The sequence below is a fragment of the Streptomyces chattanoogensis genome (genome assembly GCF_001294335.1).
In the GTDB taxonomy this organism is placed as follows: Bacteria; Actinomycetota; Actinomycetes; order Streptomycetales; family Streptomycetaceae; genus Streptomyces; species Streptomyces chattanoogensis.
The window spans coordinates 57672-114295 of the sequence record NZ_LGKG01000068.1 but is presented as its reverse complement, the minus strand read 5'-3'; the positions used below and the strand labels follow the sequence as shown (position 1 = coordinate 114295).

The 56624-nt window shown below is 72.0% G+C and carries 49 protein-coding genes, 1 tRNA gene and 1 other RNA gene (2 of these 51 cut by a window edge); 13 read left to right on the top strand and 38 right to left on the bottom strand.

What is annotated here, in order from left to right; all coding sequences use genetic code 11:
* Positions 1-675: the 5' portion of an RDD family protein gene (locus ADL29_RS09450; protein ID WP_053923237.1), read on the bottom strand. Its footprint begins 21 nt before the window's first position; the window shows 675 of its 696 coding nt (coding positions 1-675); its start codon is at positions 673-675; its stop codon lies off the left edge, out of view.
* A gap of 134 nt (positions 676-809) precedes the next feature.
* On the bottom strand, positions 810-2273 hold the full coding sequence (locus ADL29_RS09445; RefSeq protein WP_053923236.1) for an RDD family protein: 1464 nt from the start codon (positions 2271-2273) through the stop codon (positions 810-812).
* A gap of 249 nt (positions 2274-2522) precedes the next feature.
* Between ADL29_RS09445 and ADL29_RS09440 the strand changes: the two genes are divergently transcribed.
* On the top strand, positions 2523-2996 hold the full coding sequence (locus tag ADL29_RS09440; RefSeq protein ID WP_053923235.1) for an SsgA family sporulation/cell division regulator: 474 nt from the start codon (positions 2523-2525) through the stop codon (positions 2994-2996).
* A gap of 12 nt (positions 2997-3008) precedes the next feature.
* Here the strand turns inward: ADL29_RS09440 and ADL29_RS09435 are convergent, their stop codons facing one another.
* The 4 genes from ADL29_RS09435 to hppD all read right to left on the bottom strand — a co-directional run bounded on the left by ADL29_RS09435 (position 3009) and on the right by hppD (position 7531).
* Complete coding sequence (locus ADL29_RS09435; protein ID WP_053923234.1) at positions 3009-4508, bottom strand: dihydrolipoyl dehydrogenase family protein; 1500 nt, start codon at positions 4506-4508, stop codon at positions 3009-3011.
* 73 nt (positions 4509-4581) lie between these two features.
* On the bottom strand, positions 4582-4872 hold the full coding sequence (locus ADL29_RS09430; RefSeq protein ID WP_046927827.1) for a hypothetical protein: 291 nt from the start codon (positions 4870-4872) through the stop codon (positions 4582-4584).
* 63 nt (positions 4873-4935) lie between these two features.
* On the bottom strand, positions 4936-6309 hold the full coding sequence (locus ADL29_RS09425; RefSeq protein ID WP_053923233.1) for an FAD-binding oxidoreductase: 1374 nt from the start codon (positions 6307-6309) through the stop codon (positions 4936-4938).
* Positions 6310-6376: 67 nt separating this feature from the next.
* The gene (hppD, locus tag ADL29_RS09420; RefSeq protein WP_053923232.1) at positions 6377-7531 is read right to left on the bottom strand and encodes a 4-hydroxyphenylpyruvate dioxygenase; all 1155 of its coding nucleotides are present in this window, start codon (positions 7529-7531) and stop codon (positions 6377-6379) included.
* A 129-nt stretch (positions 7532-7660) separates the two neighbouring features.
* Here hppD and ADL29_RS09415 point away from each other — a divergent pair, with 129 nt between their 5' ends.
* The 6 genes from ADL29_RS09415 to ADL29_RS09390 all read left to right on the top strand — a co-directional run bounded on the left by ADL29_RS09415 (position 7661) and on the right by ADL29_RS09390 (position 12522).
* Positions 7661-8128 (top strand): Lrp/AsnC family transcriptional regulator, encoded by a 468-nt coding sequence (locus ADL29_RS09415; protein WP_053923231.1) that lies wholly within the window; start codon positions 7661-7663, stop codon positions 8126-8128.
* Between the two features lie 16 nt (positions 8129-8144).
* Positions 8145-8792, top strand: coding sequence for an ABC transporter permease (locus ADL29_RS09410; protein ID WP_053923230.1), 648 nt, complete (start codon positions 8145-8147; stop codon positions 8790-8792).
* 37 nt (positions 8793-8829) lie between these two features.
* A complete protein-coding gene (locus ADL29_RS09405) occupies positions 8830-10077 on the top strand; it encodes an ABC transporter ATP-binding protein (RefSeq protein ID WP_053923229.1) in 1248 nt (415 codons plus the stop codon).
* Positions 10074-10952, top strand: a complete 879-nt coding sequence (locus ADL29_RS09400; RefSeq protein ID WP_053923228.1) for an ABC transporter permease — start codon at positions 10074-10076, stop codon at positions 10950-10952. Before ADL29_RS09405 ends, ADL29_RS09400 begins: the two co-directional genes overlap by 4 nt.
* Positions 10952-11983, top strand: coding sequence for a glycine betaine ABC transporter substrate-binding protein (locus tag ADL29_RS09395; protein ID WP_053923227.1), 1032 nt, complete (start codon positions 10952-10954; stop codon positions 11981-11983). Before ADL29_RS09400 ends, ADL29_RS09395 begins: the two co-directional genes overlap by 1 nt.
* 116 nt (positions 11984-12099) lie before the next feature.
* A complete protein-coding gene (locus ADL29_RS09390; protein ID WP_053923226.1) occupies positions 12100-12522 on the top strand; it encodes a hypothetical protein in 423 nt (140 codons plus the stop codon).
* Positions 12523-12555: 33 nt separating this feature from the next.
* Here the strand turns inward: ADL29_RS09390 and ADL29_RS09385 are convergent, their stop codons facing one another.
* The 4 genes from ADL29_RS09385 to ADL29_RS09370 all read right to left on the bottom strand — a co-directional run bounded on the left by ADL29_RS09385 (position 12556) and on the right by ADL29_RS09370 (position 18145).
* On the bottom strand, positions 12556-13341 hold the full coding sequence (locus tag ADL29_RS09385) for a S16 family serine protease (protein ID WP_053923225.1): 786 nt from the start codon (positions 13339-13341) through the stop codon (positions 12556-12558).
* Between the two features lie 122 nt (positions 13342-13463).
* The gene (locus ADL29_RS09380; protein WP_046927817.1) at positions 13464-14105 is read right to left on the bottom strand and encodes an IclR family transcriptional regulator; all 642 of its coding nucleotides are present in this window, start codon (positions 14103-14105) and stop codon (positions 13464-13466) included.
* A 307-nt stretch (positions 14106-14412) separates the two neighbouring features.
* Positions 14413-16209 carry a DEAD/DEAH box helicase gene (locus tag ADL29_RS09375; protein ID WP_053923224.1) on the bottom strand — a complete coding sequence of 599 codons (1797 nt, stop codon included), beginning with the start codon at positions 16207-16209 and terminating at the stop codon, positions 14413-14415.
* A 463-nt stretch (positions 16210-16672) separates the two neighbouring features.
* On the bottom strand, positions 16673-18145 hold the full coding sequence (locus tag ADL29_RS09370; RefSeq protein ID WP_053923223.1) for an MFS transporter: 1473 nt from the start codon (positions 18143-18145) through the stop codon (positions 16673-16675).
* Positions 18146-18404: 259 nt separating this feature from the next.
* Here ADL29_RS09370 and ADL29_RS09365 point away from each other — a divergent pair, with 259 nt between their 5' ends.
* On the top strand, positions 18405-20045 hold the full coding sequence (locus ADL29_RS09365) for a hypothetical protein (RefSeq protein ID WP_053923222.1): 1641 nt from the start codon (positions 18405-18407) through the stop codon (positions 20043-20045).
* Between the two features lie 143 nt (positions 20046-20188).
* Positions 20189-20263: transfer RNA gene (locus tag ADL29_RS09360), tRNA-Cys, on the top strand.
* A 192-nt stretch (positions 20264-20455) separates the two neighbouring features.
* Here ADL29_RS09360 and ADL29_RS09355 read toward each other — a convergent pair.
* From ADL29_RS09355 to ADL29_RS09325, 7 genes are all read right to left on the bottom strand, one after another.
* Positions 20456-22783 carry a xanthine dehydrogenase family protein molybdopterin-binding subunit gene (locus ADL29_RS09355; protein ID WP_053923221.1) on the bottom strand — a complete coding sequence of 776 codons (2328 nt, stop codon included), beginning with the start codon at positions 22781-22783 and terminating at the stop codon, positions 20456-20458.
* Positions 22780-24891 carry a 2Fe-2S iron-sulfur cluster-binding protein gene (locus tag ADL29_RS09350; protein ID WP_063788425.1) on the bottom strand — a complete coding sequence of 704 codons (2112 nt, stop codon included), beginning with the start codon at positions 24889-24891 and terminating at the stop codon, positions 22780-22782. Before ADL29_RS09350 ends, ADL29_RS09355 begins: the two co-directional genes overlap by 4 nt.
* Positions 24888-25784: an FAD binding domain-containing protein gene (locus ADL29_RS09345; protein WP_046927803.1), complete on the bottom strand. Its 897-nt coding sequence runs from the start codon at positions 25782-25784 to the stop codon at positions 24888-24890. Before ADL29_RS09345 ends, ADL29_RS09350 begins: the two co-directional genes overlap by 4 nt.
* A gap of 305 nt (positions 25785-26089) precedes the next feature.
* Positions 26090-27724, bottom strand: a complete 1635-nt coding sequence (locus ADL29_RS09340; RefSeq protein ID WP_053923220.1) for a beta-N-acetylhexosaminidase — start codon at positions 27722-27724, stop codon at positions 26090-26092.
* Between the two features lie 101 nt (positions 27725-27825).
* Positions 27826-28119, bottom strand: a complete 294-nt coding sequence (locus ADL29_RS09335) for a DUF3039 domain-containing protein (protein ID WP_026169910.1) — start codon at positions 28117-28119, stop codon at positions 27826-27828.
* A 325-nt stretch (positions 28120-28444) separates the two neighbouring features.
* Positions 28445-29116, bottom strand: a complete 672-nt coding sequence (locus ADL29_RS09330; RefSeq protein ID WP_053923219.1) for a hypothetical protein — start codon at positions 29114-29116, stop codon at positions 28445-28447.
* Positions 29117-29282: 166 nt separating this feature from the next.
* A complete protein-coding gene (locus ADL29_RS09325) occupies positions 29283-29951 on the bottom strand; it encodes a YqgE/AlgH family protein (RefSeq protein WP_053923218.1) in 669 nt (222 codons plus the stop codon).
* A gap of 295 nt (positions 29952-30246) precedes the next feature.
* On the opposite strand from ADL29_RS09325, the gene murA reads away from it, so the two are divergent.
* Positions 30247-31593, top strand: coding sequence for a UDP-N-acetylglucosamine 1-carboxyvinyltransferase (gene murA / locus ADL29_RS09320; protein WP_046927799.1), 1347 nt, complete (start codon positions 30247-30249; stop codon positions 31591-31593).
* 153 nt (positions 31594-31746) lie between these two features.
* Here the strand turns inward: murA and ADL29_RS09315 are convergent, their stop codons facing one another.
* From ADL29_RS09315 to ADL29_RS09280, 8 genes are all read right to left on the bottom strand, one after another.
* A complete protein-coding gene (locus tag ADL29_RS09315; RefSeq protein ID WP_053923217.1) occupies positions 31747-32094 on the bottom strand; it encodes a MerR family transcriptional regulator in 348 nt (115 codons plus the stop codon).
* Positions 32095-32137: 43 nt separating this feature from the next.
* Positions 32138-32923 carry an SDR family NAD(P)-dependent oxidoreductase gene (locus ADL29_RS09310; RefSeq protein ID WP_053923216.1) on the bottom strand — a complete coding sequence of 262 codons (786 nt, stop codon included), beginning with the start codon at positions 32921-32923 and terminating at the stop codon, positions 32138-32140.
* Between the two features lie 355 nt (positions 32924-33278).
* Positions 33279-33560: an HU family DNA-binding protein gene (locus ADL29_RS09305; RefSeq protein ID WP_030069353.1), complete on the bottom strand. Its 282-nt coding sequence runs from the start codon at positions 33558-33560 to the stop codon at positions 33279-33281.
* 369 nt (positions 33561-33929) lie between these two features.
* Positions 33930-35363 (bottom strand): NAD-dependent malic enzyme, encoded by a 1434-nt coding sequence (locus ADL29_RS09300; protein ID WP_078970858.1) that lies wholly within the window; start codon positions 35361-35363, stop codon positions 33930-33932.
* Between the two features lie 470 nt (positions 35364-35833).
* Positions 35834-38113 (bottom strand): HelD family protein, encoded by a 2280-nt coding sequence (locus tag ADL29_RS09295; RefSeq protein WP_053923354.1) that lies wholly within the window; start codon positions 38111-38113, stop codon positions 35834-35836.
* Positions 38114-38408: 295 nt separating this feature from the next.
* Positions 38409-39152: an anti-sigma factor family protein gene (locus tag ADL29_RS09290; RefSeq protein WP_053923215.1), complete on the bottom strand. Its 744-nt coding sequence runs from the start codon at positions 39150-39152 to the stop codon at positions 38409-38411.
* Positions 39149-39739, bottom strand: a complete 591-nt coding sequence (locus ADL29_RS09285; protein WP_078970856.1) for a sigma-70 family RNA polymerase sigma factor — start codon at positions 39737-39739, stop codon at positions 39149-39151. The genes ADL29_RS09290 and ADL29_RS09285 overlap by 4 nt, the downstream gene beginning before the upstream one ends.
* A 96-nt stretch (positions 39740-39835) precedes the next feature.
* Positions 39836-40450, bottom strand: coding sequence for a CGNR zinc finger domain-containing protein (locus ADL29_RS09280; protein ID WP_053923214.1), 615 nt, complete (start codon positions 40448-40450; stop codon positions 39836-39838).
* 237 nt (positions 40451-40687) lie between these two features.
* Here ADL29_RS09280 and ADL29_RS09275 point away from each other — a divergent pair, with 237 nt between their 5' ends.
* Positions 40688-41473, top strand: coding sequence for a class I SAM-dependent methyltransferase (locus ADL29_RS09275; protein WP_053923213.1), 786 nt, complete (start codon positions 40688-40690; stop codon positions 41471-41473).
* Between the two features lie 57 nt (positions 41474-41530).
* On the opposite strand, the gene ADL29_RS09270 is transcribed toward ADL29_RS09275, so the two are convergent.
* The 4 genes from ADL29_RS09270 to ADL29_RS09255 all read right to left on the bottom strand — a co-directional run bounded on the left by ADL29_RS09270 (position 41531) and on the right by ADL29_RS09255 (position 46190).
* Positions 41531-42697, bottom strand: coding sequence for a uroporphyrinogen-III synthase (locus ADL29_RS09270; protein ID WP_053923212.1), 1167 nt, complete (start codon positions 42695-42697; stop codon positions 41531-41533).
* Between the two features lie 253 nt (positions 42698-42950).
* On the bottom strand, positions 42951-44369 hold the full coding sequence (locus ADL29_RS09265) for a nitrate/nitrite transporter (RefSeq protein ID WP_078970855.1): 1419 nt from the start codon (positions 44367-44369) through the stop codon (positions 42951-42953).
* A gap of 170 nt (positions 44370-44539) precedes the next feature.
* Complete coding sequence (locus ADL29_RS09260; RefSeq protein WP_053923211.1) at positions 44540-45076, bottom strand: DUF4232 domain-containing protein; 537 nt, start codon at positions 45074-45076, stop codon at positions 44540-44542.
* A gap of 142 nt (positions 45077-45218) precedes the next feature.
* On the bottom strand, positions 45219-46190 hold the full coding sequence (locus ADL29_RS09255; protein ID WP_053923210.1) for a LysR family transcriptional regulator: 972 nt from the start codon (positions 46188-46190) through the stop codon (positions 45219-45221).
* A 108-nt stretch (positions 46191-46298) separates the two neighbouring features.
* Between ADL29_RS09255 and ADL29_RS09250 the strand changes: the two genes are divergently transcribed.
* Complete coding sequence (locus ADL29_RS09250) at positions 46299-47660, top strand: MFS transporter (RefSeq protein ID WP_053923209.1); 1362 nt, start codon at positions 46299-46301, stop codon at positions 47658-47660.
* Between the two features lie 235 nt (positions 47661-47895).
* Here ADL29_RS09250 and ssrA read toward each other — a convergent pair.
* The 5 genes from ssrA to ftsE all read right to left on the bottom strand — a co-directional run bounded on the left by ssrA (position 47896) and on the right by ftsE (position 51856).
* Positions 47896-48265, bottom strand: a transfer-messenger RNA (tmRNA) gene (gene ssrA, locus ADL29_RS40165).
* Between the two features lie 165 nt (positions 48266-48430).
* Positions 48431-48937, bottom strand: a complete 507-nt coding sequence (smpB, locus tag ADL29_RS09245; RefSeq protein WP_053923208.1) for an SsrA-binding protein SmpB — start codon at positions 48935-48937, stop codon at positions 48431-48433.
* Between the two features lie 18 nt (positions 48938-48955).
* A complete protein-coding gene (locus tag ADL29_RS09240) occupies positions 48956-50155 on the bottom strand; it encodes a S41 family peptidase (RefSeq protein WP_053923207.1) in 1200 nt (399 codons plus the stop codon).
* A gap of 67 nt (positions 50156-50222) precedes the next feature.
* Positions 50223-51134: a permease-like cell division protein FtsX gene (ftsX, locus tag ADL29_RS09235; protein WP_046927788.1), complete on the bottom strand. Its 912-nt coding sequence runs from the start codon at positions 51132-51134 to the stop codon at positions 50223-50225.
* 32 nt (positions 51135-51166) lie between these two features.
* A complete protein-coding gene (gene ftsE, locus ADL29_RS09230) occupies positions 51167-51856 on the bottom strand; it encodes a cell division ATP-binding protein FtsE (protein WP_030069385.1) in 690 nt (229 codons plus the stop codon).
* A gap of 303 nt (positions 51857-52159) precedes the next feature.
* On the opposite strand from ftsE, the gene ADL29_RS09225 reads away from it, so the two are divergent.
* Entirely contained in the window at positions 52160-52351 is a 192-nt protein-coding gene (locus ADL29_RS09225; protein ID WP_046927787.1) for a hypothetical protein, read from the top strand.
* A 138-nt stretch (positions 52352-52489) separates the two neighbouring features.
* Here ADL29_RS09225 and ADL29_RS09220 read toward each other — a convergent pair whose 3' ends face one another.
* The 4 genes from ADL29_RS09220 to ADL29_RS09205 form a co-directional block, all read right to left on the bottom strand.
* Positions 52490-53347, bottom strand: a complete 858-nt coding sequence (locus ADL29_RS09220; RefSeq protein ID WP_053923206.1) for a hypothetical protein — start codon at positions 53345-53347, stop codon at positions 52490-52492.
* Between the two features lie 312 nt (positions 53348-53659).
* On the bottom strand, positions 53660-54766 hold the full coding sequence (gene prfB / locus ADL29_RS09215) for a peptide chain release factor 2 (RefSeq protein WP_053923205.1): 1107 nt from the start codon (positions 54764-54766) through the stop codon (positions 53660-53662).
* A gap of 116 nt (positions 54767-54882) precedes the next feature.
* Positions 54883-56145: a serine/threonine-protein kinase gene (locus ADL29_RS09210; protein WP_053923204.1), complete on the bottom strand. Its 1263-nt coding sequence runs from the start codon at positions 56143-56145 to the stop codon at positions 54883-54885.
* A 209-nt stretch (positions 56146-56354) separates the two neighbouring features.
* On the bottom strand, positions 56355-56624 hold the 3' portion of the coding sequence (locus ADL29_RS09205; protein ID WP_053923203.1) for a serine/threonine-protein kinase. It continues 1371 nt past the right edge of the window; 270 of the gene's 1641 nt are visible here — the last part of the coding sequence; its start codon lies off the right edge, out of view; it ends in the stop codon at positions 56355-56357.

Below are 56624 nucleotides of genomic sequence, written 5' to 3'. Positions count from 1 at the left end.
GGTCTTGGCGGCCTTGTCGTGCAGACACTGCTGATACGGCTTGTCCCAGGTGCACCACAGGACGTTGACCAGCCAGAAGACGAAGCCGCAGCAGGGCACGATCTCCGGCAGCGTATAGACCGCGGCCCGGATCCAGCCCGCCTGCCCGGCCGGCACCGCGCCGTTCGCGAGCATCGCGACCCGGATCTTCATCGCCATCTTGCCGACGGTCTGGCCGCGGCTGGTGAGCATCAGCCCCTCGTAGACCAGATACACCAGCATCGTCACACCCGAGACGGTGGCCTGTTTGCTGGTCTCGATGCTGCTGGTGCTGGTGTAGTTCGCCCAGCCGACGATCAGGTTCATGATCACCCCGACCGGTACGCCGATGATGATCGCGTCGATGATCCGCGCGACGAGCCGGCGGCCGCGGTTCGCCAGTGGCGGCATTCCGGCCAGCGGATCCGCCGCGCCGTATTCGCCGCCGTAGGGGTTGTCGGCGTACGGGCTCTGGGAATACGGGATTCCGCCGGGCGGCGGCCCGGAGGCGCGCGGCTCCTCGGAGCCGGGCGGCGGTCCGGAGCCCTGCGGCGGTCCGGCAGGCGGCTCCGGCTCCGGAGGTTTCTTCCGGAACGGATCGTTCTCCGGCGGTTCACCGGGGCCGGAGCCGGGGCCGGGAGGCTGATCGCTGCTCATGGCCCGAGTCGACCGTCTCGGGCGGCCCGCCGCATCCGGCGACGTCCGTTCGGGGGGATACCGGCCCCCGGACGGGCCACGGGGGCGGGTCCGTTCGCCGGACCCGCCCCCGCGTGCACAGAGATGATGCCTCGTCAGTCCGAGGCGGCCGCCTCGTCCGCGGCCACGAACGTGCGCGCCAGCTTGTCGTGCCAGCACTGCCGCCAGGGCTGGTCGAACACGCACCACACGGCATTGACGATCCCGACGGCCAGGATGCCCAGCACGCTGTAGCACAGCCAGCGCTTGACGGCCGCGCCGAGCGTGGGGGTGTCATGGCCCTCGATGTCCAGCACCCGTACCCCGCACACCTTCTTGCCCAGGGTGCGGCCCCACTTGAGGGTCGGCAGGATCTCGTAGAGCCCGCCGCCGATCAGCAGCACGGCCAGCACCGCGGCGAAGAGCGGGGTGGTGGTGCCGTCGAGCAGATAGACCGTCACCTCACGGCCGGACTGCTTGGCGGCCTCCACCTTGGCGTCGATGTGGTCGGTGACGGTGCCCCACAGCGGGACGGCGACCGCGGCGGTGAGCGCGCCCACCACGGCGGTGTCGATGAGCCGGGCCGCGAGGCGTCGGCCGAGCCCGGCCGGACGGCCCTCCGCCGCCTGCGCGGCGGCGAAGAAGACATCGGCGGCCGGCGGCTTCCAGGGGATGACGCCGTCGGCACCGGGGGCGGCACCGCCCTGCGGCGGGAAGCCGGCCTGCGGGGCGGACGGCTGCGGGGGCTGAGCCGGGAACCCCTGCTGGGCGGGCGGCTGCTGAGCCGGTGACTGCTGGACCGGCGGCTGCTGGGCCGGGACGCTCTGCTGACGGCCGCCGACGGACGGCAGGTCCTGCGGGGCGGCCTGTGCGGGTGCGGCGGGCTGGGCGGCAGAAGGAGCGACGCCACCGCCCTGCGGCAGCCGGAACGCCATCGTCGCATTGCTCTTGGCGGGCTCGGCGGGCTGGGCGGACTGTCCCGGACCGCTCTGGCCCGGCCGCACCGCGCGGATGGCGGTGGTGCCCTGGTCACCGGAACCGCCCTGGCCCGGCTTGACCGCGCGGATCGCGGTGGTGCCCTGGTCGGCGGCGGGACCGCGGCCCGGCTTGACGGCCCGGATGGCGACCGTCCCGTCGGCGGGGGCCTCGGAGGGCGGTGCACCGGACCCGTCGGCCTGCTCCTCGCGCTGGCCCGGCACCGCGCCCCAGGAGGCCTGCCCCTGGCCGGACTCGGGCGAGCCCCAGGAGACCGGGGAGCCGCCGCCGAAGCCGCCCTGCCGGGAGGCGTCGGCCTGCCAGGCGGAGGCCGGTTCCTGGCCGGTGCCGTGCAGGGAGGCGCCGCTGTCGTCGTCGAGGAAGACCGGGCCGGTCTCCTCGACGGTCCGCGGGGCCGGAGCCGGGACCGGGGCCACGCCGGGCGGCGGCGCGGGCATCGCCTCGCCCTCGGCCGGGGCCGGCCGGCTGGTGCCCGGCACCCATGCGGAACCGTTCCAGTACCGGATGTAGCCGGGGATGGACGGGTCCGGGTAGAAGCCTGGCGTAGGGCTGTCGCCGGCGGATCCTGAGGTAGGGGCGCTCATGTCCGAAGTCCCGTATCTGTACTCGGCCTGGTGGGTGTGGGGTGCAGTCTGCCGCAACGCGGCGTCCACATCTATCAGACGCCGGGGCGCATCTGCGCGGATGCCCGCCCACGACCACCTGGAAGAGGCCCGCGAAAAAAGTTGTGCGAAGCCGTGTAAGAGTCCGGCCGACAGCTGCTCTCTCTGTGCACGGGCCCGGTTCCGGCCGCCCGCCCGTACCCACGGAAAGAGCTGAGAGGCGTGAGCGCAATGCACACCATGGTGGAACGAGAACTCGAACTGGGCCTGGTCCTGTCGCCGGAGCGCAGCATTCCGGTACCGGCCCGGCTGACGTACCGGACCGATGACCCCTACGCCGTCCACATCACCTTTCACATCGGTTCGGACTCCCCCGTCCACTGGACGTTCGCCCGGGAACTGCTCGTCGAGGGCGTGTTCCGGCCGTGCGGCGAGGGGGACGTGCGGGTGTGGCCGGCCCGGCCGGCCGGCCGCAGCCTGGTGTGCATGGCGCTGACCTCCCCGGACGGCGATGCGCTGCTGGAGGCGCCGGCCGCGGCGGTCTCGGCGTGGCTGGAGCGGACGCTGCGGCTGGTGCCGCCCGGCTCGGAGCAGGGGCACCTGAGCCTCGACAAAGGGCTGAGCGACCTGCTGGCCATGGCGCCGGGGGACGAGGGGCGCAGCGGTCCGTGGGCACCGGAGGAGTTCCCCGAGGCGGGGGCGTAAGGGGTGCCGGGCTCAGGACGGGCCCTGGCTCCGGTACGCCTCGAGCAGCCGCAGCCACACCTCGCTGATCGTCGGGTACGCCGGTACCGCGTGCCACAGCCGCTCGACGGGGACCTCGCCCGCGACCGCGACGGTGGCGGAGTGGAGGAGTTCGCCGACGCCGGGGCCGACGAAGGTGGCGCCGAGCAGGATCTCGCGGTCCAGGTCGACGATCATGCGGGCGCGGCCGCGGTAGCCGTCGGCGTACAGGAAGGCGCCGGCGACCGCGCCGAGGTCCTGGTCGACGACGCGGATGCGGTGGCCGGCGCGTTCGGCCGCGGCGGCGGTCAGGCCGACCGAGGCGGCCTCGGGGTCGCTGAAGACGACCTGGGGGACGGCGGCGGTGTCGGCGGTGGCGGCGTGTGCGCCCCAGGGGCCGCTGTCCAGGATCGGGACCTGCCGGGCGCGGGCGGCGATGGCCGCGCCCGCGATACGGGCCTGGTATTTGCCCTGGTGGGTCAGGAGGGCGCGGTGGTTGACGTCGCCGACGCCGTAGAGCCAGCCGCCGGGCACGTCCGTCACCAGGCAGCTGTCGTCGACGCGGAGCCAGGAGCCGGGTTCCAGGCCGACGGTCTCCAGGCCCAGGTCGTCGGTGCGCGGGGCGCGGCCGGTGGCGATCAGCAGTTCGTCGGCGACGATCTCGTCGCCGGAGCCCCCGGAACCCCCGGAGCCGCCGGAAACCTCGGAGTCCAGGACGACGGTCACCGGCCCGCCCGGCGCCTCCCGGCGGACCTCGCTGACCTCGACCCCGGTACGCAGGAACACCCCGGCCTCGGCGAGCGACTCGGCGACGAGCCGCCCGGCGAACGGCTCCATACGGGGCAGCAGTCCGTCACCGCGGACGAGGAGGGTCACCGAGGCGCCCAGGGCGCGCCAGGCGGTGGCCATCTCCACGCCCACGACACCGCCGCCGACGACCACGAGGCGGCCCGGCACGGCCTTGGCGCTGGTGGCGTTGCGGCTGGTCCAGGGCTTGGCGGCGGCGAGACCCGGGACGGGCGGGAGGACGGGCCGGCTGCCGGTGCACACCGCGACGGCGTGCCGCGCGGCGAGCGTCCGGCCGCCGACGGACACCCGCCGCGGTCCGGCCAGCCTGGCGTGGCCCCGTACGAGGTCGATGCCGGCCGCATCCAGCCAGCGCACCTGGCCGTCGTCCTTCCAGTGGCCGACGACGTCGTCGCGGCGGGCGAGGACGGCGGATGCGTCGAGCGGGCCGGCCGCCGCGTCCGCGAGGCCGGGGACCCGGCGCGCCTCGGAGCGGGCGGTGACCGGGCGCAGCAGGGCCTTGCTGGGCATACAGGCCCAGTAGGAGCATTCGCCGCCGACCAGTTCGCTCTCCACGATCGCCACGCTCAGTCCGTCGGCGTGGGCGCGGTCGGCGACGTTCTCGCCGGTGGGCCCGGCGCCCAGCACCAGGACGTCATAGGTCGCGTCGGGGGCTTCACTCGCGCGGGTCGCTTCGGTGGCTGCCATCGGCTCGTCGCTCTCCCTGCGTGGGCGGGCGGGCCCGCCGGGCCCTTTGGGCCATCCTCGGCCCGGGGCGCCGTCAGCGCATCCGGCGTTCGACCGCTTCCTTGGCCTCGGCGAGCCCGGAGCCGGTCGTTTCCCGGTGCAGCTTGATCGCCTGGATCATCTTGCCCTCGCGTGCCAGGGCGTCGATCTCCTTGAAGGCGGGGTCTTCCGGCTCCGCGGCGCCCAAGTGCTCCAGCAGCAGGTCCACCTTGTGCTCCAGCCGCTGAAGCCGGCGGTCGATGGTCTTGGAGCGGCGGTCGACGGACGAAACGGTCATGGCGACGCCGAGCACGGCGAGCACGACTGCGGGGATGAGGGTCTCCATGCCGGCGACTCTGTCATGTCCCCTACCGGCCGGGGGCACCGGCCCGGACCACCGCCCCGCAGATCAGAACAGCTTGCCCGGGTTGAGGATGCCCAGGGGGTCGAAGACGTCCTTGATGCCGCGCTGCAACTCCAGTCCGACCGGGCCCAGTTCGCGGGCCAGCCACTCCTTCTTGAGGACGCCGACGCCGTGTTCGCCGGTGATGGTGCCGCCGAGCGCGAGGCCGAGCGCCATGATCTCGTCGAACGACTCGCGGGCGCGGCGTTCCTCGTCCGCGTCGGCCGGGTCGAAGCAGACCAGCGGGTGGGTGTTGCCGTCCCCGGCGTGTGCGCAGACGCCGATGGTCAGGCCGTATTTCCCGGCGATGGCGGTGGTGCCCTCGAGCATGGCGGCAAGCCGGGAGCGGGGCACGCACACATCGTCGATCAGCATGGCGGGCTTGATCCGCTCCAGGGCGGTGAAGGCGAGCCTGCGGGCCTGGAGCAGCAGATCGGACTCGGCGGCACCCTCGGCGGGGACGACCTGGGTGGCGCCGGCCTCCTCGCACAGGGCGCCGACGGCGGCGAGGTCGGCGGAGGGGTCGGGGGTGTCGAAGGCGGCGAGCAGGAGGACTTCGGTGGTCTCGGGCAGGCCCATCTGCGCCATGTCGTTGACGGCGCGGATGCTCGTACGGTCCATCAGCTCGAGGAGCGAGGGGGCGTGGCCGCGGGCCATGATCTCGCAGACGGCCCGGCCCGCGGCGGCCACGGAGGCGAACTCCGCGACGAGGGCGAGCTGTTGGGGCGGGCTGGGGCGCAGGGCCAGGGTGGCGCGTACGACGATGCCGAGGCTGCCCTCGGAGCCGACGAAGAGGCGGGTGAGGTCATAGCCCGCGACGCCCTTGGCGGTGCGGCGGCCGGTGGTCAGGAGGCGGCCGTCGGCGAGGACGACGTCCAGGCCCAGGACGTACTCGGCGGTGACGCCGTATTTGACGCAGCACAGGCCGCCCGCCGCGGTGCCGATGTTGCCGCCGATGGTGCACATCTCCCAGCTGGAGGGGTCGGGAGGGTAGTACAGGCCGTGTTCGTTGACGGCGCGGGAGAGGACCGCGTTGATGACGCCGGGTTCGACGACGGCGAGCCGGTCGACGGGGTTGATCTCCAGGATGCGGTCCATCTTGACCAGGGAGAGCACTATGCAGCCGTCGGTGGCGTTGGCGGCCCCCGACACCCCGGTCCGTGCCCCTTGCGGGACGACGGGGACCCGCAGCTGTGCCGCCGTCCGCATGACGTGCTGGACCTCTTCGACGGTGCGCGGCAGGACGACCACGGCGGGGGTGCCCGCCGCGCAGAAGTTCGCCATGTCGTTGGCGTAGGAGCCGGTGACGTCGGGGTCGGTGAGCACGGCGTCCGCGGGGAGGCCGGTGCGCAGTCGGGCGATGAGGTCCTTGGGGTCCATGGGGCCCAGCCTGGCATCCGTGGGCCGTACACGGAAGATCGTGTACGGCCCACGGGCCGGGCCGGGCTCAGAGGTTGCCGCGGCGCTCCTGCTCGCGCTCGATGGCCTCGAAGAGGGCCTTGAAGTTGCCCTTGCCGAAGCCCATCGAGCCGTGCCGCTCGATCATCTCGAAGAAGACGGTCGGGCGGTCCTGGACCGGCTTGGTGAAGATCTGCAGCAGATAGCCGTCCTCGTCGCGGTCGGCGAGGATCTTCAGCTCGCGCAGCGTGTCGATCGGCACGCGCGTCTCGCCGACCCACTCGCCGAGGGTGTCGTAGTACGAGTCCGGGGTGTCCAGGAACTGGACTCCGGCCGCGCGCATGGCGCGTACGGTCGCGACGATGTCGTTGGTGGCGAGCGCGATGTGCTGGACGCCCGGGCCGCCGTAGAACTCCAGGTATTCGTCGATCTGGGACTTCTTCTTGGCGATGGCGGGCTCGTTGAGCGGGAACTTCACCTTGCGGGTGCCGTCGGCTACGACCTTCGACATCAGGGCGGAGTATTCGGTGGCGATGTCGTCGCCGACGAACTCCTTCATGTTGGTGAAGCCCATGACGTTGTTGTAGAAGGCAACCCACTCGTCCATCTTGCCGAGTTCGACGTTGCCGACGCAGTGGTCGATGGCCTGGAAGCGGCGCGGGCCCGGTTCGACGACGGGCTCGGCGGCGACGTAGCCGGGCAGGTAGGGGCCGTCGTAGCCGGTGCGCTCGACGAGGGTGTGGCGGGTCTGGCCGTAGGTGGCGATGACGGCGCGGACGACGGTGCCGTGCTCGTCCTTCTCCTCGTACGGCTCCGTCAGGCCCTTGGCGCCGCGCTCGACCGCGTGGGCGTAGGCGGCGCGGGCGTCGGGGACCTCGATGGCCAGGTCGATGACGCCGTCGCCGTGGGCGGCGACATGGTCGGCGAGGAAGCGGCCCCAGTCGGTGGTGGGCTTGATGACGGAGGTGAAGACAAAGCGGGCGCCGCCGGATTCGAGGACGTAACTGGCGGTCTCGCGGCTGCCGTTCTCCGGTCCGCTGTAGGCGACGCGGGTCATACCGAAGGCGGTGGAGTAGTAGTGGGCGGCCTGTTTGGCATTGCCCACGGCAAAGACGACCGCGTCCATCCCCTTGACCGGGAAGGGGTCGGCCTGCCGGGCCGTGCCGGGGGTGGTGGGCTGGGTGTGCATCGTGGTGTCTGCCATGGCGGCAGAGTCCCTCCCATCCACAAGGTGCGCAATAGTTTCCGTATGTGGTGGGCATTCTGTATAGGGGATAGCCCGTTGCTCCGGGCTATCTGTACATGATGACCAAGGATTTCGGAGGCATGGACGATGTCGATCGATCATTTGGACGGGGCGCTGCTGGAGCTGCTCGCGCTGGAGCCACGGATCGGGGTGCTGGAGGCGTCGCGGCGGCTGGGGGTCGCGCGCGGGACGGTGCAGGCGCGGCTGGACCGCCTTCAGTCGAATGGAGTGATCAGGGGGTTCGGGCCGGATGTGGACCCGGCCGCACTGGGCTATCCGGTGACCGCATTCGCCACGCTGGAGATCAAGCAGGGGCAAGGGAGCGATATCCGTGCCCACTTGGCGACCGTTCCCGAAGTGCTGGAGCTGCATACAACGACGGGACATGGGGACATGCTCTGCAGGCTGGTCGCGCGTTCCAACGCGGATCTGCAGCGTGTGATCGACCTGGTGGTGGGTTTTGATGGCATTGTGCGGGCTTCGACGGCAATCGTCATGGAAAACCCGGTTCCGCTGCGCATCATCCCCCTGGTGAAGCAGGCATCGGGGGACTGACCGAGGAGAACGCCGAGTGAGCTTCTGGGAGTACGTCGGCACCCGGCACGCCCAGCTGCTGACGGATACGTATCAGCACGCCAGCGTGGTCTTCCAGTGCATGGTGCTGGCCACCGTGCTGGGCGTCCTCATCGGCGTGGTCACCTACGGCAGCGAATGGGCGGGCGGTCTCGCCACCACCTCGACCGCCACCGTTCTCACCATCCCGTCACTGGCGCTGATCGGTCTGCTGATCCCCGTCGTCGGCCTCGGCGTCCCCCCGACGGTCATCGCGCTGACGCTGTACGGGCTGCTGCCGGTGGTCCGGAACGCCATCGTCGGGCTGCGCGGGGTGGACCCGGCGCTGGTGGACGCGGCCAAGGGCATCGGGATGTCGCGCACCGCCCGGCTCGTCCGCGTCGAACTGCCGCTGGCCTGGCCGCCGATCCTGACCGGCATCCGGGTCGCGACCCAGATGCTGATGGGCATCGCCGCGATCGCCGCCTTCGCCTCGGGCCCCGGCCTCGGCAACGAGATCTTCCGCGGGATCGCCTCGCTGGGCAGCGCCAACTCGCTCAACCAGGTGCTCGCCGGCACCGTCGGGATCGTCATCCTCGCTCTTCTCTTCGACGCCGCATACGTCCTGATCGGACGTCTGACCATTTCCAGGGGGATCCGTGCCTGAGCCGTCCGGGACCAGCGCCAGCACCGGCAGGAGCGCGATGACGGCCACCTCCGGGGCCCGTATCCACCTGGAGAACCTGACGAAGATCTATCCGGGGAGCACCGGCCCCGCGGTGGACAACGTCAATCTGGAGGTCAGGGCCGGCGAGACGGTGATCTTCGTCGGCCCGTCCGGATGCGGGAAGTCCACCACCCTGAAGATGATCAACCGGCTGATCGAGCCGACCTCGGGGCGGATCCGGATCGGCGACGAGGACGTCACCGACATGGACCCGGTCAGACTGCGCCGCAAGATCGGCTACGCCATCCAGGCGTCCGGCCTCTTCCCCCATATGACGGTCGCCCAGAACATCGCGCTGGTCCCGAAGATGATCGGCTGGTCCAGGGCACGGGTCGGCAGCCGGGTGGAGGAGATGCTCGACCTGGTCGGGCTGGACCCGGGCGAATTCCACGGCCGCTACCCACGCCAGCTCTCCGGCGGCCAGCAGCAGCGCGTCGGCGTCGCCCGCGCGCTCGCCGCCGACCCGCCCGTGCTGCTGATGGACGAGCCGTTCGGCGCGGTCGACCCGATCACCCGCGACCACCTCCAGGACGAGCTGATCCGGCTCCAGCACGAGCTCCACAAGACCATCTGCTTCGTCACCCACGACTTCGACGAGGCCATCAAGCTCGGCGACCGCATCGCCGTCCTGCGCGAGCGCTCGCACATCGCCCAGTTCGACACCCCCGAGGCGATCCTGACCAACCCCACGGACGACTTCGTCTCCGGTTTCGTGGGCGCGGGCGCGGCGCTCAAACGGCTCAACCTCACCCGCGTACGGGATGTGGGCGTCGTCGACTTCCCGACCGCCGGCGTCGACGACCCCCTCCAGGACATCTTCGACACCCTGCGCTCCGGCGCCACCAACGAGCTGCTGCTGCTGGACCGCAACCGGCGCCCGTACAAATGGCTGCGGCGGGGCGACCTGTCGCGGGCCAAGGGATCGCTGGCGCGGGCCGGGACGCTCGTCACCGACACGGTCACCCGCGATGCCACGCTGCGCGATGCGCTGGAGGCGGTGCTCACCGACAACGCCGGGCGGGTCGCGGTCACCGGGCGGCGCGGCGAGTACACCGGCGTGGTCGACGTGGAGACGCTGATGAACAACGTCCACGAACTGCTGGAGGCGGACCGCCTGGAGGCCCTGGCGCATCAGCACGACCTCCAGGAGCAGCGGGAACGCGAGACCCGGCTGGCGCAGGAGGGCCTGGACACCGGCGAGGGCGGCCCGGGGGGCCGGGCATGACCTCGGGGCCGGGCGGCAGCGGGGGCGCGTCGGGCGGCCGCAAGGTGGACGGGCTCGCCCACCTGGACGACGCGGACATGGCGGAACGGGAGACCGCCGCCGGGGAGGCGCCGGTCCGCGCCCCCGCTCCCGGTGCCCGCCGGATCAGCTGGCAGAAGTGGACGTTCATGCCGGTCTTCCTGGTGGCCGCGCTGCTCGCCACCTGGCTGTGGTTCCGCGGCGCCCGCCTGGACTCCATCGCGCACCAGGCCGTGGACAACGGCAAGGTGTGGCTGGCGCTGCGCCAGCACATCCAGCTCACCGCGGTCTCCACCTTCTTCGTGCTGATCATCGCGATCCCGCTGGGCATCGCGCTGACCCGCGCCAGGCTGCGCAGGGCCACCCCCGTCGCGATGGCCGTCGCCAACCTCGGCCAGGCCATCCCCGCCCTGGGCCTGCTGGTGCTGCTGGTCATCTGGCTCGGCATCGGCGCGCGCTCCGCCATCGTCGGCATGGTCATCTACGCCGTGCTGCCGGTACTGGCCAACACCATCGCCGGGCTGCGCGGCATCGACCCGACGCTGACCGAGGCGGCCCGCGGTATCGGCATGTCCCCGACGGGCGTGCTGCGCAAGGTGGAGCTCCCCCTGGCCGTGCCCCTGATCCTGGCGGGGGTGCGCACCGCGCTCGTGCTGAACGTCGGCACCGCGACGCTGGCCACCTTCGGCGGGGGCGGCGGGCTGGGCGATCTGATCTCGGCGGGCATCATCACCCAGCGGATGCCCGTACTGATCCTCGGCTCGGTGCTGACGGTGGCGCTGGCACTGCTCGTGGAGTGGCTGGCCTCGCTGGCCGAACTGCTGCTGCGGCCGCGCGGCCTGGAGGGGACGAGCTGATGGCGCTGTGCCGAACGATCCGACGCCCCCGCCCCCGTACGGCCGGCCGGCACCGTACCGCCGCCGTCGCGCTGGCCGGGCTGCTGCTCACCGGGGCCGCGCTGAGCGGCTGCGGGCTGGTCAGCGGCAGCCCGATGACCGACGGCGTCAGGCCCGGCACGGTCGGCCGGGGCCTGCCGCTCAAGGGCGCCACGCTCACCGTGACGTCCAAGGAGTTCACCGAGAACCTCGTCCTCGGCCAGATCATGGGCCTGGTCTTCAAGGCCGCGGGCGCCACCGTCATCGACAAGACCAACATCCAGGGCACCATCGGCGCCCGCGAGGCCGTACGCACCGGCACCGCGGACGGGATGTACGAGTACACCGGCACCGGCTGGATCACCCACCTCGGCCATGTGAAGCCGATCCCGGACATCCACCAGCAGTGGGCGGCGGTGCGCGACGCGGACCGCAAGAACGGCATCGTGTGGCTGCCGCAGTCCAGCCTCAACAACACCTACGCGCTGGCGCTGAACGCCGCCAACCTCAAGAAGTACCCGGTCAAGAACCTCTCGGACGTCGCGGCGCTGCTGAAGCGGAACCCCGGCGCGGTCACACTGTGCGTGGAGAACGAATTCGCCACCCGCAACGACGGCCTGCCCGGCATGGCGCGGACCTACGGCATGACCATCCCCTCCGGCAACATCCGCAAGATGACCGGCGGCGTCGTGTACACCGAGACCCGGCAGGGCACCTCCTGCACCTTCGGCGAGGTCTTCACCACCGACGGCCGGATCGGGGTGATGGGCCTGAAGGTCCTCGCCGACGACAAGCACTTCTTCCCGAACTACAACGCGGCACCCGAGATGAACGCCGCAACGATGAAGAAGTACCCGGGGATCGCCCCCCTGCTCGCGCCGGTCACCAGGGCCCTGAACAACACCGTCGCCCAGGAGCTCAACCGCAAGGTGGACGTGGACGGCGAGGACCCGCACGAGGTCGCCAAGAACTGGCTGGTCAAGGAGGGGTTCATCAAGGAGGGCGGCGGATAGTGCCAAAAGAGTCCGGGTGCCCCGCAAGATCACGTATGGTTCATGCTGCCCAAAACGAACATCTGCGGCGTCGCCGCAGAGACCGCAGCATTGACCATGCAGGGGGAAGGAACTCCATGAAGGCATCCCGAATAGTCCGACGCCGCCTCGCCGGTGCCGCCACCGTCGCCGCGCTGGCCGTTGCCGGCACCCTGGCCGCCGCACCCACGGCCTCGGCCAAGGCCAACCTGCTGGCCATCGACAAGGTCTCGCTGGCCAAGTCGGGCCCGGAGCTGAACATCAAGTACTCGTGCGACACCGGCGTGAACCTCCAGGTGACCGGCTACGCCACCAAGGTCACCGGCGGGAAGAAGAGCGCCGCGGGAGCCCTCGACGCGGCCAAGCTCACCTGCGACTTCGGCACCCGCGCCGTGCAGATGAAGCTCACGCCGGCCGGCAAGGGCTTCGTCAAGGGCGACAAGGTGAAGGTCACCGTCTTCTACTGGGACGAGAACGGCTCGTTCTCCACCCAGTCCGAGGAAGTCATCGCCACCCTCTGAGCACGGCGGTGTCCGCCCGGGCCCTCGACTCCGCTAACTCGGGCAACTCGGCACGCTGCCCCCGGAGTTGAGGGCCTTGAGGGCGTCGAGCGCGCCGCCCAGAGTGGTGACCGGGACCAGCCGCACACCCCGGGGAAGCTCGGCACGGGCGTCGGAACACTCCTGCCGGGGGACCAGGAAGACGGTGGCGCCGTCGCGGTGCGCCGCCTGGGTCTTGAGGGCGACGCCGCCGACCGCGCCGACCTTGCCCTCCGCGGTGATGGTGCCGGTGCCCGCGATGGTGCGGCCGCCGGTCAGATCGCCGCCCTTGCCGTCGCCGGCCAGCTTGTCGACGATGCCGAGCGCGAACATCAGCCCGGCACTGGGCCCGCCGACGTCCGCGAGGCTCAGCTTGACCTTGATGCCCTTGGGCGACCTGTTCAGCTGGTGCAGCGCGGCGGCGGTGGCGGTGTCCTGGGAGTGCTTCATCTGCTTCGCGTTGTGCTCCGCGATCTCCTCGGTGTTCTCGCCCACCGGATAGACCGCCTCGCGCGGCATCGCCGCCTCGTCCGTACGGAACCAGGCGTTGAGGATGTCCGGAAGCCGGACGGAGGCGTCCGGTCCGGTAGCGACGATGGAGGTCATCCGCAGCTGGCCGCCCGTCTTGCGGGTACCGGCGCCGGTGATGGTGATCACCGGCTTGCCCTTGTCCTCACCGAGCACATTGGCCGTCATCCCGGGATAGGCGACCGAGTACGGCAGCGGCGCCAGGGCGGCCGTGAGGAGAAGGGCGAGGACGAGGGCGGTGCAGACCGAAAGGGCGCGAACGCGTGCAGACACCCCGCCAGCCTAGATGACCCCTCCCTCACCAGCCCCTCAAGGCGCTGCGGCATCACGACTCGGCCACGGCGCCTTCACAGGACCGGGCCGTACTGGGGACGCCCCGGCGGCCGGCCGCGAGGTCACCGCAGCGCCTCCGACACCTCCCGGGCCGCCTCGACCACCCGCGGCCCGATCCGCTCCGAGACGGTGTCGGCGAGCATCACCACACCCACACTGCCCTCGATACCGCTCACCCCGAGCAGCGGCGCCGCCGCTCCACTGGCCCCGGCCTCCAGCTCGCCGTGTGTCAGGGCGAGTCCGGCGTCCTGGGTGTAGCCCTGGCGGGCCTTGAGGATGGCCCGGCCGGCGGCACCCCGGTCCAGCGGATGACGGAAACCGGCCCGGTACGCGACGTGGTAGTCCGTCCAGGTGGGCTCGACCACCGCGACGGCCAGCGCCTCGGTGCCGTCGACCAGGGTCAGATGCGCGGTGGCGCCGATGTCCTCGGCGAGCGAGCGCAGCGCGGGCAGCGCCGCCTCTCTGACCAGCGGATGCACCTGGCGGCCCAGGCGGAGCACCCCGAGGCCGACTCTGGCCCGGCCGCCTATGTCCCGGCGCACCAGAGCGTGCTGCTCCAGGGTCGCCAGCAGACGGTAGACGACGGTGCGGTTGACGCCGAGCTTGTTGGACAGCTCGGTGACGGTCAGCCCGTGGTCGGTGTCGGCGAGAAGTTTGAGGACCCGCAGGCCCCGGTCAAGCGTCTGGGAGGTCTCCGCTGTCACGACGCCCCTCCTGTGTGAGTGGCGGCGCTCGTGCAGGACGCGAGCTGCGTGTATCCCGTTGCAGCGTCGCAAGAGGCCGCCGGCCGCATGCACCGGCTGCGCTCCGCGGCGGCGCTGCCACGGGGCGTGTGCGTGACCGGGACAGTAGCGAGCAAGTCCGGTCAGCGGAAGAGTCCGTCCAGAATCCGGGCTTCCGCGCCCGGAATATCCGGAATGATCCCAGGAATGACGACGGGCGGCGCACCGTCAGAGGTGCACCGCCCACTACGCGAGACGGGAAGCCGGTGGCTCCGGAGGGGAGCGCGGCTCACCGCATCCGCGTCGCCCACTCCCGTACCTTCTTGATCCGCTCGTTCAGCTGCCCGGCCGTGGCCTCCGCGCTCGGCGGTCCCCCGCACACCCGCCGCAGCTCGGTGTGGATCACCCCGTGCGGCTTGCCGCTCTGGTGCACATACGCGCCGACCAGCGTGTTCAGCTGCTTTCTGAGCTCCAGCATCTCCTTGTGGCTGACCACCGGGCGCCGCTCGGCGGGCAGCTCCAGCAGATCGGCCTCGGCGTCCGGCTTCTTCCTGCTGTGGGCTATCTGCCGGGCCTGCCGCTTCTGCAGCAGCATCTGCACCTGGTCGGGCTCCAGCAGCCCGGGGATGCCGAGGTAGTCCTGCTCCTCCTCGCTGCCCGCGTGCGCCTGCATGCCGAATTCGGCGCCGTCGTAGAGGACCCGGTCGAAGACCGCCTCCGACTCCAGCGCCTCGAACGAGAACTGCTCCTGCTCGCCGGTGTCCTCGTCCTGCTCCTTGTTCGCCTCGTCCATCTCCTTCTCGGACTCGGCGTAGGGGTCTTCCTCCCCGTCCTTCTTCGGCTTGTCGAGCACGTGGTCGCGCTCGACCTCCATCTCGTTGGCGAAGCCGAGCAGCATCGGGACGGTGGGCAGGAAGACGGAGGCGGTCTCGCCACGGCGCCGCGACCGTACGAAGCGGCCCACCGCCTGCGCGAAGAACAGCGGCGTGGAGATGGTGGTGGCATACACCCCGACCGCCAGCCGCGGTACGTCGACGCCCTCCGACACCATCCGCACCGCGACCATCCACCGGTCGTCGGACTGCGAGAAGTCGTCGATGCGCTGGGAGGCCCCGGAGTCGTCGGACAGGACCAGGGTGGCGCCGTGCCCGGTGATCTCACGGATCAGCTTGGCGTAGGCCCGGGCCTGCTCCTGGTCCGAGGCGATGACCAGGGCGCCCGCGTCCGGAATGGACTTCCTGACCTCCGTCAGCCGCCGGTCGGCCGCGCGCAGCACATTCGGCATCCAGTCGCCGCGCGGATCGAGGGCGGTACGCCACGCCTGCGAGACCGCGTCCTTGGTCATCGGCTCCCCGAGCCGGGCCGCGATCTCGTCCCCCGCCTTGGTCCGCCAGCGCATGTTGCCGCTGTAGGAGAGGAAGATGACGGGCCGGACGACGCCGTCGCCCAGGGCGTTCCCGTAGCCGTAGGTGTAGTCGGCCGAGGAGCGGCGGATGCCGTCGTTGCCCTCCTCGTACGTCACGAACGGGATCGGGTTGGTGTCCGACCGGAACGGCGTACCGGTCAGCGCGAGCCGCCGGGTGGCCGGCTCGAACGCCTCCAGGCACGCCTCGCCCCACGACTTCGAGTCACCGGCGTGGTGGATCTCGTCGAGGATGACCAGGGTCTTCCGCTGCTCGATCCGGTTCCGGTGCAGCATCGGCCGGACGCCGACACCCGCGTAGGTGATCGCAATGCCGTGGTACTCGCGGCCCAGCGGGCCGGCGCTGTACTCCGGGTCGAGCTTGATCCCGATCCGGGCCGCCGCCTCCGCCCACTGCTTCTTCAGATGCTCGGTCGGCGCGACGACCGTCACCTGCTGCACGACGTGGTGGTGCAGCAACCAGGAGGCGAGGGTGAGCGCGAAGGTCGTCTTGCCGGCGCCGGGCGTCGCGACGGCGAGGAAGTCTCTCGGCTGGGTCTGGATGTACCGGTCCATGGCCGCCTGCTGCCAGGCACGCAGCTTGTTCGCGGTACCCCAGGGGGCCCGTCCCGGAAAGGCCGGGGACAGGTGGTGGTTGTTGGTGGCACTGGTGGTGGTAGTCACGGTCTCCGTCGGGCTGGGTCGGGGATCGGCAACCGGCTCAGCCTAGCCGCTGCGCTTTGCTGGTCTCTCCCCACGTTGTCGGCCGTCCCGCCGTGGGGGTTTGTCGCCGTTGCGCCTGCGGCGGGCGGGGGTTTGTCGGGAGCGGGGCCGACCCTACGGACTTCGTCCTACGGTCCGTCCCCTCCCGTGGGTGGGGGGTTGAGAGGCCGGTGGGGGCGGGCGTTGAAGGTCCCGTTCGGCTGTGACCGATCCGACAGGCGCACCTGACCGATCACATACGCCCCCACCGTCCTCCCCACCCCAACGGGGAGGTGCCGGGCTGTAGCGGCGGAGCCGTGTAAGCCCGGCGCCGCTGCCGAACAGCCCCGCGCAGCGGCACCGCCCGCCGCAGGCGCAACGGCGAGAAGACACCACGGCGGGAAAGCCGACAACGTACGGCCCAGGCAAAGCGCAGCGGACCGGCCTACGCAGGGCGCAACCGGCTCGAAACGACGGCACTTACCGCCGCCACCACCGCCATCGCCGCGAAGACGGCGACGAACGCGGCCGGGTGCCCCTCGTCGGCTCCGCCCACGGCAACCCCGCCGAAGGCTACGAACAGCACCCCGCTCACCCCCACGAACGCGACATTTCCCAGGGCATCCGATATCTGCAGCGACGCCGCGTTGATGCCCGCCTCCTCCGGCCGGGACAGCTTCAGCAGCAGCACGCCGCCGCTGGAGATGGTGAGCCCCATGCCGAAGTCGCCGAGCGTCCAGGCCACCGCGACGATCCAGACCGGAACCCCGTCGAGCAGCACCGACGGCACCATCACGATCGCGGCGGCCAGAAGGGCCATTCCCAGGCCCATCAGCCGTTCCCGGTACGGCTCGAGGCGCGGCCGGCTCTGTACGTACGAGCCGAGCGCCCAGGTCAGGCCGCCGCCGGTGAGGGAGAGGCCGGCCAGGGTGGCGGACAGACCGCGCTGGGTGACCAGCATCAGAGGGATGAAACTCTCGGCGGCGACCAGCGCCCCGGCGGCCAGGCCGCGCATGAGGATGACGGCCGGCAGGCCGCGCGCCGCCCGGAACGTGCCACGGGGCAGCAGCCGTACGATGCCCGGGACCAGCAGCGCGGCCCCCACGGCGGCGGGCAGCAGGGCGAACCAGCCCGGGTGCTGCCCCGCGTACTGCACCAGGCACGCACCGGCCGCGACGGCCAGTGCGAGCAGACAGCGCCGGCTGCCCAGGATGTGGCGCACGTCACCGCCCTCGCCCCGCTCCGTACGGGGCAGCTTGCGCAGCGCCGGGAACATCACCGCGAGCGGCAGCAGTATGAGGACGGGGATGGAGAGGAACACCCAGCGCCAGCCGAGGTGTTCGGTGACCGTGCCGGAGACCAGCGGGCCGGCGATCACCGGCACCACCCAGGCCGCCGAGAAGGACGCCATGACCGACGGGCGCAGCCGCTCGGGGTAGGCGCGGCCGACCACGACGTACAGCGCGACGACCACCAGCCCGCCGCCGATGCCCTGCACCCCGCGGCCCGCGACGAACATCCCCATGGTTCCCGCGCCGCCCGCGACCAGCAGCCCCGCCCCGAACGCCGCGATCCCGGTGAACAGCGGCGCGAGCGGCCCGCGCCGGTCGCACCACTCGCCCGAGAGCGGCATGGCGAACAGGCTCGCCGTGAAGTAGGCGGAGAAGGCGAAGGCGTAGAGGCCGATGCCGTCCAGGGCGCGGGCGGCGACCGGCATCGCGGTGTTCACCGCGCTCGCCTCGAAGGCGACGAGGCAGACGACGGAGATGATGCCGAGGGTCAGCGCACGGTACGGGCGGGACAGCACCCCGCCGTCCGCCGCCCGGTCCGGGGGCGGACGCCGGGGTCCGGGTATGGCGGGGCGGTCGTCGGGGGCGGTGACGTCGGTGTCGCCCGGGTCGGGGTGGTCGGCGGTCATCGGGCCAGCGTAAGGGCCGAAATGTGACTGCGCCCCTGTCCGGGGGCGGGGATCCGGTCGGGCGTGGGGCTTAGGCCCAAGGTCCTGACCCCGGGCAGCGTGGTGCCGATGACAGCCATGACGGCCGATGACGGCCCATGACAACCCATGAAGCATGAAGGCGGTATGAACGCTGCATGCCGGCGGGCCGGAAAGCATGGACTGTGCATCTTTCCCGTCCTACCCTCGTCCGCCGTTGCCGACGGATGAAGGAACTCGTATGCAGACAAGGCTGATTGGGACGCTGGACAGACGGAGCAGGGCGCCCGGACGGCGGCTCGGGGCGCGCGCCGGCGCGGTCCTGGCCGCGTGGCTGCTCGCCCTCCCCGTCTCCGTGGCATCCGCCCCGGACGCGCAGGCGGCGCCGATACCGCCCGCCCCCGGGCACCGGCTGGTCCCTCGGTACGAGGGTTCCCCGGCCGCCGCCGACCCGCTCCCCGCGGACCAGGCGCCGCCCCAGCACCCGTATCTGGCGCCCAACGGCCGGGCCGGTATGCACGGCGACGGCGCGAGCAGCGACACCCATCCGTTCCCCGGACCGCTGGGCAACCGGCCCACCGTGACCAGCGAGAAGATGGCCGCGCTCGGCGGCGAGTGCGCGACGGTCACCTTCGACCGCGACGGCCGGCTCCTGACCGTCTGCGGCACCTTCCAGGGCTTCCGGCTCAAGCTGCTGGACCCCGGGACCCTGGCCACCCTCGCCGAGTACAAACTGCCGCAGCGTCCCTCCACCGTCGAGGCGATCACCCGCCTCGACTTCTCCAAGATCTTCAAGGACACGTCGGGCGGCGCGTACTTCTACCTCGACAACGAGGACCGTGTCGTCCTCGCCGACTCCCGTCAGCACGTCCTGCGGCTGTCCCACACCCGGGCGGCCGACGGCTCCTGGCACTTCACGGTGGACAACGACTGGGATCTCACCCCCTACGTCCCGCACGACTGCGTCGGCTGGACCAACCTCCACCCGCGCGGCGAGTGCGACCCGGTCACCTCCGTCCAGCCGGACTGGGACGGCCGGATCTGGTGGGTCACCCGGAAGGGCCGGATCGGCACCATCGCCCCGGACAGCGGCGCCGTACGCACCGTCCGGCTGCCCGGTGAGGAGATCCAGAACAGCTTCTCGGCGGCCCGGGACGGGGTCTCCCTCGTCTCCGACCACGCCCTCTACAGCCTGCGCGCGGACGCGGACGGCACTCCCCGCATCCAGTGGCGCCGCGCCTACGACCGCGGTACGGGCGGCAAACCCGGGTCCGTCAACCAGGGTTCCGGCACCACCCCCACCCTTCTCGGCGACGCGGCCCACCCCTACGTGGCCATCACCGACAACGCCGACGACCGGATGCACGTCCTGGTCTACCGCCGCACCGGCCCGCACGCCGGCCGCCTGCTGTGCACCGTCCCGGTCTTCGGCTCCGGCGCCTCCACCACCGACAACTCCCTCATCGGCTACGGCAACAGCCTCGTCGTCGAGAACAACTACGGCTACGAGAACGTCACCTCGCTCCTCTTCGGCAAGTCGGTGGTCGGCGGCATCACCCGGGTCGACATCCGGCCGGACGGCAGCGGCTGCGACACCGTCTGGGAGAGCACGGAACGCGCCCCCTCCAGCGTCGCCAAACTCTCCACCGCCAACGGCCTGCTCTACTTCTACACAAAGGAACCCAACCGCCTGGGCATCGACGCCTGGTACCTGACCGCCGTCGACTTCCGCACCGGCCGGACCCGCTTCAAGCGCCTGACCGGCACCGGCCCGCTCTACGACAACGACTGGGCCCCGATCACCCTCGGCCCGGACGGCACGGCCTACGCGGGCGTCTTCAACGGCCTGGTCGCGGTACGCGACACCGCACCGCCGTCCTGACCGCACCACCGGGTCGCCCGGCGGCTTTCATGAACCCCGCATTGCAGCCTCATGGCAGCCCGCCGGGCACCCTTGCCCGGCCCCCCACCCCGCGCCTTAGGGTCGGGACATCACCGCAGCACCGCAGCAGCACATCTCAACCCGGCCGTGTGCCCGAGTGGTTCAGGGGCTCGCCTGCAAAGCGAGTTACGCGGGTTCGAATCCCGCCACGGCCTCCATGCGCACCACATGTACGCACCTGCTCACGCTGTTCGAGTCCGCGTGCTCATCCCGTCCGCCGAGGCCCCGTCCAGCATGGGGACCATGACCGCTGCGCAGGATCCACCGGCCTGACCGGCAGAGCAAAGGGGCGGCATCCCGGAAAGGGTGCCGCCCCTTTGTGCGTGCGTCCCGGTGGGCCGGGCCCGCCCCTACTGCTGCACCACCTGCGCCACCGCCGCCTGCGGGCGGATCGGGAGGCGGCCGATGGGGCGGCCGGTGGCGGCGCGTACGGCACAGGCCACGGCGGCCGGGGAGGTGACGACCGGGACGGCGCTGGCGGCCTTGGCGCCGAAGGGGGCGACCACGTCGCGTTCCTCGACGAGTTTGACTATGCGGATGTCGGGGGCGTCGAGGGCGGTCGGCAGGGCGTAGCCCGTGAGGTCGGGGTGGCGGACCTGGCCGCGGGTGGTGCGCAGGTTCTCCATCAGGGCGGCGCCCAGCCCCTGCGTGACACCGGCCTCGATGCGCGCTTGCAGCTGGCGCGGGTTGAGCACCCGGCCCACGTCCTGGGCGACGGTCATCTCGACGACCCTGATGGTGCCCAGCTCGATGTCCACGTCGGCGACGCAGCGGATCGCGCAGAAGGCGAGGCCGACGAAGGCGTCGCCCTGACCGTTGTCGTCGAGCGGTTCGGTGGGGTGCGGGCGGCACTGGGCGGTGGCCCACAGCTCCTTGCCGTCCAGCGCCTCCGCGACGGTCGTGCTGAGCACCCCGTCGTACGAGGTGATCTTGCCGTCGGTGATGGTGAGCAGCTCGGTGGACATGCCGAACTTGTGGGCCAGCGGCTGGAGAAGCTGCGTCCGGACCATCTTGGCGGCACGTTCGACGGCGCCGCCGGAGACCCAGGTGTGCCGGCCGTGGCAGGCGGGGCCGGCCGGGGGCTGGTCGGTGTCGACGCCCGCGACGTGCACCTCCTCGACCCCGAGGGTCTCCTGGACGATCTGCCGGGCCAGGGTGGAGAAGCCCGAACCCGTCTCGACGGCCGCGCAGATGACGGTGGCGACCGAGCCGCTGACCTTGACGGTGGCGGTGGAGACCTCGTCGGTGCCCTCGGCGCCGAGCATGTGCACCATGCCCAGGGCGTAGCCGACACCGCGCCGCACCGCGCCCGGCTCGCCCGCGCCCTCGGGCCCGCCCGGCAGCAGCCATTCCGCTTCGGGGGTGTCCTTGGGCAGCTCGGGCAGCGGCGCTTCCTTGACGGCGCTCAGGAGCTCGGCGACGGGGGCCGGGCAGGTGACGGTCTGGCCGGTGGGCAGCAGGTCCCCGGTGGCCATCACGTTGCGCATCCGGATCTCGTCGGACTCCAGGCCCAGCTGGGCGGCCAGCTTGTCCATCTGGCCCTCGTAGGCCGCGCAGACCTGCATCGCGCCCTCGCCGCGCATATGGCCGGACGGCGGGTTGTTGGTGCGCACCGCCCAGCCCTCGACGACGGCGTGCGGGACGACGTACGGGCCGCAGGCGAAGGAGACGGCGGCGGCCAGCGCCTCTGCGGAGGTGTCCGCGTAGGCGCCGGCGTCCATCAGGATCTGCGCCTCCACCTTGACCAGCTTGCCGTCGGCGTCGGCGTGGTGGCGGTAGCGCAGCAGGGTGGGGTGGCGGTGGGCGTGCGCGAGGAAGGACTCCTCACGGGTGGCGGCGAGCTTGACCGGGCAGCCCGTACGCAGCGCCAGCAGGCCGAGCGAGAGCTGGATGCCGGGGTCCTCGCGGTCGGCGGTGGCGCCGGGGACGCCGGTCACCACGACCTTGACGCGCTCCGGGTCGAGGCCGAAGGAGGCGGCGGCCAGATCGCGGTCGGTGTGCGGGTCGGTGGAGGCGGTGTAGATCTCCACGCCGCCGTCGGGGCGCGGCACCGCGAGCCCGGCCTCGGCCCCGATGGGCGCCGGGTCCTGGCGGCCGATCCGGTAGAGGCCCTCGACCATCACCTCGCCGACCGCCTCCGGGTCGCCGAAGCGGAGCGGGATGTGCCGGATGAGATTGCCGTCGGGGTGCAACGGCTCGGCCTCGAAGGCCAGCTGGGGGTCGGTGACGGCCTCCAGGACCTCGTACTCGACGGCGATGGCGGCGGCGGCCAGCCGTGCGGTGTCGGGGTGGTCGGCGGCCACCGCGGCGATCGGCTCGCCGTGGTGGCGGACCTCGTCCTTGGCGAAGACCGGGCGGTCGGCGACGCCCCGGCCGTGGCCCGCGTCGCCGGGGACGTCCTCATGGGTGAGGACGGCGCGGACGCCCTCCATCTCCACCGCGTGCCGGGTGTCGATGGACACGATCCGCGCGCGCGGGTGCGGTGAGCGCAGCACCGCGGCCCACAGCAGCCCCTCGGCCCACAGGTCGGCGGCGTACGGGAAGGTGCCCTGGGTCTTCGCGGAGGCGTCCGCGGCCGGCAGGGAGACACCCAGGCCGTGCGGCGGCGGCTCGACGGGAGGGGTCGGGACGCCGGCCACGGGGGTGGTCGCGGTCGCGGCGTCTGCGGTGCCGGTCATGCGGCGCCTCCCGTCTGCGAATCGGCGCCCGGCCCCTGGTGGGGGTGGTGGCCGGGGGAACCCTGGTGGTGCGGGGTGTGGCCAGTGGGGTCCGAGGGGCCCGCCTGGTGGGGGATACGGGGCGTCTCCGCGGGCGTGTCCGGCGGGGTCTCGGCGGCGTGCGCGGCCTCGGCGGCCTCCGCACGGGCCTTGACGACCTCCTCGACGGCGTCCAGCACGCCCCGGTAGCCGGAGCACCGGCACAGGTTCCCGCACAGAGCCTTACGGGTCTCCAGCTCGCTGGGGGCGTGGTTGCCCTCCAGCAGGTCGTGCACGGTCATCGCCATGCCGGGTACGCAGAAGCCGCACTGCACGGCACCGGACGCGGCCAGCGCCCGCTGCACGTCGGAGGGCACGCCGTCCTGGGCGAGCCCCTCGACCGTACGGACGTCGCTGCCGGCCGTGGTGGCCGCGGGCACCAGGCAGGACGCGACGAGCCGCCCGTCCACCTGGACGGAGCAGGCCCCGCACTCGCCCTGCGAGCAGCCGTCCTTGGCGCCCGCGAGGCCGAGCCGCTCGCGCAGCACGTAGAGCAGCGATTCGCCGATCCAGGAGTCCGTGACGGGCCGGTCGGTGCCGTTCACGCGCAGGACGTAGGAGGCGGTGGGGTGTTCGTCGTGCGGCTGCCCGGCGGGGGCGGCCTCGTCGGGAGCGGGGCCGGTGAGGTCGTCGTCGGCGGGCTCCGACTGCTCGCCCGGCCCGGCCGCCCGGGGTACGCCGAGCGGCGCGTCCTGCGCCTGACCGTCCACAGGCGACGGGGCGGGCGCCGTGCCGTCCTCCGCCTCCTGGCCCGTCTCCGGACCGGCCGTCACCCGGCCCGCCGCCGGGTCCGGCTCCGCGGCCGCACCCGCGTCGGCCACCTGGGCCGCGCGCTCGCCCCCGTCGGGGTGCCGCTCCTCGCCGGCCGCCGCCGGGGGCTCCTCGTACGTCTCGTAGGCCTCATAGGACCCGTACGCGTCGCCGACGACCGCTTCCGCTCCGGCTTCCGCGCCGGCCTCGGGCGCCGGGGCGATCGCGAACTCACCGGAATGCCCGGGCTGTTCCCCCTCGGCCGCCGGGACCGCCCACTGCTCGGCGCCGGCGCCGTGACCGGCACCTATGCTCGGCGCCGCCTCCTCAGGGCGGTGCGCCTCCTCCTGCGGGGCGGGCGGCCACTGGGCCAGCGCGTCGGCCGGCAGCGACCAGTGCCCGGTGGCACCGGCGGCCGGGGCGTCCTCCTGGCCCGCGGCGGTCCCGTACGGATCGCCGTCCACCGGTTCTCCGCCGCCCGCCGGGCTGCTCTCCGTCGCGTAGGGACCGGCGGCGGCCTCGTCCTGCCCCGGCGCGCCGGTCGTGGCGCTCAGGCCGGCCGCGAGGTTCCAGTGCCCGGTGCGGCCGGTCGCGCCGGGGTCCGCCGGGGCCTCTGCGCCGCCGTAGGTGTCCTGGTAGCCGCCGCCCTGGTAGTCGGCGGCGCCGTGCCCGGTGTGCCCCTGGTGCCCCGTCAGGCCGTCGTCGCCGACCAGATACTCACCGGACTCCTCCAGGACGTCGTCCGCGGCCGCCGGGACCGACCACGCCGCGGCGGCGCCGGTCGCCTCCGCGCTGCCCGCGACCGGCCAGTCCACCTGGTTGCCGCCCCACGGCTGCGCCGCCCCCGGCGCACCGCCCTGGTAGATCGCGGCGGCTTCCTGGTGTCCCGGGTGGCCGGAAGGGCCGGAGTCTCCCGTGTGGGCGGTGTGCCCCGTGTGTGCCGGGTATCCGGCGGACGGGTCGGCGTATCCGGCCGACGGGTCCGCGAACGGCATCGTCCACTGGCCGGTCGCGGCCGGGTCGGTGCCGGCGTCCGGGACCGGCGGCTCGGCGGTGTGCCGGGTGAAGGAGGACGGCGGGGTGTAGCCGTGTCCGGGCGCGGCGAGCGGGTCGGTGCCGGGAGGGTTGTAGCCGGGCACGGCCCGGTAGCCCCCGGTGGTGAAGCCCTCCGGAAGCTGGACGAAGGCCGTCGCCTCCTGCTCGTACTCGCCGCCCTGCGGGAGCGGCTGCCAGCCCTGTTCGGGGTGCGGCTGCTGCGGGGTGTGGTGGTCGTTGCTCACGCGAGCGCCCTCCCAAGTGCGCGGCGGGCCAGGGCTGCCACCGTACGGCGCAGATGCAGTGCGGCGGGCGGCAGGGTCACCGGTTCCGACCCGTCCTGCGGCGGCGCCGGGTCGGGAATGCATGCGGCGGCCACATAGTCGCCGAAGGCCGTCAGGGCCTCGGGCACCAGGCCGCGTTCGCCGTCCCAGTCGATGAGCGAGGCCACCCACTGCTCGGCCTCCAGAGGGCGCAGCGGCATCGCGGCGACGGCGCCGACGGCGCAGCGCACCCCGCGCCGGGCCGGGTCCAGGACCAGCGCGACCGAGGCGGTGGCCCGCCCGGGGCCGGTACGGCCGGTGGCCTTGAGGAAGGTCTGCGGGGCGTGCAGCAGCGGCACCCGTACGAAGCCGACGAGTTCACCGGGGTGCAGCATCTCCCGGCCCGCCAGGAGGTGGCTGACCGGGATCTCGCGGCGGGTGCCGCCGGGGCCGGCGATGATCACGGTCGCTTCGAGGGCGGCGAGCACGGGCAGGGTGTCGCCGGTGGGGGCGGAGGTGACGATATTGCCGCCGAGCGTCCCGGCGTTGCGGATCTGCGGGGGACCGGCGGCGCGGGCGGCGGCGGCCAGGCCCGGGATCAGCGCGGCGAAGTCGGGGCGCCCCATCCGGGCGAGGGTGAGACCGGCACCGAGCAGGGCATGGCCGTCCTGGTACTGCCAGCCGCGGATCTCGCTGATCCTGCCGAGGCCCACCAGGGCTGCGGGTCTGAGGAGTCCGGCGTTGACGGCCGCCATGAGGTCGGTGCCCCCCGCGACCGGTACGGCGGTGGGCATGGCGGTGAGCGCCGCCACCGCCTCGTCGAGCGAGGCCGGCAGTGTCACCGTTGGTGACGCCTGCGGTGCGTGGGTGGTCAAGCCAGCTGCCCCTTCCCCGGTGTCCCGGCTGTTCCGCCGCTCCGCCGTACGGTACGTGCTCACGGCCCGGACGTGGCAACTCTGGCACATCTTCCCGGATCCACGGAGACAGGGTCCGCGAACCGGCGTTCCGTCCCCATGCGGCGTTCTGGTCCGGTTTCGTCCGCCGGTCGGGGGTGCGGCGGAGCGTGCGCGGGCCGCGGCGAACGGCGCGCGCCTCGTGGGCGGCGATCGCCCGTACGGCGGTGCGGGGATGACCACCGTCCCAGCATCCGGCCGCGCGGGCGCCCTTCTTGCGGGCGGGCTCACACGATTGGGGGCGCCCCGTCGATCGGGCGTCCGAGCACACCGGGGCGCCGCTGCCAGGGGTGCGGGCCGCCGGGCGGGCGGTAGTCGACGCCGAGGGCGTCCAGGCGGGCGTAATGGGCGGTCATCCGGCGGCCGAAGTCCTGGTGGTCGCGGTCGGCGGGCCGCGGCAGCCGCGCCCAGGCGACCTCCGCGAACGCCGCGAGCCGGGGGAAGACCTGGTAGTCGAGCCGCTGCCGGCTGTCCATGACCTCGGTCCAGACGTTGGCCTGGGTGCCCAGGATGTGCGCGGCCTGTTCGTCCGTCAGCTCCGGTGGCACGGGCTCGAAGCCGTAGACGTCCTCCAGGGTCCGTACGAAGCCGATCGGCACCGGTTCGTCGGGGTCCGCGTGCTGACGGTGGTCCAGGTACACCTGCTGTTCGGGGCACATGACGACGTCGTGGCCGGCCCGGGCGGCGGCGATTCCGCCCGCGTAGCCGCGCCAGGAGGAGACGGCGGCGCCCTCGGCCAGGCCGCCCTCCAGGATCTCGTCCCACCCGATCAGCCGCCTGCCCCGGTCGGCGAGCCAGCGGTCGAAGTGCCGGATGAACCAGCTCTGCAGCGCGTCCTCGCCGTCCAGGCCCAGCTCGGCGATCCGGGCCTGGGCGGTGGGCGACGCCTTCCACTGGTCCTTGGGGCACTCGTCGCCGCCGATGTGCACGAAGGAGGAGGGGAAGAGGCCGAGGACCTCCTCCAGCACGTGCTCGTAGAAGCGCAGGGTGTTGTCGGTGGGGGCCAGTACGTTGGGGTTGACGCCCCAGGTGTCCCAGACCTTCAGGGAGGCGGTGTCGACGACGTCGGTGTTGCCGAGTTCCGGATACGCGGCGATGGCGGCCTGCGAGTGCCCGGGAATGTCGATCTCGGGGACGACGGTGATATGCCGCTCGGCGGCGTAGGCGACGATCTCGCGGATGTCGTCCTGGGTGTAGAAGCCGCCGTGCGGGCGGTCGTCCCAGAGCGGGGAGGCGCGGTGTCCCAGCTTGGTGCGCTCGCGCCAGGCGCCGGCCTCGGTCAGCTTCGGGTAGCGCCGGATCTCCAGGCGCCAGCCCTGGTCGTCGGTGAGGTGGAGGTGCAGGACGTTGAGCTTGTGGGCGGCGAGCAGGTCGAGATAGCGCAGCACGCCGTCCTTGGGCAGGAAGTGGCGTGCGACGTCGAGCAGCATGCCGCGCCAGGCGAAGCGGGGCTCGTCCTCGACGACGACCGTCGGGAGGTACCACTCGTCGCGCTCCACGACCGGCGCCCGGCGGAACGCCTCGGGTCCGAGCAGCTGCCGGACGGTCTCCGCGCCCCAGAAGACGCCGGCCGCGGTGCCGCCGTCGAGACGGATCGCACCGCCGTCGACGACGAGGCGGTAGCCCTCGGGCGGCAGCTCCCGGTCGATGGCGAGCACGATGCGGTTGTCGTCATCGTCACCCGGCGCGAGCGGCAGGCCGGTGGCCGCGCCGATCGTGGACCGCATCCAGCGGGCCACGCCCTCGGTGCCGGGCCGGGCCTCGATCAGGGTGTCGCGGTCGAGAGGGAAGAGCCCTTCGACGGGCAGCCGGCTCAGGTGCCGCGGCCGGGGAATCAGTTCCGTGTCTGCCGTGTAGGTCATGGCACCGAACCTGCCACGGCGGGTACGCGAACGGCTCCGGTATGCGCACATCCGCGCACCGGAGCCGTCTCACCGCACCGCGGAGGCCGGGTCGGCAGGTCTTACTTCTTGCCGCCGTCCTTGCCGCCCTTGTCCTTGTCGCCACCGGCGCCCATGGACTCGAAGATCTCCTTGCACATCGGGCAGACCGGGTACTTCTTGGGGTCGCGCCCCGGTACCCAGACCTTGCCGCACAGCGCGACGACGGGCGTGCCGTCGAGCGCGCTCGCCATGATCTTGTCCTTCTGGACGTAGTGGGCGAAGCGCTCGTGGTCGCCGTCGCCGTGCGACACCTGTGGTGTCGGCTCTACGAGGGTCCCCGTACCTGCCCCGCGCTCGGGCTCAAGAGTGCTCATAGCTGCCAAGGGTACTCACCACTGCGCTTTGCTGGTTTCTCCCCACGTTGTCGGCTTTCCCGCCGTGGGGGTTTGCCGCCGTTGCGCCTGCGGCGGGCGGTGCCACTGCGCGGGGCTGTCCGGCAGCGGCACCGGGCTTACACGGCTCCGGACCGCAGGACGAAGTCCGGAGGGCCGGCACCGCGGCCGACAACCAACCCCCGCCCGCCGCAGGCGCACCAGAGAAACCCCCACGGCGGGAAAGCCGACAACGTACGGCCCAGGCAAAGCGCAGCGGAGGGGCCGCAGGCGCAACGGCGACAAACCCCCACGGCGGGAAAGCCGACTACGTACGGCCCAGGCAAAGCGCAGCGGACAGGCCCAGATCCGTCGCGAACGCCAGCGCCGCCTTTGGGCGCACCGGGTACCAGGAATCCTGGTCGCAGACCGCGTCCAGCAGCGCTTCGATGTCCGCCGCGCCGACCGTACGGGCCTCGGCGGCGGCGATGAACGCGCGGACCTCCGCCGCCGGATCGACCTCGGTCTCCGTGACCGCCACCAGGTCGTCGACGATCCGCCCGATCGCGTCCTCACCCGTCCCGGCCCAGCTCAGGGCCATCGCCAGGCCGTCGTCCGGCATGGTGTCGGGGTACGGGGCGCGGGCCCAGGCGCCGTCCTGCCACCAGTAGACGAAGCCGAAGAGATTGCCTTCGGCGTCGTGGCGCATCCGCTCCCAAGGCAGCCATTGCGGCGCCCCGGCCAGGAAGTCGATCTGCTGTTTTCCGTCGTGGGTGTAGCTGCCGTCCGAATCCTGGCCGCACAGCAGGGCGCGGCCGTCGTCGTACAGCTTCAGCCGCCACCAGTAGGCGCCGCCGGCGTTCCAGCACTCCAGGCCCAGGGGCCCCACGGAGAAGTCGTCCCCGTCGTCCATGGCCGCCGCCACCACGGACAGGGTCGCGGCGCGCGCCCACAGCAGCTCCGGATGGTCCAGGTCCTCGGGCACGCTCGGCCTGTGCATGGCACTCCCCCGTTCGTCTCCGCGCGGCCGCCGTCGCGCCCGCGCACCGTCGCCTGCATCTCGAACCATAGCGACGGGGTCCGACAATTCCCCATGACGAACCCGTAACAACGCGGCAGAAGCAGATCATCCCAGGTCAGAGCGGTGTGGCGGCGGCCCGGGGCCGTCAGTTCAGCGACGGGTCGTCCGGATACGTGGCCACCATCGCCAGCTCGTTGCGCTGCCGCCGCAGTACCGCGCGCCACAGCTGCTCCGGATCGGGCGAGGAGACATCGCCCGGCTCGGACTCGACGACGTACCACGCGCCCTCGACCAGCTCGTCCTCCAGCTGGCCGGGGCCCCAGCCCGCGTAGCCGGCGAAGATCCGCAGGCTGCCGAGCACCGCCGCGAGCAGCTCCGGCGGAGCCTCCAGGTCGACCAGGCCGATCGCGCCGTGCACCCGCCGCCAGCCCAGTGGCTCGTCACCGCGCGTCGCCTGGTCCGTTTCCGCCGCCGCGCCCTCGGCCGCCGGATCGCCGCCGCCGGCCCGCGCACCGCTCTGGGCGGCTGCGGCGCCGCCCTCGCCAAAGGCCCCGCCGGGCACCACCGCGACCCCGAGCGCCGAGTCCAGCGACACCGGGCCGCCCTGGAAGACGACGCCCGGCTCACCGGCGAGCGCGGCCCAGGGGGCGAGGATGTCCGCCACGCCGACCGGCGTCGGGCGGTTCAGGACAACGCCGAGGGAGCCCTCCTCGTCGTGGTCGAGGAGCAGCACCACCGCGCGGTCGAAGTTGGGATCGGCCAGCGCGGGCGTGGCGACGAGCAGCCGCCCTGTGAGCGAGGACACCTCGGTCATGGCCACATGATCCCGCAAATCGGCCCGGAGCGGGGAGTCGACGGCTCGAACCGTGCAAGAGCAGGGCAGGGCGTACGGCGGCAGCCCCGGCGCACGAGGCAAACGACAGACGGCCCATTCGCGACATTCAGCGGCATTTCCACCAAAAGGCGATTACAGATCAAAGGCGGATCGTAGCGGAGGGTGTTGTGACAAAGCCATTACATGCCTGAAGGGCGCACGGCCCTACGGACCCGCCCTCCGGCGCCCTTACCATTTCAGCTTGGCCCTGCCCGTCTCCAGGAACGCGAGATCCATGACCGTCTCTACTGACGACGTACTGCTTGTCCACGGCGGCACCCCGCTCGAGGGCGAGATCCGGGTGCGCGGTGCGAAGAACCTCGTGCCGAAGGCCATGGTCGCCGCCCTGCTGGGCAGCGGCCCGAGCCGGCTGCGCAATGTGCCCGACATCCGCGACGTACGCGTGGTGCGCGGGCTGCTGCAGCTGCACGGGGTCACGGTCCGCCCGGGTGACGAGGCCGGCGAGCTGATCCTCGACCCGTCGCGCGTCGAGAGCGCCAACGTCGCCGACATCGATGCCCACGCCGGCTCCTCCCGCATTCCCATCCTGTTCTGCGGCCCGCTGCTGCACCGCCTCGGCCACGCCTTCATCCCGGGCCTGGGCGGCTGCGACATCGGCGGCCGGCCGGTGGACTTCCACTTCGACGTGCTGCGCCAGTTCGGCGCGACGATCGAGAAGCGCGCCGACGGGCAGTACCTGGAGGCCCCGCAGCGGCTGCGCGGCTGCAAGATCCGGCTGCCGTACCCGTCCGTCGGCTCCACCGAGCAGGTGCTGCTGACGGCCGTCCTGGCCGAGGGTGTCACCGAGCTGTCGAACGCCGCCGTGGAGCCGGAGATCGAGGACCTCATCTGCGTGCTGCAGAAGATGGGCGCGATCATCTCCATGGACACCGACCGGACGATCCGGATCACCGGTGTCGACAAGCTCGACGGCTACAACCACCGCGCCCTCCCGGACCGCCTGGAGGCCGCCTCCTGGGCGTCCGCGGCGCTGGCCACCGAGGGCAACATCTATGTGCGCGGCGCCCAGCAGCGCTCCATGATGACCTTCCTCAACACCTTCCGTAAGGTCGGCGGCGCCTTCGAGATCGACGACGAGGGCATCCGCTTCTGGCACCCCGGCGGCTCGCTCAACGCCATCGCCCTGGAGACCGACGTCCACCCCGGTTTCCAGACCGACTGGCAGCAGCCCCTGGTCGTCGCCCTCACCCAGGCCTCCGGCCTCTCCATCGTCCACGAGACGGTCTACGAGTCCCGGCTGGGCTTCACCTCCGCGCTCAACCAGATGGGCGCGCACATCCAGCTCTACCGCGAGTGCCTGGGCGGCTCCGCCTGCCGCTTCGGCCAGCGCAACTTCCTGCACTCCGCGGTCGTGAGCGGCCCGACCCGGCTCCAGGGCTCCGACCTGGTCATCCCCGACCTGCGCGGCGGCTTCTCGTACCTGATCGCGGCCCTGGCGGCGCAGGGCACCTCGCGGGTGCACGGCATCGACCTGATCAACCGCGGCTACGAGAACTTCATGGCGAAGCTCGTCGAGCTGGGGGCCAAGGTCGAGCTGCCCAACGGGGCGGCGCGCAGCTGAGCCGTCGGCAGCCGACGCAGGCGAGACATATATGACGGGCGGTCACCTGGAGATCCGGGTGGCCGCCCCCTCTGCTCCGGGGCCGGGCGACGGCGGGCAGCACCCGGGCCGAAGCGCACGCCGGGGCAGGCGACCTGAGTGCCCGTCAGCCGCTCAGCCCGCCGCCGCCAGCAGGCCCGCCAGCCGGTCCCGGGCCTCCGTCTGGGCGGCGATCCGGGCGTCGATGACCTCGAGGCGTTCCCGGGCGATGCGCAGCCCTTCGGGTGAGGGACGGGCCGCGGGGACGTCGCCGTCCAGGCAGCTCGTGAAGCACTGCACATCGGCGAGGGTGAGGCCGGCGTCGATGAGGTAGCGGATGTTGCGTACGCGGACGGCCGCGCGGTCGTCGTACTCGCGGTAGCCGTTGTCCGCCCGGAGCGAGGAGATCAGCCCCGCCGCCTCGTAGTGGCGCAGCGCCCGGGGGGTCGCCCCCGTCGCCTGCGCCAGTTCTCCGATCCGCACCGGCCCCACCTCCGGCCGCCTTTCTATCAAGCACCCTCCCCCGTCAGGCGACCACGGCCCCGCCGTCGACGGGCAGCACGACGCCGGTCACGAAGGACGCCGAGGGCTCCGCGAGCCGGACGACGGCCCACGCCACCTCGTCGGGCTGTCCCTTACGGCCCATCGGAGTCGCGGCTATCTGCATCTTCCGTATCCTCTGCGACTCCTCCTCCGAGAGCCCCTGGTGCCTGCCGATCGGAGTCTCGATCGCGCCCGGTGCGACCGCCACGACACGGATGCCCCGCGACGCATAGGCCACCGCCCAGCTGCGGGTGAGCAGTTCGAGGCCGGCCTTGGTCGCGGCGTAGACCGCGGTGCCGGGCGACGGCCAGCCGCGCTGCCCGACCGAGGTGCTGATGTTCACCACCACCCCGCCGGTCTTCTCCAGTTCCGCCAGCGCCGCCTGCACCAGCAGCACCGGTGCGGTCAGGTTCGTGGCGATCAGCGGCTCGATGCGTTCCCTGGTCAGCGGGCCGTGCTGCCCGCCGCCGACGATCCCGGCGTTGTTCACCAGGACGTCCAGCCGCCCGAACTCCCCGACCGCATGGCGCACGAGGTCCTGCGGCGCCCCGTCCTCGGTGATGTCGGCGGCGTACGGGCGGATGCCGGGGTGCCCTTCGGCGGTCTCGGCCAGCGGCCCCGGGCGCCGCCCCACCGCGACCACCCGCGCGCCTTCCTGCGCGAACCGCCGCGCGGTGGCCCGCCCGATGCCGGTGCCCGCTCCCGTGACGATGACGACCCGGTCCTGCGTGTGCTGTGCGTTCCCGTTCTCCGGGGCTCGGTTCTCCATGGCCGGGAGTCTGGAACCCTGCCGCCAATGACAAGGTCAAATCGGAGCGGGGCGCGGTGGGCGGACGGCGCGTCCGGCTGACGCGTCGTCAAGGCGGCAGCCCGGTTCCCGTACGGCCGTGATCGCCCCTCTGGAGGGCGTTGGACTGGTGGGCGTCCCTGACAACCGGGTCGACCGAGGCAGCGCCGCAGAGCCGGGCGCAGGGCCCTTGGCGCCGCCGCTCCGCGCGGCCGTGAGGCCTCGTACGGCAACGGCGCAGCCGAAAGGGCGGCCACCCCGCAGGGTGGCCGCCCTTTATGGCGCTACGTCACGGGCTCGCCGCCGTACCGGCGTCGCTGCCGTGCCGGCGAGGGGTTTACTTGCCCTTCGCGGCTTCCTTGAGCTTGGAGCCCGCGGAGACCTTGACGCTGTAGCCGGCCGGGATCTGGATCGGGTCGCCGGTCTGCGGGTTACGCGCGGTGCGAGCGGCACGGTGGGTGCGCTCGAAGGTGAGGAAGCCGGGGATGGTGACCTTCTCGTCGCCCTTGGCGACGATCTCGCCGGTCACCTCGGCGAGGGCGGCCAGAACGGCGTCGGCGTCCTTGCGGGTCACCTCGGCGCGATCGGCCAGAGCGGCCACCAGCTCACTGCGGTTCATGTTTGTACTCCCGTGTTCTTCTTGCCAATGGGCGTGCCCCGCGGCGGAGCCGCATGCGAGGCACAGCGAAGCCGATGCTGCCAGGGCCCTCGGACAGTCCCCGGACCCGGGTCTGGTGCCAGACCCTCGCGCCCGAATACGCATCCTGCCCCTACCTGCGGGGCTAAAGCCAATCCGGAACCCCGGAGAGTCACACGAAAGCCCCACCGCCTCATTGTGGTGACGTTCCGTAGCACGCCGCTCCGGGCCCGACCCCACAGGGCGGCGGTCGTTTGCCGACCGCCAGCCTATGGGGGCCCTACGGACGGCGTGTCACGCGACGCGCCGTACTCCGCCGCGCCGTGGCAGCCGTCACACCGGGTCAGGTGCTCACAGGGCCGTGTCGTGGGCGACGTCGGGGGCGGCGGCCTTCGCCGCGTCCCGCACCGCACCGGCCACCGCGCCGGCGACCTTGTCGTTGAAGACGCTGGGGATGATGTAGTTCGCGTTGAGCTCGTCGTCGAGGACCACATCGGCGAGGGCACCGGCCGCGGCCAGCATCATCTCGGTGTTGACCGTGCGGGACTGGGCGTCGAGCAGGCCGCGGAAGACACCGGGGAAGACCAGAACGTTGTTGATCTGGTTGGGGAAGTCGGAGCGGCCGGTGGCCACGACGGCGGCGGTCTGCCGGGCGATGGCCGGGTCGACCTCCGGGTCGGGGTTGGCGAGTGCGAACACGATCGCGTCCCCGGCCATCTTGGCGACGTCGTCGCCGTCCAGGACGTTGGGGGCCGAGACGCCGATGAAGACGTCCGCGCCGACCACGGCCTCCTTGAGGGTGCCGGTGACGCCCTCGGGGTTGGTGTTGTCGGCGATCCAGCGCAGCGGCGAGTCCGGGTGGGCGTCGACCAGGTCGGCGCGGCCGGCGTGCACCACACCGTGGATGTCGGCGACGACGGCGTGCTGGACGCCGGCCGCGATCAGCAGCTTGAGGATGGCGGTGCCGGCGGCTCCGGCGCCGGACATCACGACCCGTACGTCATGGATCTTCTTGCCGACGACGCGCAGCGCGTTGGTGAGCGCGGCGAGCACGACGATGGCGGTGCCGTGCTGGTCGTCGTGGAAGACGGGGATGTCCAGGGCCTCGCGCAGCCGGGCCTCGATCTCGAAGCAGCGGGGTGCGGAGATGTCCTCGAGGTTGATGCCGGCGAAGCCGGGGGCGATGGCCTTGACGATCTCCACGATCGCGTCGGAGTCCTGGGTGTCCAGGCACAGCGGCCAGGCGTCGATGCCGGCGAAGCGCTTGAAGAGGGCCGCCTTGCCCTCCATGACGGGCAGTGCGGCCTTGGGGCCGATGTTGCCGAGGCCGAGGACCGCGGAGCCGTCGGTGACGACCGCGACGCTGTTGCGCTTGATGGTCAGGCGGCGGGCGTCCTCGGGGTTGTCGGCGATCGCCTGGCAGACCCGGGCCACACCGGGGGTGTAGACCATGGACAGGTCGTCACGGCTGCGGATGGGATGCTTCGACGTCATCTCGATCTTGCCGCCGAGGTGCATCAGGAACGTACGGTCCGAGACCTTGCCGAGCGAGACGCCGTCGATCTCGCGCAGCTTGCCGACGATCTCGTCGGCGTGCGCGGTGGACGTCGCGGCGATGGTGACGTCGATCCGGAGTTTTTCGTGGCCGGATGCGGTCACGTCGAGGCCGGTGACCGACCCGCCGGAGGACTCCACGGCCGTGGTGAGCTGGCTGACGGCGGTGCCGCTAGCGGGAACTTCCAGTCGCACCGTCATCGAATACGAGACGCTAGGCGCCGTTGCCATGGCCGACTTCCTCTGCTTTCCCTGGTTCTCTCTGAGCGGCTCCGTGACCGGCTGTCCAGGTACGGAGCGCGTTGTCCGATCGTCCCACCTACCAGCCGGTACACGGTAACCAGCTACAAAATCCGGAAAGACTTTTCCACCATACGAGATGATGTAGGGGGAACGGAACCCCTCCCGATCAAGGGCCGGGCCTCCGGGGCCAACGACTGCGGGCGCCCCTCCCGGAGGAGAGACGCCCGCAGACTGTGCTTAAGGACACCGACCCGCCATGCTCGCCTCGCGGCAAGTGGTCGCTCGCAGCGACGATGGTTGGGCCCGGGGGCTTGGATCGAGCCGGTGCCGTCACCAAGGCTAACAAACCCTCCCCGGAAGCGAATCCCGTCCCGGGGGACCGGTTTCAAGACCCCTCGTACGGCCCCCGTACGACCCTCCGTACGGCCCTCCCGTACGACCGTCCCGTACGCCGCCGGTCAGTCGCGCAGCAGATCGGGCACCCCGGCCGCGTCCGGCTCGTCCCGCCCGGTGGAGAGCACCGTCAGCTGCTGGGTGGCCCGGGTCAGGGCGACATAGAGCACCCGCAGCCCGGCCGGGGACTCGTCGGCGATCTCGGCCGGCGAGACGACCACGGTCGCGTCGTACTCCAGCCCCTTGGCCTCCAGCGAGCCCAGCGCGACGACGCGGTCCCCCAGGCCGGCCAGCCAGCGGCGGGCCTGCTCGCGGCGGTGCATGGCCACCACGACGCCGACCGTGCCGTCCACCTCGTCCAGCAGCCGGGCGGCCTCGGCGGCCGTGGCCCGCGCCAGCTCCTCGTCGGCGGCCCCGCGGCCGGCGCCGTCCGGCGGGGTCACGGCGAACCGCGGCTCCAGGCCGGTGGAACGGACCGCGTCCGGCGACCGCATCCCGGGCATCGCCAGCGCCAGGACCCTGGCGGCCAGCTCGGCGATCTCCGCCGGGTTGCGGTAGTTCACGGTGAGCGTGAAACGGCGGCGCGGGCGGGTGCCGAGCGCCTCGTCGCGGGCGAGCGCGGCCTCGTCCGGGTCGGACCAGGAGGACTGCGCCGGGTCGCCGACCACCGTCCAGGTGGCGTGCCGGCCGCGGCGGCCGACCATCCGCCACTGCATCGGCGTCAGGTCCTGCGCCTCGTCGACGATGACGTGGGCGTAGTCGGTGCGCTCCTCCTCCAGGCGCTCGCGCCGGCTGCGGCCGGCGTTGCGGTCCGCAAACGTCGACAGCTCCTCCAGGCCGGTCAGCTGGTCGAGCGGGTCGGCCTCGCGCGGCTTGGCCGGACGCATGGGGGCGCCGAGGATCAGCTGGAGCTCGTCGAGCAGGGCGACGTCGTGCACCGACAGGGGGCCGTGGCCCCGCTCGTCCAGCCGGCGCAGCGAGCGGGCCAGCCGGCGCACCTCGCGCGGGTTGAGGATCCGGCGGGCCCAGCGGCCGAGCAGGCGCTCGTCGGCCATCGCGGCCAGGACACCGCGCGGGGTGAGCTCGGGCCACCACGCGTCCAGGAACTCCAGGAACTCCGGCTCGGTGGCGATGTCCTCGTCGAAGCCCTGGCGGACCTCGGCGGCCAGCTCGGGATCCGTGTAGCGGCGGGCGGCGCCCGACTTGGTCCACAGGGCGTCGAGGATCAGCCGGCGGGCGCGGGGGCGCAGCAGGTTGACCGGGGCGGTGCCGCCGAGCGCGCTGTGCCGGATGCGGCGCAGCTCGTCGGCGTCCAGCTCGAGGCGGCCGCCGAACGCGACGACGCGCACCCGGTCCGGCGGTGTCCCCAGCTCCAGCGCGCCGCGGGCGGCCTTGCGCAGCAGCTTCTGCATCCGCGAGGAGCCCTTGACCCGGGAGACCTCCGGCGGGTCGTACGCGGTGGCCTCGGCGCCGTCCACCAGGGAGCCGAGCGCCCGGATGGCGACCTGGCCCTCCTCGCCGAGCGAGGGCAGCACGCCTTCGGTGTAGGAGACGAGCAGCGGGGTCGGGGAGACGATCAGGATGCCGCCGGCGTAGCGGCGGCGGTCCTGGTAGAGGAGGTAGGCGGCGCGGTGCAGGGCGACCGCGGTCTTGCCGGTGCCGGGGCCGCCCTCGACCTCGGTGACGGAGGCGGCGGGGGCCCGGATCACCCTGTCCTGCTCGGCCTGGATGGAGGCGACGATGTCGCGCATGGTGTGGCTGCGGGCCCGGCCCAGCGCGGCCATCAGGGCGCCGTCGCCGATCGCGGGCAGTTCCACGCCGTCCAGGGTGGCGGTGACCTCCGGGCGCATCAGATCGTCCTCGACGCCGAGGACCTTGCGGCCCTTGGAGCGGATCACGCGGCGGCGGACGACCCGGCCGGGGGCGACGGGGGTGGCACGGTAGAAGGGCGCGGCGGCCGGTGCCCGCCAGTCGATGACCAGCGGCGTGTAGTCCGCGTCGAGCACGCCGAGGCGGCCGATGTGCAGGGTCTCGGCGATCGCGGCGCGGTTGTCCACGATGGCGCCCTCGGCGGGCTCGACGGAGGTGTACGCCCCGTCGGGTCCCTTCTTCCCGTCCTTGCCGAGGAGGAGGTCGATCCGGCCGAAGAGGAAGTCCTCGTACTCGGAATTGAGCCGGTTCAGATGGACGCCGGCCTGGAAGACCTGGGCGTCGCGTTCCGCGAGCGCGCCGGGCGTGCCGACCTGGCCGCGTTTGGCGGCGTCGTCCATCAGGAACTCCGCCTCGTGGATCTTCTCCTCGAGGCGCCGGTAGACGGTGTCGAGGTGCGTCTGCTCGGCCTCGATCTCGCGGTCGCGGACGGAATCCGGGGCGTGACGGACCGCGTCCGGTGCGTGCCGGACGGAGTCCGACGCGTGAGCGGATGCCTGATCCGAGGCGTGATCCGAGGCGTGATCCGGTGTGTGATCCGGTGCGTGCGTGGCGTTCTGCGCGGCCACCCAGGCCCCCTTCTGCTGTGCGTAGGGCAGCCGTCAACCGTACGCGAACGGGGGACCATACGCACCTGGCCATACGGACAAAAATGGACGTGTCCGGTCGGATGTTGATCTGGACCTTAACTTCCGCAGAAGTCCGCCGCCCTCACACGTTCACTTCGGCCAGCCGCTCGCCGGCCAGCGTACGGATCTCGAAGCGGTCGATGTCGCCGCGGCGGAAGGCCGCCCCGCCGGCGGCGAACAGCGGCTCGCGGTGCCACTTCGCGGTGCTGCCCTTGATCCCGTAGCCGCCCTCGGGAACCGCCCAGGTGGTGACGGTCTGACGGTGGCCGTCCTTGCCGACCGCGACGAGGCTGCAGGTGAGCGGCCCCTTGACGCCCGCGAGCTGGAGGACGACCTGGGTGCCCCAGGGCTTGGCGGCCATGGAGACGCCCGCCGAGACCCTGGTGACGGGGTCGACGGCGGTGACCTTCTCGCCCGCGGCGTACTGCGCGCGGACCGCACTGGCGAGCGGCGGTGCGGGCTCGCCCTGCGGGTCCCCGCCGGTCAGCGCGAGGGCGGCGAGCGGCCCGCCGATGATCAGCGCGGCGGCCGCGGCGACGAGGTACAGCCGCCGCCGGCCGCGTCCGCGCCGGGCGGCCGCCACCTCGCCGAGCAGCCCCTCCAGGAGGCCGGGCCCGGGTACGGCGGTGACCGTCTCCACGGTGGGCGCGCTCGCCCGGAACTCGGCCAGCATCGGGGACATGCCCATCAGCCGCTCGAGTTCGGCCGCGCAATGGTGGCAGCCGGCCAGATGCCGCTCGAACCGGTCCGCGTCGGCGGCGTCCAGGACGCCCAGCGCATAGGCGCCGACGTCGGTGTGCCGGTCCGGCTGCGTGGGCGGGGTCACTCCGTCACTCCTCGTTCCTCTAGCGAGAGCCGCAGGGAGCGCAGCGCGTAGAAGACCCGGGACCGCACGGTCCCCGCCGGTACGCGCAGTACCTCCGCCGCCTCGCTGACCGTGCGCTCCTTGAAGTACGTCTCCACAAGGGCTTCCCGGTGCGCCGGGGTCAGATCGCCCAGCGCCTCGGAGATCGTCATCATCCGCAGCGCCCGGTCGATCACATCGGCCGCCGGCATCGTCTCCAGGGGCGTCGCATCGACCTCCTGCGGCCGGGCCCGGCGGCTGCGGTGTCCGTCGATGACTATCCGCCGGGCGACGGTCACCAGCCACGGCCGGATGGAGCCGGTCGCGCCCTGCAGCTGTCCGGCATTGCGCCATGCGCGCACCAGCGTCTCCTGCACCACGTCCTCCGCACGGTGCCGGTCGCCGGCCACCAGACGCAGGACGAAGGCGAGAAGCGGGCCCGCGTGCTCGTCGTAGAGGGCTCGCATGAGCTCCTCGTCGGGTGTCGTCCTGTCTGCCACGGCGGCATCCTTGCGCACTCCAACTCCCGGGTCGATAGCGCGGATCACCCCGGAGAGCGCCCGGACCATGCCATGAACCGGCCGCTGGCTACGGCCTTTTGGGGAGGGATACGGACGGGACGGGCGGGCCGTTCAAAGGGCGGCCGGAAAATTTGTCCGGCGCTGCTAATCGGCGGCCGGAGCGGCACCTTGGCCGACCGCCCCGTCACGGTCCATCGTCCGCCTGCGGTGCCGCGCCACCCGCTCCCGGTTGCCGCACACCTCGCTGGAGCACCAACGCCGGCGCCGCCCGCGGGAGGTGTCGAGATAGACCAGCGAGCAGCTCTCCCCCGCGCACTGCCGCAGCTGCCCGCGCGCGGCGCCGTCGGTCAGCAGCCGTACGGCGTCCCGGGCCACCGCGGCCAGCAGCCCCGCACAGTCCGGCGGCCCGGCGAACGCGCAGGTCAGGCCGCCGTCCGCGGCCCGTACGGCCCATACGGCGGGCGGATCCGCGGCCCCGGCGGTAGCGTTGAGCAGCGTCAGGTCGGCGTCGGCCGCCCGGCCCCGCAGTTCGTCGTGCACCACGCGGCGCAGCAGGTCGCGCAGCGCCCGGAAGCGGGTGACCCAGCCGCCGTCGACGCCGTCCAGCGGGGTGCCGTGCGGCACCACCCCCGCGCCGACCAGCCAGGCCGTCAGATGCTCGGGGCGGATGAGCCGTTCGGCAGGGGTGCCGTCGGCCGTGGCCACCAGATCCAGGCAGATCCGCCCGCAGTCGAACCGCAGGTCGTGAGGCGCCGCCATGTGCCTGTCACTCCTTAGCGAACAAACGCGTGTGCCCCCAGAGTGCCCGGCGCACGAGCCGGCCGGAACCCTCACCGCATGGAGACGCCTCATGAGACGCCTCACGTAGACACCCCATGTAGACATTGCATGTATACGTGAGATGTATAGTTCGCGGGTGTGACGCACCGGCCGGGCCCGGCCCCGCCGGTCCCCGGCCCCGCCGGCTCCCTCCGGCCCTCCAGGACGAAGGTCTCCATGTCGCCCACATCGCTGCTCAAGAACCGCGCCGCCCTCACCCACAAGATCGGCTACGCGGTCCGCAACCCGGCCCGCATCGCTCCGTACGTGAAGCGCACCGCCCGCGACACCTGGCTGCGCCTCAAGCACCCGGACCATGTGGACTACTACCGCGCGGTGATGGCCTCGGACACCGGCCGCAACCCGGAGGCCGCGGTCGGCAGCCGAACCCATGAACGCTGGCTGGCGCTGGGCGAGATGCAGTTCGACTACCTGCGGGAGCACGGGCTGCGGCCCGGCCACCGGATGCTCGACATCGGCTGCGGGAACCTGCGGGCCGGCTGGCGCTTCATCGCCCACCTGGACCGCGGCAACTACTACGGCATCGACATCTCGCCGGACATCCTGATATCCGCCAAGCGGACCCTGACGACGTACGAGCTCCAGGACAAGCTCCCGCACCTGACGCTCACCCACGACCTCAGGCTGGACTTTCTCCCGGCGGCGCATTTCGACGTCGTCCATGCGCACAGCGTCTTCTCCCACTCGCCGATCGAGGTGATCGACGAGTGCCTGGCCCATGTCGGCCGGATCATGGCGCCGGGCGGCTTCTTCGACTTCACCTTCGACCGCACCGAGGGTGCCGAACACCAGGTGTTGCGCGAGGACTTCTACTACCGCACCGAGACCCTGCTGCGGCTGGCCCGCCGGCACGGCCTGGAGGCGCGGTTCATGGAGGACTGGGAGACCCGTCGGCACGGCCAGTCCAAGATCCGCGTCAACAATCCGGCCGCGAGCGGCTGACGGGGGCCGGCGGTCCGGGCCTGAGGCTCGCGGGATGGCCCGAGGCCGACCGGGCGGCTACTCCCCGCCGTACTTGTCCGTGGCCGCATGCGGGTCGAGCGACAGCCGGTAGCCGCGCTTGACGACCGTCTGGATCAGCTTGGGCGCCCCCAGCGCCACCCGCAGCCGGGCCATCGCCGTCTCCACCGCATGCTCGTCCCGGCCCGCGCCCGGCAGCGCCCGCAGCAGATCCGCGCGGGAGACCACCCAGCCGGGGCGGCGGGCCAGCGCGCGCAGCAGCGCCATCCCGGCGGGCGGCACCGGGCGCAGTACGCCGTTCACCACCACGGCGTGGCCGCGGATCTCGACACGGTGCCCGGCGACCGGCAACGCCCGTGTCCGGCCCGGGAGTTCGCGGCACAGCAGCTGCACCAGCGGGCCCAGCCGGAACCGTTCGGGCTGGTGGGTGGGGACGTCCTGCGCCTGGAGCGGCAGCGCGGTGACCGGTCCCACGCACACCGCCAGCACGTCCTGCCGCAGCGCCGCCAGCGCCTCCTCCCGGATGCCGCGTTCCCCGGCGCGGCGCAGCAGCGATGCGGCGGCGGGGGCGCTGGTGAAGGTCACCGCGTCCACTCCGCGGGCCAGCACGGCGTCCAGAAGGCGGTCCACCGGGCCTATGTCCTCCGGCGGCATCCAGCGGTACACGGGGACGCCGACCACCTCGGCGCCATCGGCCCGCAGCGCCTCGACGAAGCCCGGCAGCAGTTCCCCGTGCAGCTGGATGGCGACCCGGCGCCCCGAGACGCCCTCCGCCAGCAGCCGGTCGAGCACCTCGGCCATCGACTCCGAGGCCGGCGACCACTTCTCGTTCAGCCCGGCGGCCCGGATGGCGCCGCGCACCTTCGGGCCGCGCGCCAGCAGCTCCACCCCGGCCAGCCGCTCCAGCAGCGCCTCGCCCAGGCCCCAGCCCTCGGCGGCCTCCACCCAGCCGCGGAAGCCGATGGCGGTGGTGGCCACGACCACGTCCGGCGCGTCGGCGATCAGGTCCTGGGTCTTGGCGAGCAGCTCGGTGTCGTCCGGCAGCGGGACGATCCGCAGCGCCGGTGCGTGCAGGACCTGGGCGCCGCGCCGCTCCAGCAGCGTCCCCAGTTCCTCCGCCCGCCGCGCCGCGGTCACCCCGACGGTGAACCCTTCCAGCGGCCGCACGGCGGCCGGGCCCTCTTGGTCTTGCTGCTGATCGCGCATGGTCGTCCGTCCCGCTCCGCCCAGAGAGGTGTACTGCGTGGTGCTCCGTACCGCAGCGGCCCGCGCGGTACGGGTTCCGAGGTCCCGGGCACCGGGGGCCGGAGCCCGGAGTGCCTGGGTACCAAGGGGCCAAGCCTGTCAACGTCACATGACAGGCCCGGTCCCTCAGTATTTCCCGTCTGTTACGGACGCTCCCCCAGCTCCACCCGGTGGCCGTGGCGACCGGTGTGGCCCCAGTGGCCGACGGGGCGTCTCAGACCTCGGCGTACACCGGCCGCCGGGCCTCCGCTGCGGCCTCCGGCTCCGCCGCGCTCCGTCCCTTCGCCACCGGCCGCAGGTATACGGCCCAGGTCACCGCGCCGCACACGGCGTAGCAGACCAGGAAGGACACAAAGGCGGGCGTCCCCGAGCCGGTCGCCGCGAACGACTGGCGGAAGGCGAGATTGATACCCAGCCCGCCGAGCGCCCCCACCGCGCCGATCAGCCCCATCGCGGCCCCGGACAGCCGCCGGCCGTACGCCGCGGCCTCCTCCCCCGCCAGCCCGCGCCGTACCGCCTGCGCCTGGAAGATCCCCGGAATCATCTTGTACGTCGAGCCGTTGCCCAGCCCCGACAGCACGAACAGCGCGATGAACCCGGCAAGGAACACCGGCAGGGACCGTTCCGTCGACGCATAGATCACCACTCCGGTGGCCGCGGCCATCGCGGCGAAATTCCCGAGGGTGATCCGCGCGCCCCCGAAGCGGTCCGCCAGCCGCCCGCCGACCGGCCGGATCAGCGACCCCAGCAGCGGCCCGATGAACGTCAGCGACGCCGCCTGCAGAGGCGTCCGCGCGAACTGGATCTGCAGGACGAGCCCGAAAGCGAAGCTGTAGCCGATGAACGATCCGAAGGTGCCGATGTACAGCAGCGCCATCACCCAGGTGTGCCGCTCCTTGGCCGCGTCCACGGCCGCACCGGTGTCATTGGTCACCGGGCCCAGGTTGTCCATGAACAGCGCCGCCAGCACCGCCGCGGCCACGATCAGCGGCACATACACGGCCAGCACGATCCGCGGCTGCGCGGCCCCGGCCGTACCGATCACCAGCAGCCCCAGTAGCTGGATCACCGGCACCCCGATGTTTCCGCCGCCGGCGTTCAGCCCCAGCGCCCACCCCTTCTTCCGCAGCGGATAGAAGGAATTGATGTTCGTCATCGACGAGGCGAAATTCCCGCCGCCGACACCCGCCAGCGCCGCCACCGCGAGGAAGGTGCCGTACGAGGTCCCCGGCGTCATCACCACCGCCGCCGCACTCGTCGGCACAAGCAGCAGCAGCGCGCTGAACACCGTCCAGTTACGCCCCCCGAACCGCGCCACCGCAAAGGTGTAGGGCACCCGCAGGACGGCGCCCACCACCGTCGGCATCGCCACGAGGAAGAATTTCCGGGCCGGATCCACCCCGTATTCCGGCCCCATGAACAGCACCATCACCGACCACAGGCTCCAGATGGAGAACCCGATGTGCTCGGCCAGCACGGAGAACGCCAGATTCCGCCGCGCCACCCGCTCGCCGGTCTCCGCCCAGAACCGCTCGTCCTCCGGCTCCCAGTGCTCGATCCACCGCCCCCCGCGCCTCGTCCGCATCCCGCCGGCGCCGCCGCCGTCCGTCTCCGTGACCACCTCGGCCGTCATGCCGCCTCCCAAAGCTCCTTGGCTCCTCCCTCGAAGCTAGGGATGGCGGGTTTCCACCCGATGCCGCCCGGTGACGCCGACGAAACCTTGCACTCACGGGGTGGGGCGGGGAGTGGTGAGGGACGCACCGGGACCGGCCGGGACGGCGGCCGCCGGGCCGGGACATCGCCCTACTCGGCCACCTGCCGCGGCGGGCTCATCCAGATCGTGTGGTCGCAGATGTCCATCCGCGACCGCTTGCCCCGCTCGTCGCGGACCGGTATCAGCCGGCCGGCCCTGTCACGCGGGGCGGAGACCTCGGCGGTGTCATTGCTGACCAGGCAGGTCTCGGAGGGCCGGCCGGGGTACGAGTCCCGGTAGCGGAGGCTGGTCGTCACCGTGGCGCCGCGCTGCAGATCTATCGGCATGGCCGGCCCCTGCCCCTTCCCGTCGGATTCCGGCCCCTTGCCGACATGCACCATCAGGTACGGGAAACCGTGGAAGACACAGGGCTGCGCCCCCTTGTTGACCACCGAGAGCCGGGCCTCCCGATGGGCGCTGCGCGGCACCTTCTTCAGCACCGTGAGCTTCCACCGCAGGCTTTTCGTCGTGCAGTTGGCATGCAGGGCCGCCATCCGGGCAGAGCCGCAGGCGACCGCGCCCAGGCCGAGGGTGACGGTCAAAGTGAGCGCGGCCGTGGTCGCCGCAAGAAGTGAGCGTCGCCGCACGACTCCCCCTGATTCGTTCTGGACACGGTTCCCTGCAAAGGAGGAAGCGTTTCATGCGTCCGGGGTTGCCTGTACCCGCGGGGTCGCGGTCCAGCCGACTGACGGCGGAAGGGCTCGCCGGGCCCTGTCCCCCTTGCCCGCACTACCTCTGCTCCATCACCGCGGCATCCTCCTCCGGCAGCCACCACCCCTCCCCCGGAAACGCCAACCAGCCACTCCGCCCGCCGAGTTTCCGTACGGCCGCCCGCAACGCCTCCAGCCCGGGATGGCGCAGCCCCCGCCGCCACACCATGGACACGGGCGACAACGGCACCGGATCGACCACCGGCCGCAACACCATGCCCGGCACCTCGATGAACTCCACGCTCGCCAGCACCGACCACCCCCGTTTCCGTACCACCCGGATGAATTCCTCCGACCCCTCGATCTCCGGAAAGGGCGCGGCCATCTTTATGCCCCGCCCCTCGAACAGCCGCGCCGCCAGATCCGTCCACTCGGCCGTCCCCGCGTTCCCGGCGCCCGCGTAGAGCGTCTCCCCGGCCAGCTCCGCGAGCGGCACGGCTGGCCGCGCGGCCAGCGGATGGTCCTCGCGCAGCAGCACCGCCATCGCTTCCAGCCGCACGGGCTGATGCGCGAGCCCGGCCCGTACGCCCGGCGGCAGCCCCGCGAACCTCCCGAACGACACATCCAGCCGCCCGGCCGCCAGCTCCCCCGCCGCCCCGGTCAGCCCGCTGTGAAAGCGGGCAACCAGCTCACAGCTCTCCGGCACCCGCGCCCGCGCCTCCTCCAGCACCCGGTACGCGGTCCCGATCGGCACCCCGACATCCACCAGCAGCGGCCGCTCGGCGTCGCCCCGGAACGCGGCGGCCAGCTCGTCCTGCGCGCTCAGCACCCGCCGCGCATACGGAAGCAGTCGCTCCCCCTCCACCGTCAGCCCCACCTGTCGCGTGGTCCGTACGAACAGACCGGCACCCAGCTCCCGCTCCAGCCGCCGGATATCGCGGCTCAGCGCCTGCTGGGCGACATACAGCCGCTGGGCGGCCCGGGTGAAATGAAGCTCCTCGGCGACGGCGACAAACGCCCGCAACAGCCGTGGCTCTATGTCATACGGCATCCCGCCGACCTCCCCTCCCACTGCACCACCGAACTAACAACCCAGATGCGTAAATCCCCGCCCACCAGGTGTTGGACGCCCCTCGGCCCCACCCGCGACCGTAGACGCATGATCCTCTTCCTCGCCTCCCGCCCCGTGACCGCACCCCCGGTACGCCCGGCCGCCGCCGCCCGGCGCGCACCCCGCCGCCGCCTCCCCCGTTTCCCCCGCTTCCGTCCTCTCGCCCCCTACCGCCGACTCTTCTCCCTCCCCGGCACCCGCGCTTTCACCGCCGCCAACCTGCTGGCCCGCCTCCCCATGGGCATGCTCAGCGTCAGCGCGGTCCTGATGATCGCCGGCACCCGCGGCTCCTACGCGCTGGCCGGGGCCGTCACCGCAACCGGCCTGGCGGCAACGGCGCTGATCGGCCCGCTGACCGCCCGCCTGGTCGACCGCCACGGCCAGGCCCGCATCGCCGTCCCGGCCACCGCCCTCGCCGTCCTCGGCTCCCTCTCCCTCCTCCTCTGCGTCCACTACGACGCCCCCACCTGGACCCTCTTCGCCTCCTACGCCGCCACCGCCACCACCCCCAACACCGGCGGCATGTCCCGCGCCCGCTGGGCCCACCTCTTCCACGACGACCCCGCCGCCCTGCACACCGCCAACTCCTTCGAACAGGCAGCGGACGAACTCTGCTTCATGCTCGGCCCCGTACTCGCCACCCTCCTGTGCACCGGCCTCTTCCCCGAGGCCGGCACCGCAGTGGCGGCAGCCTTCCTCCTCACGGGCGTCCTCCTCTTCGCCTCCCAGCGCCGCACCGAACCCCCCGTCAGCCCCACCCCCGGCTCACCCTCCGGTCCCTGCGGACTCTCCGCCTCGCCCGCCCGCTCCCGCTCACCGCTCCGGCTGCCCGGGCTGCCGCCGCTCCTCCTCACCTTCCTCTTCACCGGCGCCGTCTTCGGATCCCTGGAGGTCGTCACCATCGCCTACGCCGACGACCACGGCGTACGGTCCACCGCAGGCGCCATGCTCGCCCTCCAGGCAGCCGGCTCCTGCGCAGCGGGCCTGCTCTACGGCCTGCTGCGCCCGCCCCACGGGCCCGGTCGGCGCTCCCGCCGCTTCCGGCTCTGCGTCGGCGCAATGGCCACCCTGATGCCGCTCCCCCTCCTCGCCGCCCGGACCGGGAGTCTGACGGCACTGACCTGCGCCCTTCTCCTGGCAGGGATGGCCACCGCCCCGACCATGGTCACCGGCATGGGCCTGATCCAGTCCCGCACGCCGGCAGCCCAGTTGAACGAGGGCATGACCCTGGCCGTGACCGCCCTGCTGACCGGGATCGCCGCCGGTTCGGCAGCGGGCGGCTGGGCCGTGGACCACCTCTCCGGGCCGGCCCCTGGCCTTGGACTCGCCTATGCGGTCCCCGCCGCGGCCGCAGCCCTCGCCCTCACCATCGCGCTCCTCACCACCCGCCCCACCGGCACGGATGCATAAGGAGGCCGGGAGGGCCCGTGGAGATGCCGCCGCGTTCTGCTGTCCTCGTCGCTCTGTCATGTGACTGAGTGTGACGACGGCGGGGAGGCGATACATCAACCCACGGGTCTCATACCCAGGGCTGACCAACGGACCGACGGACAGGCGGGCAGGCAGCTGGGCAGGCAGGCGGGGCGGGCCCACAAAAAAGCCGTTGCCCCGCGAGGATCTCGCGGGGCAACGGCCTACATGGGATGAGTGGAGATGGCGGGAATCGAACCCGCGTCCAACGGTGCAGAATCAGGGCTTCTCCGAGTGCAGTTCGCTGCGATTTTCTCGGCCCCGGAGATCACGCGAACAAGTCTCCGACGGGCTCAGTCACTGTTTGATTTCCTCCTGGCCCCCGTGACCGGGGTCAGAAGTTTAGTTCCCTAGCTGATGCCAGGATCCGGGTCGGGAACATCCCCGGGCTGACACTTCGCAGGTCGCTACTTAGGCAGCGAGGGCGAAGGAATCGCGCTTGGTGTTGGCGATTATTGGTTGCGACATATGGTTAACGAGATCATTGCCGCTTCCTCGACTCGCTTCCCCTGCTTCGACATCCGCTGTCGAAACCGATCATCCCCATGTTGATTTATCAATCCGGCGCCCGCACGGGGCACCCGCACCCTCCGTGGGGTGCTGAGCCATCGTACGTGAACAACACACGCCGTTGCCAGCGTATTCCCCGGCAGGGCCGTCGCAGCCCCGCCGGCACCGCTCTTGCGGCAGGTCCGGCCAGGAGCCGGTGATCAGGCCCGCTGGCGGCGCCGGGCCGCCGAGACGGCGCGCTCCGCCTCCCGGCGGTCCTGCTGTTCGCGGAGGGTCTGGCGCTTGTCGTATTCCTTCTTACCCCTGGCCAGCGCGATCTCGACCTTGGCGCGGCCGTCCTTGAAGTAGAGGGCCAGCGGCACGATCGTGTGGCCGGTCTCCTGGGTCTTGGATTCCAGCTTGTCGATCTCGTAGCGGTGCAGCAGCAGCTTCCGCTTGCGGCGGGCGCTGTGGTTGGTCCAGGTCCCCTGGGCGTATTCGGGGATGTGGACGTTGTGCAGCCAGGCCTCATTACGGTCGATCTGGACGAATCCGTCCACCAGCGATGCCCGGCCCTGCCGCAGCGACTTCACCTCGGTGCCGGTGAGCACCAGGCCACACTCATAGGTGTCCAGAATGTGGTAGTCGTGCCGTGCCTTCTTGTGCTGCGCCACGAGCTTGCGCCCGGGGTCCTTGTCCTTGCCCTTTTGCTTTGTCTGCTTAGTCATCGTGTTGCCATTTTCGCACTACGCCCCCGTGCCGAGGCCACTCAATACTGTGCGGGCCCGTTTTTCCGCGCCGTTCTCGGCGATCAGGTCGGGGGTGATGCCCTGGCCGTCGACGGCCCGGCCGGAGGGGGTGCGGTAGTGGCCGACGGTGAGCTCGGCGACCGAGCCGTCGGGGAGGCGGCTGGGCATCTGGACCGAGCCCTTGCCGAAGGTCGGGGAGCCGACGACGATCGCCCGGCCGCGGTCCTGGAGGGCGCCGGCCAGGAGTTCGCCGGCGCTCATCGTGCCGCCGTCGACGAGGACGACGAGGGGGATACGGGTGTTCCCGCCGCGGTCGGCGTAGAGGGCGCGCTGGCTGCCCCGGACGTCGTACGTGGCGACCAGGCCGCCGTCCAGGAAGGCGGAGGCGGAGGCGACGGACTCGGTGACCAGGCCGCCGGTGTTGCCCCGCAGGTCGAGCAGCAGGCCGGTGTGTGAGGAGACGCGGCGCACCGCACGGCGCACGGCCTCGCCGGTGCCCTGGGAGAACGCGGCGACCTTGATGCGGGTGGGGCGGCCGGCGGAGCGGTCGACGGTGACGTTCTGGGTGCTGAGGCGGGTGCGCCGGAGGGTCACGGTCCAGTGGCGGGGACCGCGCTGGAGGTCCAGCTTCACGGGGGTGCCGACGCCCGCGGCGGGGCGGCGGGCGTCGCCCCGCAACCGGGAGACGATGTCGGTGACCGGCCGCCCCTGTACGGCCAGGCCGTCGATCGCCCGCAGCAGATCACCTGCGGCGATACCGGTCCGCGCGGCGGGGCTGCCGGGCTGGAGCCGCGACACCTGGATCCGGCCGCCGCTGCCCTGCCGTACCCACAGGCCGACGCCGACGTAGGAGCCGTCCAGCTGCTGCTCGAAGTCCTTGAACTCACCGGGGGTGTAGATCGTCGACCATCTGTCGCCGCTGCGGCTGACGACGTCGGCGGCGGCCTCGGAGCCGGATTTGCCGTCCTCCATGGCCTGGGCCGCGGCGCGTTCGACGGCCGCGCGGTCGGCGGTGCGGCCCGTGGGGGCGGCACCGGTGACCGTCGTGCCGGCCCCTGTGCGCTCCACGGCGCCCTCGGCCCGCTCGCCCCAAGTGCCGGTCGCCACACCGGCGGCGAGCACACCCGCGAAGATCAACGTCAGGGCCGCCCCGCGGCGAATGCGGCGGGGCCGGTCGTACGAACACGGGCCCGACATGCCGGTGAGTCTAGGGCAGAAAGGGGCGCCGTACGGCGAGTTGACCGTACGGCGCCCTTGGCAAAGCTCACACCTTGAGGTACTTGCGCAACGCGAAGAATGCGGCGAGGGCAGGCATCAGCAGGCCGATCAGGAGGACCAGCGGCAGCACCTGTGCCACCGAGTCCCAGCCGATGAAGTTGATGACCTGGATCTTGTCGGCCAGCCAGTTGTTGATGAGGATGGCCTTGCCGCCGACGATCAGCACACAGGCGAAGGCGGCGCCGAGCAGGCCCGCGATGGCGGCCTCCAGGATGAACGGCATCTGGATGTAGAAGCTGGACGCCCCCACCAGCCGCATGATCCCGGTCTCCCGCCGTCTGCTGAACGCCGACACCCGGACGGTGTTGACGATCAGCAGCAGCGCAACGATCAGCATCAGCGCCATGACCCCGATCGCTGCCCAGTTCATGCCGTTGAGGAGGTTGAACAGGGGCTCAACGGTGTCCCGTTGGTCCTGCACCTCCTGGACGCCGGGGCGCTCGGAGAAGGCCGACTTGATGACCTCGTACTTCGTGGGGTCCTTGAGCTTGACCCGGAAGGACTCCGGCAGCTGGTCGGGCGTCACCAGCCCGGCGACGGGCGTGTCGCCGAACTGCTCCTTGTAGTGCTTGTACGCCTGGTCGCTGGTCTCGTGCTGCACACTCTGCACGATCTTCAGATTGTGCAGCTCGGCCAGGATGTCGTTCTTCTGCTGCTGGGTGGCCGCACCCTTGGCGCAGTTGGCACCCGTGTCGGCGTCGTTCTTGTTGCAGAAGAAGATGGAGACGTTGACCTTGTCGTACCAGTAGCCCTTCATCGTGCTGACCTGGTCGCGCATCAGCAGCGAGGCGCCGAACAGGCCCAGTGAGAGGGCGACGGAGACGATGACGGCGAAGGTCATCGTGAGGTTTCGGCGGAGACCGACGCCGATCTCCGACAGGACGAACTGGGCGCGCATGGCGTCCTTTCAGTGCTGGGGGCCGTACACGCTTAGTGCTGGTAGCCGTAGACGCCACGCGACTGGTCGCGGACGAGCCGGCCCTTTTCGAGTTCCATGACGCGCTTGCGCATCTGGTCGACGATCTGCTGGTCGTGGGTGGCCATGACCACCGTTGTACCGGTCCGGTTGATCCGGTCCAGCAGCTTCATGATGCCGACCGAGGTCTGCGGGTCGAGGTTACCGGTGGGCTCGTCCGCGATGAGCAGCATCGGGCGGTTGACGAAGGCCCGCGCGATGGCGACGCGCTGCTGCTCACCACCGGAGAGTTCGCCGGGCATACGGTCCTCCTTGCCGCCGAGGCCGACGAGTTCGAGGACCTCGGGAACCGTCTTGCGGATCTGTCCGCGCGGCTTGCCGATGACCTCGAGCGCGAAGGCGACGTTCTGCCCCACCGTCTTGTTGGGGAGCAGCCGGAAGTCCTGGAAGACGGTGCCCACCTGGCGCCGCATCTGCGGGACCTTCCAGTTGGACAGCTTGGCGAGGTCCTTGCCCAGTACGTGCACGGCGCCATGGCTGGCGCGCTCCTCGCGCAGGAGCAGACGCAGGAAGGTGGACTTACCGGAGCCCGAGGAACCCACCAGGAAGACGAACTCGCCGCGTTCGATCTCCAGGGAGACATCCCTGAGGGCGGGGCGGTTCTGCTTCGGGTAGGTCTTGGAGACGTTGTCGAATCGGATCACAGATGCACCACGGTCGACCTGGGTAGGGGCACGGGTTGCCGTGTTGCGGCTCCCGTCGGTGTGCGTGACCCTACGCGAACCTCGTGTCGTGGTGCAGTCGGCGCAGGGGGTTGGTGCGTTTATTCACGGTCATTCACGGCATCTAGCTGGACAATCGCGGCATCTGGGCGGACCGTCGTGGTGGACCGCCGGGCAAAAGGAGCAGAATTCCGCGGGGCGCGCCGTTTCGCCGGGAAGCTGGCACAGTGGTAGGGGGAACCAATGCGCCTTCCGGTGCGTTGGCGCAGTGGAGAAGGAGGTCGCATGACGTACGACCGATTGGTGTGCGCCAACTGCGCGGCCCCTGTGAGCGAGGGCCGCTGCCCTGTGTGCCGGTCCAGCAGGGAACGGCTGCAGCAGCAGGACGGGATATTCGGCCAGCTCAGCCCCGTGACCCTGGTGGCCCTGCTGATCGCGCTGGTCGCGGTCGCGGCGCTGCTCCACCAGGCCGTCTGAGCGGGGGCGCGGGGCGCCGGGGCGTGTGTCGTCACCGAGTGCGACCGCATGGGTGTGTACCGATGAGTACGCCCGGAGGAACGCCGGAGGGCCCGGGGTGCCGATGCACCCCGGGCCCTCCGTTACTGCGTGTCAGCGTCAGGCCGCGGCCGCGCCGCCACCGTTCTTGTTGATCAGACGGGGCAGCATACGGAAGCCCACACCGCCCGCGATCATGGTTGCCGCACCGACCAGCAGGAAGGTCGTGCCGGAGGAACCGGTCTCGGCCAGCTCGCCCTTCGGCTTCTGCTTGGCCTGGCCGGGGGTGTCGGACATGCCTTCCTTGCCCTTGCCCGGCTGCTCGATGGGCTTGGAGCCCTCGTTGTCGGTGCCGGTGCCGGTGCTGTCGCCACCGGTGGTGCTGCCGCCGGTGGCGCCACCGCCGCCGGTGCTGCTGCCGCCGGTGTGACCGCCGGTGCTGCCGCCGTTCTGGCCGCCGCTGTGACCGCCGGTGCTGCCGCCGTTCTGGCCGCCGCTGTGACCACCGGTGGTGCCGCCGTTGTCACCACCGGTCGTGCCGCCGTTGTCACCACCAGTGGTGCCGCCGTTGTCACCACCGGTCGTGCCGCCGTTGTCACCACCAGTGGTGCCGCCGTTGTCACCACCAGTGGTGCCGCCGTTGTCACCACCGGTCGTGCCGCCGTTGTCACCACCGGTCGTGCCACCATCGCTGGTGCCGCCGTCGACCAGACCGCCGAGAGCGCCGCCGGTGGTGTCGTCACCGCCGGTGTCACCACCCGTGTCGCCGCCCGTGTCGCCGCCGGTGTCACCACCGGAGTCGCCACCGCCGAACAGCCCGCCGATGATGCCGCCGATGATGCCGCCGTCATCCTGGCCGGAGCCCGGACCGCCGGTCTCGGCCGCGGAGGCGGCGCCCGCGGCGGTGAGCGACGCACCCGCCGCGATCACCGCACTGGCCGCAATGCGCGCTACGCGCAGCCGCGTCTTCTTCGTCATGTACTGCTACCCCCAGTAGCTGAACTCGTCATTGGAGCACCGCTGTAAGGGGCGACGGGCCGATGGGGGTACGCGAGTCGCGGCCCGGCACAACAGGCAGGCCACTCATTCTCCCCGTTCATACACGCGCCCCAGACATACGCATGCCGCGCCCAGCCTTCCCAGTTCGGCCAACATCGTCAAGGTCGAATAAAGTCTCGATGCCCGAATTGCTGGGAGTTGGGCGGTACATGGACATACGACTGTGACCAAAGCCCCGAACGAAAAACAACTGCCTCCCCGGGGGAGGCAGTTGTTCCGGGGCCGGAGCGGCTACTTCTCCTGCTGCTTGCGCCAGCGGATCCCGGCCTCCAGGAAGCCGTCGATGTCGCCGTCCAGGACCGCGGAGGGGTTGCCGACCTCGAACTCGGTGCGCAGGTCCTTGACCATCTGGTACGGGTGCAGGACGTAGGAACGCATCTGGTTGCCCCAGGAGTTGCCGCCGTCGCCCTTGAGGGCGTCCATCTTGGCCTGCTCCTCCTGGCGGCGGCGCTCGAGGAGCTTGGCCTGGAGGACGTTCATCGCGGAGGCCTTGTTCTGGATCTGCGAGCGTTCGTTCTGGCAGGAGACGACGATGCCGGTCGGGATGTGCGTCAGCCGGACCGCGGAGTCCGTGGTGTTCACACCCTGGCCACCGGGGCCGGAGGAACGGTAGACGTCCACCCGCAGATCGGACTCGTCGATCTCGACATGGTCGGTCTTCTCGACGACGGGCAGCACCTCGACACCGGCGAACGACGTCTGGCGGCGGCCCTGGTTGTCGAACGGCGAGATGCGCACCAGGCGGTGCGTGCCCTGCTCGACGGAGAGGGTGCCGTAGGCGTACGGGACCTGGACGGCGAAGGTGGTCGACTTGATGCCGGCCTCTTCGGCGTACGAGGTCTCGTACAGCTCGGTCTTGTAGCCGTGGCGCTCGGCCCAGCGCAGATACATCCGCTGCAGCTTCTCGGCGAAGTCGGCGGCGTCCACTCCGCCGGCCTCGGCGCGGATGTTGACCAGCGCCTCACGGGCGTCGTACTCGCCCGACAGCAGCGTGCGGACCTCGAGCTCGTCCACCGCCTTGCGGACCGACTCGAGCTCCGCCTCGGCCTCGCCGCGGGCGTCCTCGTCGCCCTCGGCCTCGGCGAGCTCGAAGAGCACCTCGAGGTCGTCGACCCGGCCGCGCAGCTCGTCGGCTCGGCGCAGCTGGCCCTGGAGGTAGGACAGCTGGCTGGTGATCTTCTGGGCGTTCTCCACGTCGTCCCACAGGGACGGCGCCGCGGCCTGCTCCTCGAGCACGGCGATATCGGCCCTCATCTTGTCGAGGTCCAGGACGGCCTCGATCGACCCCATGGTCGAGGAGAGGGACTTCAGCTCTTCGGATACATCGACGACTGCCACGCACCCAGCCTAACGGCTACCGCCGACAGTGTGTCCCGGCCGGGGCCGCCGGATCCTCCCGGACTCCGCCGCGGGGCCGGAAGGGTCCGGGAAGGTCCGGCAGGATCCGGGGGCGCTCACGGTGTGCCGGGCCGGTGGACGCCCGGCCTGGCGTCGCCGGGCTCCTCGTCGCCGGTGGCCAGCCAGCTGCCGAGGCCGACCGCGGCGAGGACCGCCGCGCCGACCGCGCCGAGCTTCAGCCGGCGGCGGCGCACCGCCTCCGCGGAGGAGCGGTGCCGCGCCGAGCCCGCCCGGCGCTCACCGGCGACCCTGGGGGTACGGGCGGTGCCGTGCGCGCCGCCCGCGAGCTCGTCCGGGCCCGGAACGCGCATGCTGGTGTGCGTCTCCCGGTTGGAGTCCGGCTTCGCGCCCTGGACCAGGGGGACCGCGCCGCGCGGCGGGGTGTCCTCCGCCCGGGCGGCCGACGGATAGTCGCGGGCCCCGGCGGCGGCCGCGCTCTCCACGTCGTCCTCGGGCTGGTCGCTCTCGGGCTCGTCGATGTCCAGGGGCGGGATCCCGGCCAGGCCGGGCAGCAGCTCGCGCAGCCGGGCGGCGAGCTCCGGGGCGCGCAGCCGGGACGCGGGCGCCTTGGCCAGGCACTGGACCAGCAGCTGCCACAGCTCGTCGGGGATCCCGGGCAGCGGCGCGACACTCTCGGTGACATGGCGGCGCAGTACGGCCCCGGGGTGGCCGCCGCCGAACGGGGTGAAGCCGGCGAGCAGCTCGTACAGGACGGTGGCCAGGGCGTAGACGTCGACGGAGGCACGCGGCGGCAGGCCCTCGATGATCTCCGGGGCGAGGTAGTCGGGGGTTCCGATGACCTTGGTGGAGCGGGTGCCGCCCGGCGCGTCCACCAGGCGCGCGATGCCGAAGTCGGTGAGCAGCGCGGGGTGCGCGCCGCCGGGGCCGAGCGGTCCCTGCATGTCCAGGAGGACGTTCTCGGGCTTGACGTCGCGGTGCACGATCCGCTCGGCGTGCGCGGCGGCGAGGCCGTCGGCGACATCGGCGACTATGGCGACGGCGGCCTCGGGGGCCAGCCGCCGCTCGCGCTCCAGGCGGGTGCGCAGGTCCGTGCCCCGTACGAGATCCATGACCAGCGCCAGGTCGTTGCCGTCGACGACCAGATCGCGGACGCCGACGACATGCGGGTGCTCCAGGCTCAGCAGCGCCGTCCGCTCCTGTACGAAGCGGCCGACGAGCTCCTGGTCGGAGGCGAGATCCTCACGCAACAGCTTGATGGCCACGGCCCCCTCGGGACCCTCGCCCAGCCATACCGTGCCGGCACTGCCGCGCCCCAGGATCTGGTGGGCGGTGTACCGGCTGCCGATCTTCCGTGCCAAGACTGCTCCGACGTGTCGGGCCCCCGAGCGTCCTGCGGGGGCTGAAGTTGGCGTCAAAGCTACGCGGATGCCAAGGGGTTCAGTGCCCCCGACAGCCGCATCCTTCACTTCTGTGCGCGAAATCGCCCGACAGAAGTCGACAAATCCATACGACGGGCGGTGGCCGGGCCCTGGGAGGGGCCCGGCCACCGGTCACGGCTTGCCGCTGATCAGATCTTCACCCCGTCGATGAAGTCCTTCACGCTGGTGATGATGTCGCCGATCTGGGCGAAGAAGCCCTTGGTGGTGCCGATCCACTCCTGGAGCGGGGTCAGCTCCCAGATCAGCCAGCTCGCGACGAACAGTATGAGCAGGGTGAACAGGCAGCCCTTGAGACAGCCCAGCCCCGGGATCTTCATGGGGTTGGCGCTGCGCTGCCGGGGCTCGCGGCGGGGCCGGGGCTCCGGGGCGGGCGGGCGCTGGGGCTCGTAGCGCTGCGG

Excerpts from the sequence above, each read along its gene's own strand:
- ADL29_RS09445 (WP_053923236.1), bottom strand. The coding sequence starts at position 2,273 with ATGAGCGCCCCTACCTCAGGATCCGCCGGCGACAGCCCTACGCCAGGC.
- ADL29_RS09440 (WP_053923235.1), top strand. The coding sequence starts at position 2,523 with ATGCACACCATGGTGGAACGAGAACTCGAACTGGGCCTGGTCCTGTCG.
- ADL29_RS09435 (WP_053923234.1), bottom strand. The coding sequence starts at position 4,508 with ATGGCAGCCACCGAAGCGACCCGCGCGAGTGAAGCCCCCGACGCGACC.
- ADL29_RS09430 (WP_046927827.1), bottom strand. The coding sequence starts at position 4,872 with ATGGAGACCCTCATCCCCGCAGTCGTGCTCGCCGTGCTCGGCGTCGCC.
- ADL29_RS09425 (WP_053923233.1), bottom strand. The coding sequence starts at position 6,309 with ATGGACCCCAAGGACCTCATCGCCCGACTGCGCACCGGCCTCCCCGCG.
- hppD (WP_053923232.1), bottom strand. The coding sequence starts at position 7,531 with ATGGCAGACACCACGATGCACACCCAGCCCACCACCCCCGGCACGGCC.
- ADL29_RS09415 (WP_053923231.1), top strand. The coding sequence starts at position 7,661 with ATGTCGATCGATCATTTGGACGGGGCGCTGCTGGAGCTGCTCGCGCTG.
- ADL29_RS09405 (WP_053923229.1), top strand. The coding sequence starts at position 8,830 with ATGACGGCCACCTCCGGGGCCCGTATCCACCTGGAGAACCTGACGAAG.
- ADL29_RS09400 (WP_053923228.1), top strand. The coding sequence starts at position 10,074 with ATGACCTCGGGGCCGGGCGGCAGCGGGGGCGCGTCGGGCGGCCGCAAG.
- ADL29_RS09395 (WP_053923227.1), top strand. The coding sequence starts at position 10,952 with ATGGCGCTGTGCCGAACGATCCGACGCCCCCGCCCCCGTACGGCCGGC.
- ADL29_RS09390 (WP_053923226.1), top strand. The coding sequence starts at position 12,100 with ATGAAGGCATCCCGAATAGTCCGACGCCGCCTCGCCGGTGCCGCCACC.
- ADL29_RS09370 (WP_053923223.1), bottom strand. The coding sequence starts at position 18,145 with ATGACCGCCGACCACCCCGACCCGGGCGACACCGACGTCACCGCCCCC.
- ADL29_RS09365 (WP_053923222.1), top strand. The coding sequence starts at position 18,405 with ATGCAGACAAGGCTGATTGGGACGCTGGACAGACGGAGCAGGGCGCCC.
- ADL29_RS09355 (WP_053923221.1), bottom strand. The coding sequence starts at position 22,783 with ATGACCGGCACCGCAGACGCCGCGACCGCGACCACCCCCGTGGCCGGC.
- ADL29_RS09340 (WP_053923220.1), bottom strand. The coding sequence starts at position 27,724 with ATGACCTACACGGCAGACACGGAACTGATTCCCCGGCCGCGGCACCTG.
- ADL29_RS09335 (WP_026169910.1), bottom strand. The coding sequence starts at position 28,119 with ATGAGCACTCTTGAGCCCGAGCGCGGGGCAGGTACGGGGACCCTCGTA.
- ADL29_RS09330 (WP_053923219.1), bottom strand. The coding sequence starts at position 29,116 with ATGCACAGGCCGAGCGTGCCCGAGGACCTGGACCATCCGGAGCTGCTG.
- ADL29_RS09325 (WP_053923218.1), bottom strand. The coding sequence starts at position 29,951 with ATGACCGAGGTGTCCTCGCTCACAGGGCGGCTGCTCGTCGCCACGCCC.
- murA (WP_046927799.1), top strand. The coding sequence starts at position 30,247 with ATGACCGTCTCTACTGACGACGTACTGCTTGTCCACGGCGGCACCCCG.
- ADL29_RS09310 (WP_053923216.1), bottom strand. The coding sequence starts at position 32,923 with ATGGAGAACCGAGCCCCGGAGAACGGGAACGCACAGCACACGCAGGAC.
- ADL29_RS09305 (WP_030069353.1), bottom strand. The coding sequence starts at position 33,560 with ATGAACCGCAGTGAGCTGGTGGCCGCTCTGGCCGATCGCGCCGAGGTG.
- ADL29_RS09300 (WP_078970858.1), bottom strand. The coding sequence starts at position 35,363 with ATGGCAACGGCGCCTAGCGTCTCGTATTCGATGACGGTGCGACTGGAA.
- ADL29_RS09285 (WP_078970856.1), bottom strand. The coding sequence starts at position 39,739 with ATGGTCCGGGCGCTCTCCGGGGTGATCCGCGCTATCGACCCGGGAGTT.
- ADL29_RS09280 (WP_053923214.1), bottom strand. The coding sequence starts at position 40,450 with ATGGCGGCGCCTCACGACCTGCGGTTCGACTGCGGGCGGATCTGCCTG.
- ADL29_RS09275 (WP_053923213.1), top strand. The coding sequence starts at position 40,688 with ATGTCGCCCACATCGCTGCTCAAGAACCGCGCCGCCCTCACCCACAAG.
- ADL29_RS09270 (WP_053923212.1), bottom strand. The coding sequence starts at position 42,697 with ATGCGCGATCAGCAGCAAGACCAAGAGGGCCCGGCCGCCGTGCGGCCG.
- ADL29_RS09265 (WP_078970855.1), bottom strand. The coding sequence starts at position 44,369 with ATGACGGCCGAGGTGGTCACGGAGACGGACGGCGGCGGCGCCGGCGGG.
- ADL29_RS09255 (WP_053923210.1), bottom strand. The coding sequence starts at position 46,190 with ATGCCGTATGACATAGAGCCACGGCTGTTGCGGGCGTTTGTCGCCGTC.
- ADL29_RS09250 (WP_053923209.1), top strand. The coding sequence starts at position 46,299 with ATGATCCTCTTCCTCGCCTCCCGCCCCGTGACCGCACCCCCGGTACGC.
- smpB (WP_053923208.1), bottom strand. The coding sequence starts at position 48,937 with ATGACTAAGCAGACAAAGCAAAAGGGCAAGGACAAGGACCCCGGGCGC.
- ADL29_RS09240 (WP_053923207.1), bottom strand. The coding sequence starts at position 50,155 with ATGTCGGGCCCGTGTTCGTACGACCGGCCCCGCCGCATTCGCCGCGGG.
- ftsX (WP_046927788.1), bottom strand. The coding sequence starts at position 51,134 with ATGCGCGCCCAGTTCGTCCTGTCGGAGATCGGCGTCGGTCTCCGCCGA.
- ADL29_RS09225 (WP_046927787.1), top strand. The coding sequence starts at position 52,160 with ATGACGTACGACCGATTGGTGTGCGCCAACTGCGCGGCCCCTGTGAGC.
- ADL29_RS09220 (WP_053923206.1), bottom strand. The coding sequence starts at position 53,347 with ATGACGAAGAAGACGCGGCTGCGCGTAGCGCGCATTGCGGCCAGTGCG.